The 56707-nt window shown below is 53.9% G+C and carries 46 protein-coding genes and 1 tRNA gene; 30 read left to right on the forward strand and 17 right to left on the reverse strand.

Annotated elements, in window-relative coordinates; translation table 11 throughout:
• Positions 1–380: hypothetical protein (locus WHS88_09945; GenBank protein MEJ5260500.1), on the reverse strand; the 380-nt coding region annotated here is incomplete at its 3' end.
• Between WHS88_09945 and WHS88_09950 the strand changes: the two genes are divergently transcribed.
• From WHS88_09950 to WHS88_10015, 14 genes are all read left to right on the forward strand, one after another.
• Positions 373–861: a sigma-70 family RNA polymerase sigma factor gene (locus WHS88_09950; GenBank protein ID MEJ5260501.1), complete on the forward strand. Its 489-nt coding sequence runs from the start codon at positions 373–375 to the stop codon at positions 859–861. The two genes, WHS88_09945 and WHS88_09950, sit on opposite strands and share 8 nt — an antisense overlap.
• Positions 858–2546, forward strand: coding sequence for an NPCBM/NEW2 domain-containing protein (locus WHS88_09955; GenBank protein ID MEJ5260502.1), 1689 nt, complete (start codon positions 858–860; stop codon positions 2544–2546). The genes WHS88_09950 and WHS88_09955 overlap by 4 nt, the downstream gene beginning before the upstream one ends.
• 25 nt (positions 2547–2571) lie before the next feature.
• A complete protein-coding gene (locus WHS88_09960) occupies positions 2572–3411 on the forward strand; it encodes a prepilin-type N-terminal cleavage/methylation domain-containing protein (protein ID MEJ5260503.1) in 840 nt (279 codons plus the stop codon).
• 30 nt (positions 3412–3441) lie between these two features.
• A complete protein-coding gene (locus tag WHS88_09965) occupies positions 3442–4986 on the forward strand; it encodes a sulfatase-like hydrolase/transferase (GenBank protein MEJ5260504.1) in 1545 nt (514 codons plus the stop codon).
• A 90-nt stretch (positions 4987–5076) separates the two neighbouring features.
• Entirely contained in the window at positions 5077–7275 is a 2199-nt protein-coding gene (locus tag WHS88_09970) for a LamG-like jellyroll fold domain-containing protein (protein ID MEJ5260505.1), read from the forward strand.
• 84 nt (positions 7276–7359) lie between these two features.
• Entirely contained in the window at positions 7360–8565 is a 1206-nt protein-coding gene (locus WHS88_09975) for a hypothetical protein (GenBank protein ID MEJ5260506.1), read from the forward strand.
• Between the two features lie 33 nt (positions 8566–8598).
• Positions 8599–9882, forward strand: coding sequence for a hypothetical protein (locus WHS88_09980; protein ID MEJ5260507.1), 1284 nt, complete (start codon positions 8599–8601; stop codon positions 9880–9882).
• An 81-nt stretch (positions 9883–9963) separates the two neighbouring features.
• Entirely contained in the window at positions 9964–10755 is a 792-nt protein-coding gene (locus WHS88_09985; GenBank protein ID MEJ5260508.1) for a PEP-CTERM sorting domain-containing protein, read from the forward strand.
• A gap of 140 nt (positions 10756–10895) precedes the next feature.
• Entirely contained in the window at positions 10896–12341 is a 1446-nt protein-coding gene (locus WHS88_09990; protein MEJ5260509.1) for a sulfatase-like hydrolase/transferase, read from the forward strand.
• 40 nt (positions 12342–12381) lie between these two features.
• Positions 12382–13380, forward strand: a complete 999-nt coding sequence (locus WHS88_09995) for a glycoside hydrolase family 43 protein (protein MEJ5260510.1) — start codon at positions 12382–12384, stop codon at positions 13378–13380.
• Between the two features lie 24 nt (positions 13381–13404).
• Positions 13405–14826: a sulfatase gene (locus WHS88_10000; GenBank protein ID MEJ5260511.1), complete on the forward strand. Its 1422-nt coding sequence runs from the start codon at positions 13405–13407 to the stop codon at positions 14824–14826.
• Between the two features lie 47 nt (positions 14827–14873).
• Entirely contained in the window at positions 14874–16730 is a 1857-nt protein-coding gene (locus tag WHS88_10005; protein ID MEJ5260512.1) for a sugar-binding domain-containing protein, read from the forward strand.
• A gap of 12 nt (positions 16731–16742) precedes the next feature.
• Positions 16743–17756, forward strand: coding sequence for a hypothetical protein (locus WHS88_10010; protein ID MEJ5260513.1), 1014 nt, complete (start codon positions 16743–16745; stop codon positions 17754–17756).
• A 155-nt stretch (positions 17757–17911) separates the two neighbouring features.
• The gene (locus WHS88_10015; GenBank protein ID MEJ5260514.1) at positions 17912–19612 is read left to right on the forward strand and encodes a hypothetical protein; all 1701 of its coding nucleotides are present in this window, start codon (positions 17912–17914) and stop codon (positions 19610–19612) included.
• A gap of 53 nt (positions 19613–19665) precedes the next feature.
• Here WHS88_10015 and WHS88_10020 read toward each other — a convergent pair.
• From WHS88_10020 to WHS88_10040, 5 genes are all read right to left on the reverse strand, one after another.
• A tRNA-Ser gene (locus tag WHS88_10020) sits at positions 19666–19750 on the reverse strand.
• Between the two features lie 77 nt (positions 19751–19827).
• Positions 19828–20289 (reverse strand): nucleoside-diphosphate kinase, encoded by a 462-nt coding sequence (gene ndk / locus WHS88_10025; GenBank protein MEJ5260515.1) that lies wholly within the window; start codon positions 20287–20289, stop codon positions 19828–19830.
• A 26-nt stretch (positions 20290–20315) separates the two neighbouring features.
• Positions 20316–21095, reverse strand: coding sequence for an OmpA family protein (locus WHS88_10030; protein MEJ5260516.1), 780 nt, complete (start codon positions 21093–21095; stop codon positions 20316–20318).
• A 111-nt stretch (positions 21096–21206) separates the two neighbouring features.
• Positions 21207–22265 carry a helix-turn-helix domain-containing protein gene (locus tag WHS88_10035; GenBank protein MEJ5260517.1) on the reverse strand — a complete coding sequence of 353 codons (1059 nt, stop codon included), beginning with the start codon at positions 22263–22265 and terminating at the stop codon, positions 21207–21209.
• 15 nt (positions 22266–22280) lie between these two features.
• Positions 22281–22718: a hypothetical protein gene (locus WHS88_10040; protein ID MEJ5260518.1), complete on the reverse strand. Its 438-nt coding sequence runs from the start codon at positions 22716–22718 to the stop codon at positions 22281–22283.
• A 453-nt stretch (positions 22719–23171) separates the two neighbouring features.
• On the opposite strand from WHS88_10040, the gene WHS88_10045 reads away from it, so the two are divergent.
• The 4 genes from WHS88_10045 to WHS88_10060 all read left to right on the forward strand — a co-directional run bounded on the left by WHS88_10045 (position 23172) and on the right by WHS88_10060 (position 27800).
• The gene (locus WHS88_10045; GenBank protein ID MEJ5260519.1) at positions 23172–25961 is read left to right on the forward strand and encodes a choice-of-anchor Q domain-containing protein; all 2790 of its coding nucleotides are present in this window, start codon (positions 23172–23174) and stop codon (positions 25959–25961) included.
• 103 nt (positions 25962–26064) lie between these two features.
• Positions 26065–26694 (forward strand): hypothetical protein, encoded by a 630-nt coding sequence (locus tag WHS88_10050; protein MEJ5260520.1) that lies wholly within the window; start codon positions 26065–26067, stop codon positions 26692–26694.
• Complete coding sequence (locus WHS88_10055; GenBank protein ID MEJ5260521.1) at positions 26687–27115, forward strand: hypothetical protein; 429 nt, start codon at positions 26687–26689, stop codon at positions 27113–27115. The genes WHS88_10050 and WHS88_10055 overlap by 8 nt, the downstream gene beginning before the upstream one ends.
• A 322-nt stretch (positions 27116–27437) precedes the next feature.
• On the forward strand, positions 27438–27800 hold the full coding sequence (locus WHS88_10060) for a hypothetical protein (GenBank protein ID MEJ5260522.1): 363 nt from the start codon (positions 27438–27440) through the stop codon (positions 27798–27800).
• Positions 27801–27868: 68 nt separating this feature from the next.
• Here the strand turns inward: WHS88_10060 and metK are convergent, their stop codons facing one another.
• The 4 genes from metK to WHS88_10080 form a co-directional block, all read right to left on the reverse strand.
• Complete coding sequence (gene metK / locus WHS88_10065) at positions 27869–29074, reverse strand: methionine adenosyltransferase (GenBank protein MEJ5260523.1); 1206 nt, start codon at positions 29072–29074, stop codon at positions 27869–27871.
• A gap of 106 nt (positions 29075–29180) precedes the next feature.
• Complete coding sequence (locus WHS88_10070; GenBank protein MEJ5260524.1) at positions 29181–29501, reverse strand: co-chaperone GroES; 321 nt, start codon at positions 29499–29501, stop codon at positions 29181–29183.
• Positions 29502–29555: 54 nt separating this feature from the next.
• A complete protein-coding gene (gene topA / locus WHS88_10075) occupies positions 29556–31922 on the reverse strand; it encodes a type I DNA topoisomerase (protein MEJ5260525.1) in 2367 nt (788 codons plus the stop codon).
• Between the two features lie 208 nt (positions 31923–32130).
• Positions 32131–33366: an aminotransferase class I/II-fold pyridoxal phosphate-dependent enzyme gene (locus WHS88_10080; protein MEJ5260526.1), complete on the reverse strand. Its 1236-nt coding sequence runs from the start codon at positions 33364–33366 to the stop codon at positions 32131–32133.
• A gap of 202 nt (positions 33367–33568) precedes the next feature.
• Here WHS88_10080 and gcvT point away from each other — a divergent pair, with 202 nt between their 5' ends.
• The 4 genes from gcvT to gcvPB are packed head-to-tail and all read left to right on the forward strand — an operon-like array spanning position 33569 to position 38066.
• Positions 33569–34777: a glycine cleavage system aminomethyltransferase GcvT gene (gene gcvT, locus WHS88_10085; GenBank protein ID MEJ5260527.1), complete on the forward strand. Its 1209-nt coding sequence runs from the start codon at positions 33569–33571 to the stop codon at positions 34775–34777.
• A 41-nt stretch (positions 34778–34818) separates the two neighbouring features.
• On the forward strand, positions 34819–35208 hold the full coding sequence (gcvH, locus tag WHS88_10090) for a glycine cleavage system protein GcvH (GenBank protein ID MEJ5260528.1): 390 nt from the start codon (positions 34819–34821) through the stop codon (positions 35206–35208).
• A gap of 45 nt (positions 35209–35253) precedes the next feature.
• Complete coding sequence (gene gcvPA / locus WHS88_10095; GenBank protein ID MEJ5260529.1) at positions 35254–36585, forward strand: aminomethyl-transferring glycine dehydrogenase subunit GcvPA; 1332 nt, start codon at positions 35254–35256, stop codon at positions 36583–36585.
• A gap of 11 nt (positions 36586–36596) precedes the next feature.
• Entirely contained in the window at positions 36597–38066 is a 1470-nt protein-coding gene (gene gcvPB / locus WHS88_10100) for an aminomethyl-transferring glycine dehydrogenase subunit GcvPB (GenBank protein MEJ5260530.1), read from the forward strand.
• A gap of 35 nt (positions 38067–38101) precedes the next feature.
• On the opposite strand, the gene WHS88_10105 is transcribed toward gcvPB, so the two are convergent.
• Positions 38102–39256, reverse strand: coding sequence for an AI-2E family transporter (locus WHS88_10105; protein ID MEJ5260531.1), 1155 nt, complete (start codon positions 39254–39256; stop codon positions 38102–38104).
• A gap of 151 nt (positions 39257–39407) precedes the next feature.
• Here WHS88_10105 and WHS88_10110 point away from each other — a divergent pair, with 151 nt between their 5' ends.
• Both WHS88_10110 and hisS read left to right on the forward strand, forming a co-directional pair.
• On the forward strand, positions 39408–39893 hold the full coding sequence (locus WHS88_10110; protein MEJ5260532.1) for a YkgJ family cysteine cluster protein: 486 nt from the start codon (positions 39408–39410) through the stop codon (positions 39891–39893).
• Positions 39890–41176 carry a histidine--tRNA ligase gene (gene hisS, locus WHS88_10115; GenBank protein MEJ5260533.1) on the forward strand — a complete coding sequence of 429 codons (1287 nt, stop codon included), beginning with the start codon at positions 39890–39892 and terminating at the stop codon, positions 41174–41176. Before WHS88_10110 ends, hisS begins: the two co-directional genes overlap by 4 nt.
• Before the next feature lie 12 nt (positions 41177–41188).
• Here the strand turns inward: hisS and WHS88_10120 are convergent, their stop codons facing one another.
• The gene (locus WHS88_10120) at positions 41189–41518 is read right to left on the reverse strand and encodes a DMT family protein (protein ID MEJ5260534.1); all 330 of its coding nucleotides are present in this window, start codon (positions 41516–41518) and stop codon (positions 41189–41191) included.
• A 144-nt stretch (positions 41519–41662) separates the two neighbouring features.
• On the opposite strand from WHS88_10120, the gene WHS88_10125 reads away from it, so the two are divergent.
• Positions 41663–42202: an HYExAFE family protein gene (locus WHS88_10125; GenBank protein ID MEJ5260535.1), complete on the forward strand. Its 540-nt coding sequence runs from the start codon at positions 41663–41665 to the stop codon at positions 42200–42202.
• Positions 42186–43172, forward strand: coding sequence for a biotin synthase BioB (gene bioB, locus WHS88_10130; GenBank protein ID MEJ5260536.1), 987 nt, complete (start codon positions 42186–42188; stop codon positions 43170–43172). Before WHS88_10125 ends, bioB begins: the two co-directional genes overlap by 17 nt.
• A gap of 12 nt (positions 43173–43184) precedes the next feature.
• On the opposite strand, the gene WHS88_10135 is transcribed toward bioB, so the two are convergent.
• The gene (locus tag WHS88_10135) at positions 43185–43760 is read right to left on the reverse strand and encodes a helix-turn-helix domain-containing protein (GenBank protein MEJ5260537.1); all 576 of its coding nucleotides are present in this window, start codon (positions 43758–43760) and stop codon (positions 43185–43187) included.
• A gap of 820 nt (positions 43761–44580) precedes the next feature.
• Here WHS88_10135 and rny point away from each other — a divergent pair.
• Both rny and WHS88_10145 read left to right on the forward strand, forming a co-directional pair.
• Positions 44581–46161, forward strand: coding sequence for a ribonuclease Y (gene rny, locus WHS88_10140; protein ID MEJ5260538.1), 1581 nt, complete (start codon positions 44581–44583; stop codon positions 46159–46161).
• A 50-nt stretch (positions 46162–46211) separates the two neighbouring features.
• Positions 46212–47066 carry a TIGR00282 family metallophosphoesterase gene (locus WHS88_10145; protein MEJ5260539.1) on the forward strand — a complete coding sequence of 285 codons (855 nt, stop codon included), beginning with the start codon at positions 46212–46214 and terminating at the stop codon, positions 47064–47066.
• A 36-nt stretch (positions 47067–47102) separates the two neighbouring features.
• On the opposite strand, the gene WHS88_10150 is transcribed toward WHS88_10145, so the two are convergent.
• From WHS88_10150 to WHS88_10165, 4 genes are read right to left on the reverse strand one after another with little or no spacing between them, the layout of a single operon-like run.
• Positions 47103–50594, reverse strand: a complete 3492-nt coding sequence (locus WHS88_10150) for an acyl-[ACP]--phospholipid O-acyltransferase (GenBank protein MEJ5260540.1) — start codon at positions 50592–50594, stop codon at positions 47103–47105.
• Complete coding sequence (locus tag WHS88_10155; protein MEJ5260541.1) at positions 50591–51625, reverse strand: alpha/beta hydrolase; 1035 nt, start codon at positions 51623–51625, stop codon at positions 50591–50593. Before WHS88_10155 ends, WHS88_10150 begins: the two co-directional genes overlap by 4 nt.
• Positions 51626–51667: 42 nt before the next feature.
• Complete coding sequence (locus WHS88_10160) at positions 51668–52057, reverse strand: hypothetical protein (protein ID MEJ5260542.1); 390 nt, start codon at positions 52055–52057, stop codon at positions 51668–51670.
• An 11-nt stretch (positions 52058–52068) separates the two neighbouring features.
• Complete coding sequence (locus WHS88_10165; GenBank protein ID MEJ5260543.1) at positions 52069–53445, reverse strand: radical SAM protein; 1377 nt, start codon at positions 53443–53445, stop codon at positions 52069–52071.
• A gap of 213 nt (positions 53446–53658) precedes the next feature.
• Between WHS88_10165 and WHS88_10170 the strand changes: the two genes are divergently transcribed.
• Both WHS88_10170 and WHS88_10175 read left to right on the forward strand, forming a co-directional pair.
• Positions 53659–55095 (forward strand): sigma 54-interacting transcriptional regulator, encoded by a 1437-nt coding sequence (locus WHS88_10170; GenBank protein ID MEJ5260544.1) that lies wholly within the window; start codon positions 53659–53661, stop codon positions 55093–55095.
• A 104-nt stretch (positions 55096–55199) separates the two neighbouring features.
• Positions 55200–56707 (forward strand): AAA domain-containing protein (locus WHS88_10175; GenBank protein ID MEJ5260545.1); only part of this gene is annotated, 1508 nt, incomplete at its 3' end.

Below are 56707 nucleotides of genomic sequence, written 5' to 3' on the forward strand. Positions count from 1 at the left end.
TATGACCAAAGAAGAATATGCATTGCGGGGGTACGATCTACCATGGCTTCCCTAATTTCCAAAATTTCCCCAAGTTTTTTCAGAGATAGCCGCGGGGTGAAAAGATAAAGGCTCCCGGGAAAGAAATTTATTTCGGCTGATTCGGCCGGTTTTATCAGACTTCGGCTGCGGGTTTTGGTGAGGGCCTTTTGGGTTTTCAGGGCACTTGCGGCTCTCATTTCCGAAAAGATTTGGGTGCATTTTTTTTGAAACAAACCGGTTAATAAAAGGGAAAGTGGGGATGTTTTATTGATGGAACAAAAAACCAGAGGAATTATGGAGCAAGTATGTAGAGAAAAAAAAGATGCTTCGGAAGCCTTTCTGAAGGTGTTTTTGCCCAATCAAAATCGGCTCCTTTCCTTTATTCTCTGCTACATTCCTAATCGAGCGGATGCAGAGGATGTGTTCCAGAATACGACCTTTGTGCTCTGGAAAAAATTTGATCAGTATAAACCGGGCAGCGATTTTCTTGCCTGGAGCATTATGATTGCCCGCTTTGAAATTCTGTCTTACTACAAAAAGAAGAAGAGCGAGGGGAGCATTCATTTCGATGAGGAGATGCAGAAAATCCTTGATGCGGAGATGAAGACGTTTGAGAGCCGTTTTGAGCAGCGGCTGGATGCCCTTCGGGAGTGTCTGAAGAAGTTAATTACGGATGAACTGCGGCTTTTGAAGATGCGGTATGAAGAGAATCTGCCGCTGGCTCGGATTGCGGAGCGATTGAGCATCACATCTCCAGCGGTTTTCAAACGGATTTCGAAGATTCACAGCCGGCTGATTCAGTGCATTCGGCAGCGTATAGCTTTTGGAGAGGCCGTATGAATAAGAAGGAGCCGCAGTTTGTCGAACAGCTGACGGGACTGTTTGTCCTTTCACTCGAGGGGACGATTAGCCCGGAGCAGTTTGGGGTTCTGACAAATTTGCTGAAGACGAATAAAGCGGCTCGGGACTATTACTATGATTTCATCGTTTCCTATGTAGGGATAAGCCATCTGGGAATCCTTTCGGAGCGGGAAGAGGCGGGAGACAGCTGGCCCAATTCGCAGCTGTGGAACGAACTGCTAACCTTTGAACGCTCTGCTCCGGCCCTGGATATTCCCCCATGCCCGCCGCAAGCGGACGAGGCGGAAAAGCCCAGAAGTGCCCCGCATGCTTCAAGAGTGAATAAAGTTTCTCTTGTGTCGCTGCTGGTTTCTGCCGCAGCGCTGATTTTTGTCATTGCGTACGGCTTTTTGACTTCGCTGGGGCGCGGGGTGGAGGTGGCGACCCTCTCGGACAGCATCGACGCCAAATGGGCAAATAGGGCCGGTCCGGTGGAGAAGGGAACACGGCTGGCGACGGGAGATGAGCAGTGGCTGCTGCGAGAAGGATATGCAGAACTGCTGTTTGATAATCAGGCGAAGGTGGTGCTGGAGGGGCCGGCGGAATTTCAGATTCTGGCGTCGGACCGAATCGGACTGCGGTACGGCAAGGTGTATGTAAGGGCTCCCGGCGAGGCGGCGGGATTTTCCGTTTATACTCTGGATGCGAAAATTATTGATTTGGGGACGGAGTTCGGCGTTCAGTCGGATATTGGGGGCAATACGCAGGTACATGTACTCAAGGGCAAGACGATGCTGCTTGCCAGTCGGAGCGGCCGAGTGAATCTGGAAATCAGTCAAGGACACGCCAAGAAGGTTGCCGGCAAAACCGGAGAGATTTCGGATATTGAATGTTTGTCCGATTATTTTGTTCGGGCGATCAATTCGGAATCGAAGTGGATCTGGCGGGGGCAGAATCTATGCCTGGCGGATATTGTAGGCGGCGGCAACGGTCTGGGGACAGGTCTTCGCGGTTCCTGCATTAATACCGTAACAGGCCAGTGGAAGGCGGACAGTTATCTGCCGGCGAACTCGACCACGATTCGCCCCGGAACGCATATGGTCAGCGATCATCAGTATCATCCAGTCCGGGGCAATCCGTTTATTGACGGCGTATTCATTCCAGACGGTGAGTTCGGGCCGGTTCAAATCACCAGCCATGGGCATTTGTTCCGTGATTTTCCGGATACGTCCGGTCTGGGGTGGGGCGGCATTATTTATCCGGATCAAACCCTTTTGACCCGACCCATCCGATTGAACAGAATCCAATACGGGATTCCCGGCAAGGGGGCTTTGTTTATGCACGGCAATGCCGGGATTACCTTTGATTTGGAGAAAATCCGCACGGCGTATTCGGGGATGATTCGGGAGTTTCGGGCTGTGTACGGAATTGCGGATGAGTATCTGGATGGGGGAGGATGTCCCGCCTATGCGGATTTCTGGGTTCTGGTGGACGGTCAGGTCCGGTTTGTTCGAAAAGGCGTTCAGGTGCGTCAGGGCGGAACGATTTCTGTGCCGTTATCGAATCAGGACCGGTTTCTGACCCTTGTGACCACAGACGGCGGCAAAGGCAGCCCGGAATATGACAATCGAACCTCGTTTAATGACTGGTCAGTCTTTGGAGAGCCCTGTCTGGTTTTTGAATAGGTGCAGAAAGGATGCGGAAATGAGGATGAACATGCGGCGACGAGTGCGGAAGAAAGAAGCGTTTACGCTGATAGAACTGTTGGTGGTGATTGCCATTATCGCAGTACTGCTGGCGATACTGGTCCCGTCTTTGAAAAGGGCCAAGCAGCAGGCGCACGGTGTGATTTGCCGTTCGAATCTAAAACAGTGGGGAGCGTTTTGGAATCAGTATCTGGCAGATTCCAAAAACCGTTTTCCGGATCCGTTTGATTCCAATAATCAGCAGGTTCTGTGGGTCGGACCGCTGAAACCGTATTATCAGGGCGGAGGCGAGGAGATGCGGATGTGCCCGGCAGCCACGAAAGAGGAGTTTCTTGCACCCGGTTGGAGCTATGCCTGGCAGGTGGTACCTCCCGGTTCTCCGGAGGAGCAATTCAAAAGCAGCTACGGCGTGAACAACTGGACATACGATCATCGGGACCGGGACGGAGACGGACTTTTATGGGGGCGCGAACTGGCTTACCACTGGAAACGGTCGGATGTCAACCAGGGGACCAGTCAAATACCGCTGTTTCTGGACTGCTTCCGCTGGGGCGGTCATCCGCGGGACTGGCGGTATGACCAGCCGTTTGATGACCCGGGCAGCCCGCACGGATACACGGCCTTGCCCAATACCTATGAGGAGTTTTTCAACAATTGTCTGACCTCTCATGAGATGAGACGTTTTTGCCTGGACCGACACAATGGGGGTGTGAATGTCCTGTTTTTGGATATGTCGGTCGATCGCGTCGGCCTCAAACGGCTCTGGCAGCTGAAATGGCATAAGGCCTTTGATACACAGGGGTTCCGGGGGACGTGGCCCAGTTGGATTAACAAGTACAAATAAGAGAGTCTGTTTATCAACCGGAGGTGCTGAATGAAGATGGATCGGCGAACGTTTTTGAAAACGGGCCTTGCCGGCTCGGCCGGCTTGGTATTGGGAGGATGTACGTCCTCCGTGTGGGGGGATTCCGGCTCAAGTCGGCCGAACTTGATTGTGGTGATTGCGGACCAGCTGGGAACGCAGCACTGCGGGTATGCGAGGTACTGGAACGGGACAAATTATGCCGGTGCGGAGAATGCGCGGACGCCGAATCTGGACCGGTTTGCCGAGGAGGCAATGAACTTTAAGAACTGTGTGGCCAGCATGCCGGTCTGCTCGGCCTTTCGGGCGACGCTGATGACGGGCAAATACACGACTACAACCGGCATGGTCATCAATGAATTGCGGATGAATCCGTATCAGGAGTGTTTCGGCCATGTCCTCACGAGGGCGGGCTACAATACGGCGTATATCGGCAAGTGGCATCTGTATGCGAATAAACTGGGGGACCATCTGAATCCGGAGAATTCGTTTGTGCCTCGCGGTGTGCATCGGCTGGGCTTCAACGGTTTCTGGGCGGCCTACAACTTCCATCATAATTATTACGGAAGTTATTATCATACAGAGTCGCAGGAGAAAATTTATTTCCCCTCGGGGGTCTATGAACCAGACGGACAGACGGATTTGGCGATAGACTGGATTCGCTGCCATGCGAAAAAATCCTCTCGTCCGTTCGCGATGATTTTGTCGTGGGGGACTCCTCATGCTCCGTGGTCGATTGATAATGTGCCGCCGGAGTATTATGCCCATTTTGCCAATACGAGTCTGCCCAATCCGCCGAATTACAAACCGTCCAATGATGACCCGTATGCAGACAGCTGGGCAAAGCTGAGTGCTACGGACCGGGCGAATCTGGAAACCTGGCGTCGGATTTATTATGCGATGACGGAAAACCTGGACTGGAATTTCGGCCGCCTGATGCAGTTTTTGTCTGAAGAGGGACTGGCGGACAATACGATTGTGGTTTTCACATCCGACCACGGGGAAATGTTCGGTTCGCAGGGGCGTGCAGCCAAGAACACCTTTTATGAAGAAGCGGCTCGGATTCCGTTTTTGATTCGCTGGCCGGGCCGGATTCCCGCCGGCCGGGTTTCGGACGCCTGTATTTCGTCGGCGGATTTCATGCCGACCTTTTTGGGGCTGATGGGATTGCCGATTCCATCGCGGGTGGAAGGGATGAATCTGGCGCATCTGGTGCAGGGACAGAGTGGGCCGGAGCCGGAGTTTGCGTTTCTGCAGAATACGGGGGCCTGTGCCAGCTGGGAGAACGGCTATGAGTGGCGGGCCGTTCGGGATAAGCAGTATACCTATGCTCAGTACAAGGTCGATGGGAAAGAGCTGCTCTTCGACAATATCAACGACCCGTATCAAATGACGAATCTGGCGGACAATCCATCGTATCAGGACAAAAAGAACGAACTGCGCAGCAAGATGCTGGCGAAGATGGCTTCCATCGGCGACACGTTTGAGGTGTCTACTTATTATCGGGACAACTGGACGGATGGAAACCGGGTGATTCTTCGCGGGGCACGAGGATAAGGGTCATTGAACGAACGGCGGCCTGTACTCGGCGTATAGGCCCGAAGCTTTCGAAACAAAAGAAACGGTTGAAATCAGGAGGTACGTACGATGAAAAGTGTGAAGATTCCAATGCGGCTGATGACAGCGGCTACGGTTATCAGCCTGCTGAGTGTGGCTGTATCGGCGGGTGTTCTGGTCCCGGGACTGGATGACAGTACAGCCCTGGTGACTTATCCGGCGGCGCGGGCGGGTGTGGCCGGAGACCATGCGAAAATCACCACCGCCAAGATTACCCTTGCGGCCCGGTTTAATCCGGATGTGAGTATGGTAACCGGCGGCCCGACGATTGTGATTGAGGACGGCGGTACAACCAACGGCACGGGACTGTATCTGGGGGACGGCAACCTGTTTTTTGCCGCCAAAAGCAATAATCAGCTGGGGCTGCCGACCAGTATGAACGATACCGATTTCAGCGATAATGCCCTGGCCATTACAATAGGGCCGGTAAGATTCGGCTCCGAAAATGTGGTGTATGCTTCGTTTGACGCCGCGGCGGGCATACTGGTTACCAGCATCAACGGGCTGCAGCGAGTCTATACGATTACGGGCTCCAATGCCTCCAAGAACCTGGACGGCAACACATCCGTGAGTTTTTTAGGTTCCGGTGCGATTACTCCCGGTCATATGGGCGGTCTTTGCGAGACGGGTGCAGCCCAGTTCCCGCTGCTGTTCTGGAACAATGCCCGCAATATGGTCCAGAAAGCCGGCTACAACAACCAGCTCGGTCAGGTCTTTTCCAATGTGGAGACGCTCGAGCTGCGGGCGCACAATCCTGTGCCGGCCACCGGTGCAACGAATGTCAATCCGCTGATGGTTGCGCAGCTGCAGTTTACTTCGGCCAGAGATCCGAACAACATGAGCAATCCGAATCCGAAAGTGACCGGTCATTTTGTGACGGTGTATCAGGTTCAGAACGGGGAACCCAATACGCTTCTTCCTCCGCTGTATGAGACGTTTGTTTCGTCCGGCAGTGACCCGGTTGCTGTTCCCTTTACCTTCACTTGGGACCAGGTGGTCTGCTGGCGTGTAGAAGAACAGATTCAGGGCAAGAGCAAGGGGGACCCGGCAAATCTGGTCGGTCCAATCTGGTTCTTTACAGCCACGCCTTCCAAGCCGATTGTGACGGTTTCTCCAGATCCGACGACTGCATTTCCTGCCGGCCAGGCATCCTTTACCTGCGAGTTTACTTCTCAGTCTGCTCCGACGGTTACGTGGTACAAGGTCGGCACGCCGGATGTTCCCTTAAGCACGTCGGATCCGGATATTTCGGTTGTGACGGTTCCTACCAATGGAATCACCTATGCTTCAACGCTGACCATCAGCAATATTGAGAAGGCTGATGAAGGCAGCTACTATTGTTCGATTTCCAACAGCGGCGGCAGCGAAGCATCTGCTTCCGCGACGCTGGGGGTGAAGCGCAAAGTAGCCCACTGGACTCTGAACAGCGACAGCAGCAGCTATAACAATGGACAGTATCTGGATCTAAGCGGCGAGGGCCATCATGCAACGCCGACGCTTGCGCCGGTCTTTTCCAGCAGCACGCCCGGGACTCTCGGCGGACAGTCGCTGGATATGACGGCTGCCGGGCAGCCGCAGGCCGGAGGCGATTCCGGGATCTGGGCGACCGCTCAGAATACCGGGGAAACGACGGTTTCGGCCTGGATAAACTGGGCCGGTCCGAACGGCGCCTGGCAGGGAATTGTCGCCAATCGGCAGCGGACGGACAGCAGCTTTGTCGCCAATTACTACATCGAAATCCGGCAGGATAACGGACGGCTCCAAATCGGCGGCATTCCGGGGGTTGGCGACCTTCAGATTGATCCGCTGCCGATTGGCCAATGGGTGCATTTGGCGATTACCGCCAAGGCCGGTGAGGTGGTCATTTACCTGAACGGAGAGGTTGCCAATCGCAGCGCCTCCGGTCAGGCGGTTCCGCAAACCCTCTATCCGGTCTATTTCGGCGCGTTGGGCCGAGACCTGACCACCGGTGCTCTGCTGTCTCCGTTTAACGGTTATCTTGATGATGTCCAGATTTTCAATTATGCCCTCAGTTGGGAGGAGGTGGTTGATTTGTACTATCCGGTGATGCAGCAGCGGGTGTGTGTGAATCCGGACAATCTGGACCTTCGTATGGATGTGGCCGGCGGTGGTCAGGCCGGTGACCAGCCTGATTGCCGGGTGGATTTGGCGGATTTTGCCGTACTGGCATCTACGTGGCTGAATTCCGGGCTCTATCCGGCCCAGTAAACTGAGCGAAGATTCCGTCAGGGGGCCGGCATGTCTACCGGCCTCCGACGGATACAAAGTCGGATTCAATCAGCAGGGGGTAAAATGACAGTTCGAAAACCACGGGTGACGCTGCGAATAGTGTTGGGATGGCTTGCTGCCGTCGGAATGAGTGCCGTCGTACAGGCCGGTGAAATTGTTCCGGCTCTGGATGACGGGACGGCGCTGGTGACTTACACGAATGCTCGGGCGGGCATAGCCGGAGACCACTCCAAGATTACAACCGGACAGATTACCCTGGCGGCCCGTTTTAATCCGGATGAGAGTATGATGACGGGTGGGCCGACCATTGTAATTGAAACCGGCGGCACCACGAATGGGACCGGTTTGTATCTGGGAGACGGCAATCTGATTTTTGCCGCCAAAAGCAGCAATCAATATGGATTGCCGACCGGCATGAACGACACCGATTTCAGCGACAATGCTCTGGCAATAACGCTGGGGCCGGTCAGCTTCGGTGCGGAAAATGTTGTCTATGTTTCGTTTGATGCCGCCGCAGGCAGGCTGGTCAGCAGCATCAACGGAGCCGTCCGCATTTATACGATTACCGGGTCGGATGCTTCGAAGAATCTGGACGGCAACACGTCGGTGAGTTTTCTGGGTTCAGGGACCATTCTTGCCGGGCATATGGGCGGTCTTGTGGAGACCGGGGCTGCACAGTTTCCTCTGCTGTTCTGGACCAATGCCCGAAACATGGTGCAGACGCCCGGCTATGCCAATCAGCGGGGGCAGATTTTTGCAGAAGCAGTCCCCGATGAAATCCTTCCTTATACTGTTCTTGTTTTGCAGACGAACGGGGCGACGGCCGTGCAGGAAGGTGGCGAATCGGATACGATCTCCATTCGTCTCAGCAGCGACCCGGGGCCATATTCAGTTACGATTGGTATTATGGATTCGTCCATACCCGCTCAGGTTTTGGCTGTTCCTTCCCAAATTGTCTTTGATTCAGGCAGTTGGCAGAGTCCTCAAACGATTGCCATCACGGCGGTAGATGATGAGGCCCAAGAGCCCCGAGTTCATACAACGCTGCTGACATTTCAGGTGCAGACGGAACCGGCTTCGCCGTATTTCGGGCATACTCCGGCTCCCTTGACGGTTTCAATTCGGGAAAACGACTGCGGACTGTGGGGCTACGATTTTGTGGATATCAATCAGGACTGCCAAGTGGATTTGGCGGACTTGTCTATTTTGGTTCAGCAATGGCTAGAGTGCAGTTTACCGGAAGGAAATTGTACCGATTATCGACCGTGAATTTTGAGACGGTTTGAATTGACGGAGAACAAAATGAAATTTTGGAAAGCAATGCTGCTGCTTTGTCTGGGAGGGACTGTCCGGGCTGATTTGGTGACGGAGAATCTAATTATTCATTTAAAGGCGGATGCCCTAACGGGATTGACGGACGGCAGTGCAGTAACCATCTGGCCGGATTCGACGACGGAGGATTCTGTGGACGGTACTGTGCGGATTGTCAGCGGATACGGCAGCCCAACTTATAAAGCGGGCCAAATCAACGGCAAGCCGGCAGTCCGCTTTGTGCGTGCCGAGCAGGATGTGATGGTTTCGTCTAATTGGGTTTTGCCGAATCCGTCGGCGGGGCTGACGATTTTTATCGTATGCACCGGAGGCAGCAGCGGGTCGGTCGAGCGGGCGGCCCAAATCGGTGCGGCCTCGGGGACGGCTTCTCGAATGATGGCGGTGGATGTTTCCAGCGGCTCTTCGGGCTGCCGGTTCAATAACGGCTATGCGCTCAGTCCGGCCGGCAGCAATCCGGTCAGTGCCGGTGTGTACCATATCGGCATCCGTCGGATGGCTCAGGGGGGACGGCACGACAGTTTGTATTATGCGGTAAATGACTTGATTGCCGAACCGCTGACGTGCAATAATCCGGCCAATGTGATTACTTTTGATTCCGCGGGAAACCATCTTTCCATCGGCAACGGGGTGGATACGGCCGGGGCGTGGTGGCCCGATTTTTACAATGGGGACTTGGCGGAGATTCTGGTTTACAACGCCCAGCTTTCTCTTCAGCAGATTTCCCAGACGGCTGAATACCTCAGCACCAAGTACGGCATTCCTTTCCAGGGAGCATCTATTCTGGTATCAGAAAACGGCGGAGGTACGACGGTTCGGGAAGGCGGCGAGACGGATACCATAAATGTGTCCTTGACATTGAACCCAGGCAGTTCGTCCGTAACAGTTCGAATGGAGGATGTTTTGAATCCGGCTCAGGTCCAAATAACGCCGTGCGAAGTTGTGTTTACTTCCTCCAACTGGCAAAACACGCAGAGTTTTCTTGTTACCGCCGTCGATGACGACCAGATGGAACGGGCGGTTCACGATACCAGACTTAAGCTGACGGTTTTGACAGACCCATCTTCTCCTTATTATGGGATTTCTTTGAATCCCGTCTGGGTGAATATTGAAGACAATGACTGCGGCTCTTTCGGATTCAGTCCGGCCGATTTCAATCTGGACTGCCGGGTGGATTTGGAGGATTTTTCCATTTTTGTTCTCGAATGGCTGGGGTGCAGTATCCCCGATCCAACCTGTCAGAACTTTGCCGGCTGATTTTTCTGCTGACAAACCGTGTGGAAGTGTGTGTGGCGGTTTTGTAAAGGATTTGGAAACATTTTGCGGAGGAAAGGAAAGATGAAAAGTATCTGTATAGTCTGTTTGGCGGCGGTTGTGTTTGCAGGGATGGCATCCGGCGGAGTGATTATCCCCAGTCTGGATGACGGCACAGCCCTCGGGACCTACACAGCAGCCCGCAACGGTCTTTTGAATGAGGTGCCGAAAATCACAACAGGAAAAATCACATTGGCCGCCCGATTTAATCCGGATATCAGTCAGATGACTGCCGGTCCGGTTATTGTCATCGAAAACGGCGGAACATCCAACGGCACCGGCCTGTATCTGGCCAGTGGGAATCTGATTTTTGCAGCCAAGGCGGCAAACGGCCGATATGCCGTTCCGACAAGTCTGAATGATACGGATTTTGCCAATGAGGGCGGACTGGGCAAATCGATGGCGGTTTCGGCTGGCCCCGTTAACTTCGGTCAGGAGAACATCGTTTATGCTTCAATGGACATTGTGAGCGGAAAGCTTTTTATTTGCATCAATGGGGTCGGGAGTCTGTACACAATTACCAACTCTACCGGTACGGAGAATTTGGACGGAAACTGTTCGGTCAGTTTTCTCGGCGTCTCGCCGATTCCGTCGGACCAGTATGGATGGCTGGGCGGACTCCTGGAGGATAACGGGACCAACAATGCTCTGTCTCTGTATCCGCAGTTATTTTGGATGAACGCCGTGCCGATGATCCAGACACCCGGATATGCCAATCAGCTGGGGCAGATCTTTGCGGCTTATGTTCCGGAGCCGGCGTCGCTGGTTCTATTGGGGGGTGGGGCGTTCTTTCTGCGGCCTCGACGTCACCTGTAAACAAAAGCGGAATGCTCCATCAGACGAATGGATGTCGAATGAGGGTTTATCTGCCGCCTGCAGGGAGAGGATCTGGGGAGCTTGCTCCGCACCCTCTCTTTGCGGGCAGCAGATTTTTCTGAGTTGAGGAAGCGGTGAAAATGTGTTTTCTGACTCGACGCGATTTTTTGGGTTCTCTGGGAGCCGGCCTGTTTGTTCCAACCTTCGGAGGTTGCCTGGCGGGCGAATCCGGAAAGTCCGGCACAACGGCAAAACCGCTTCGGCCGAATATCCTGATGATTCTGGTTGATGATATGGGGTATGCGGACCCGAGTTGCTACGGCGGTTCTTTGACGATTCCGACGCCCAACATAGACCGTCTGGCTCAGGAAGGGATTCGGTTTACGCAGTTTTATGTGAACTCTCCGGTTTGTTCGCCGTCGCGTGTAGCCCTGATGACGGGCCAGTATCCGGCTCGGTGGCGCATTTTTACCTATCTGGACCGGCGGGAGCTGAATCGGCAGCGCAGAATGGCGGATTTTCTAGACCCCAGCGCTCCGTTTCTGACGCGTCAGTTTAAAGCGGCAGGGTATGCCGCGGCTCATTTCGGCAAGTGGCACATGGGCGGGGGACGGGATGTCGGAGATGCTCCGCTTCCGCAGGAATACGGCTTTGATGAGTCTTCGGTTGCCTTCGAAGGGCTGGGCGATCGGCTTTTAATTCGCGGCGACGGTCTTTCCAATCAAAGTGCCCGACTCGGACGGGGGCAGATTACGTGGGTGGAAAAGCATCAGATTACGCAAATTCGGGTGGATCAGGCGTTGGATTTCATCCGACGGCACAAGGACAAGCCGTTTTATGTGAATGTCTGGTTCAATGATGTTCATGACCCGCATCTTCCGGTCCCTGAACAGCTGGAAAAGTTTCGGCCGTATTCCGACAATCCGTATGTGCAGAGGTTTTATGCCGTGCTGGAGGAGATGGACCGCCAGATTGGGCGGCTTTCGGACGGGCTGTCGGAAATGGGCCTGGAGGAGAAGACGCTGGTGATTCTTACCAGCGATAACGGGCCGACGGACTGGGCCAGTTATTACAAAGAGGGATGGTTGCCGCCGGGTTCCGTCGGAGATTTTAAAGGCCGCAAATGGAGTCTATACGAAGGAGGCATCCGGATGCCTTTTATTGTGCGATGGAAGGGAACTATCCCCGCGGGAAAGGTCAATCAGTCAACGTTGGTCTGCGGAGCGGATTTGTTCCCGTCGCTGTGTACGATGGCCGGCATCAGTCTTCCATCGGGTGTGCAGCTGGATGGGGAGGATATGAGTGCAGCCTTCCTCGGGGCGGAAATAGAAAGAAAAGAACCGATTTTCTGGTACTATCCCAATGACCCCAAACCGGGCAATCCAAAAAATGTCAGTCCGGTTCTGGCGGTTCGGGAAGGGCAGTGGAAGTTGCTGGCCGGCCTGAAAGGGCAAAATAGGCAGCTTTATAATCTTGCCAATGACCCGAATGAGCAGGAGAATCTGGCACAGCAGAATCCGCAGACGGCTCAAAGACTCTGGGAAAGACTGAGGGCCTGGGCGGACTCGATAGGGTTGGAACGATAGGCAAATAAACAGAGATTTAAGACATCAGAATGCGGGAATAATGGAAACGTTTCCTTCAGGGATGAGCAATTTGGCCGGTGTGATTTTCCTTTTCCTGGCGGGATGGGGGGCTCCACAGGTCTGTGCAAAAGAGACTGCCGCGAAACCGCAGGAAAAAATCTACCAAAATCCGCTCCTGGATGTGCGGCTGGCAGACCCGACGGTGATTCGGCACAACGGAATTTTTTATCTTTATGCGACGGGGGATGTCCGGGGAGGCGGCTATCGATTTTGGACGTCTGCGGATTTGGTCAGATGGACTCGCGGGGAAGTGGTTTTCAGCCGCCCGCGAAGCTGGGCGCCGGATGTATGGCAGGACCCGGTTTCCGGAACGTTTTATCTGTATTACACGGCTCAATCTTCTTTGAATCCGGATTGGCAGGTTGTCGGGGTGGCCGATTCCAACAGCCCAAAGGGGCCTTTCGTGAATCCGCAGGATTTATTTGAAAACGCCATTGATGCCCATCTGTTTCGGGATGATGACGGCCGGCTGTATCTGTATTTTGTGCAGTTTCCTGGCTTCCGGATTACCGTTCAGCTGATGAGCGGTCCGCGAACGCCTTCGGGGCCTTCGAAGGTTGTTCTGGAACCGCAGGAGGACTGGGAGAAAAAGCACGGGGCCGTAACGGAAGGCCCGTGGATGCTCAAACACAACGGGGTTTATTATCTGCTCTACAGCGGCTCTCACGCGGCCTATCCGGACTATGCAGTTGGCTATGCCGCGGCGGACAATCCGATGGGGCCGTTCCGTCGGGCCGCACACAATCCTATCATTCGGCGGTCGAAAGGTGTTTTCGGGCCCGGTCACGGCTGCGTGATTCGGGATGATGCCGGAAACTGGTGGCATCTCTATCATCAGAAGCAAACCAGTCGGGAAAATGATTTCACTCGCTTTCTTTGTCTGGACCGGCTGTGGTTCGATGCGGACGGAAGTCTGCACGGGGCGGCAACTCGTGGAGTTCGTCTGCCGGCGCCGGTTATCGAAAGCCGCGGCGGCTGATACATTTATGGAAAAAGGGAAGCAATGGATAGGCGTGCATTTCTCAAGACGGCGTCGGCGGCCCTGACAGGCGGCTCTTTAGCTCCGGGGCTTTTTGCCGCTGACAATCCCCGCAAACCGAATATCCTGATGATTCTGGCGGATGATGCCACCTACAATGATTTTCCTCTGTACGGCGGCGTCAATGTCCGGACCCCCCGTATCGACCGGCTGGCCGCCGAGGGAATGACTTTTTCAAAAGCATATCTTTCGATGGCGATATGTGTTCCCTGCCGAACGGAGCTCTATACAGGTCTGTACCCGATGCGAAGCGGCTGCTGCTGGAATCATGCTCCCGCCCGCATCGGCACCCGAAGCATCTGTCATTTTCTGCGAGACTTGGGCTATCGAGTCGGGCTGACTGGGAAACTGCACGTATCGCCGAGAAGCTGCTTTCCGTTTGACAAGGTCGAAGGGTTTGAGGACAACTGCGTTGCAGAAACGGCTGATTATAACTGCCGCGGGATTCGGGCCTATATGGAGGCGGATAAAAGCCAGCCGTTTTGTCTGATTGTCGGGCTGGTGCTTCCGCATGCGGTCTGGACCGTCGGGGATGCGAATCATTTTGACCCCGAAAAACTGAAGTTGCCCGCAAATCTTGCGGACACGCCCCAGACCCGTCAGGATTATGCGAGTTATCTGGCGGAGATTGAGGTGCTGGATCAACAAGTGGGGGATATTCTGGATACGCTCGAACAAACGGGTCAGGCGGACAATACCCTTGTTCTTTTCTCTACCGAGCAGGGGTCGCAGTTTCCCGGCTGCAAATGGACCAATTATGAATGCGGTCTTCATACAGGCATAACGCTACGTTGGCCGGGGGTTGTGAAACCGGGCGTTCGTACGGAAGCAATGATTCAATATGCGGATATTCTGCCGACGCTGATAGAAGCGGCGGGAGGAACCGTCCCAACCGGGCAGTTCGACGGGACCAGTTTCCTGGAGGTGCTGACCGGAAAAAAAGATGGACACCGCCGGTATACCTATGGGATGCACAACAATATCCCGGAAGGGGGTGCCTATCCGATTCGTTCGGCTCGGGACAGCCGTTATCGTTATATCCGCAATCTCCTGCCGGAGCGGGTCCATATTCAGAGATATGTGATGGGGCCGATAGGAAACAAACACACGCACTACTGGAGTTCCTGGATGCTGGCAGCGGTGGAGGATGAAAAGGCCTATCAGCTGGTGAGCCGGTATCTGAAGCGGCCTGGGGAGGAACTTTACGACAGCAATAACGACCCGTATGAACTGAACAATCTGGCGGATAATCCGCAATATGCGGATGTCAAAAGACGCTTGTCGGAGGAGTTGGACCAATGGATGAAAGAGCAGAGTGACCCCGGTGCGGTTCTGGATACCCTGCAGCGCTATAATCAGGCGCGAGGAAAGCGGAACGAAACATGAGAATTGTTCCAAGTAGCAAAAACGATGGAAAACGAAAGGAAGAATGAATGAAAAGCTTGAAATGGATGGTTTGTCTGATGGGGGTTTTGATGGGAGTTTATGCGCAAGCCGCGGAGACGAACTGGCAGCCCCAAAGCGGCGGACTGGTGACCCGGTGGGGCAAGGCCCTGAAGCCCGAGACGGCCTGGCTGGAGTATCCTCGGCCGCAGCTGGTGCGTTCGGAATGGCTGAACTTAAACGGGCTGTGGGATTTTGCCCTGCTGTCGAAGACCGCTCCGATGCCGAAGGACTTTTTTCAGAAGATTCTGGTCCCGTTCTGTGTGGAGTCGGCCTTGTCAGGGGTCGGCCGAACCGTGACCCCGAATGACCGAATCTGGTACCGCAGGACTTTTACGGTGCCGCCGTCCTGGACTGGCAGCCGGGTGATTCTGCATTTTGAAGCAGTCGATTGGGACACGGCCGTCTGGGTTAACGGGGCGTATGTCGGTTCGCACCGCGGGGCGTATGATCGTTTCAGTTTTGACATTACGGAGTACCTCAAAGACGGGACGCAGGAGCTGGTTGTTTCCGTCTGGGACCCGACGAATTTTGAATCACAGGCCCGCGGCAAACAGCAGATGCCGCAGGAAGGGATTTGGTACACACCTGTCAGCGGCATCTGGCAGACGGTCTGGCTGGAGCCGATTCCCAAAGCAGCCGCCATCCGGGAAATCAAAATCACGACCGATATTGATAAAAATCAGGTTACAATCATTCCCATCGCCTATGAGCCGGATTATCGGAAATATTCGGTCAAGATCTCCGTCTTCGAAGGTCAAAATCCGGGGCCGGAAGGACAGACTGCTGTCAATAAGCCGCTGACCCTGCGGATAGACAATCCGAAATTGTGGTCGCCGGACAGTCCGTTTCTGTACGATGTCAAACTGGAGCTGCTTGGGCCGTCCGGGGAGGTTCTCGAGCGGCTGTCAAGTTATTTCGGGATGCGCAAAATCAGTCTGGGACAGGGGCAATTCGGGAAGGAATTATTCTTGAACAACAAACCGCTGTTCCACTACGGCACGCTGGACCAGGGCTGGTGGCCGGACGGCCTGCATACGCCGCCTTCGGATGAGGCAATGAAATACGATTTGGAAATCACCAAACAGATGGGCTTTAATATGATTCGCAAGCACATCAAGGTTGAACCCCAGCGGTGGTATTATTGGTGCGACAAATTGGGGATTCTGGTCTGGCAGGATATGCCGTCGGGGATGGTGGTGCTGCCGGACCCGGATGGCCGTCGTCAGCATCACATCCAGCATGTTCCGGCGGACGGGCCGGATCTGCATCAGCGGTCGGAGCATGCGGCCCAGTTTGAATGGGAGCTGCGGCGGATGGTGGACCAGCATTTCAACGCACCCTGCATCGTCATGTGGGTGCCGTTCAATGAGGGCTGGGGCCAGTATGACACCTGCCGCATCAGTAACTGGCTGAAGGCATATGATCCGACTCGTCTGGTAAATGCCGTCAGCGGCTGGGCCCTGCGTCCCTGCGGCGATGTCTATGACATTCATACGTATCAGAAGGACCTGACGCGGCCTTCAATCCAGAAAGACCGCGCGACGGTCATTGGGGAGTTCGGCGGCATCGGCTATCCGATTGAAGGGCATCTGTGGAATCCAAAGATGCGCAATTGGGGCTATCAGACCTATCACAGTGCACAGGAACTTTTGGACAATTATATCTATAAGTTTAATCAGATTGCTGAGATGAAAAAGCAGGGTGTCTCCGCAGCCGTCTATACCCAAACTACGGATGTAGAAGGGGAGGTCAACGGGTTGATGACCTACGACCGTGAGGTCATTAAAATACCTGTGGAGAAATTACGGCAACTTCATCAGGTTTTGTATAAAGAGAACCAGTAAGGAGTCTGCCCGATGAGAACGGTTTGGATTGCGGCGGGAGTCTGTCTGTTTTGGAATGCGGCGGCTGCGCAGATGCCGGACCCGCCCGGACAGGTCAAGCCGGGCCAGAAACCGGTCTATGAGGCCTACCTGTTTGCGCATATGATGGAAGGCGATTATGGCCGGCTGTATTACAGTGTGAGCCTGGATGGGCTGCACTGGACGCTCTTAAACGGCGGCAGGCGGGTGTTTGAGGAATACCGGGGCCATCCGGATATCTGTCGGGGGCATGACGGGCGGTATTATTTGGTCGGCAACCGGCGGGATGAGGACCTGATTATCCATTTTTGGGTCTCGGAAGATTTGCTCTGCTGGAGTCAATACAGCCAATATGAACCGAATCTGAGAAGCATTCCGGATTATCCAAGAGCCCTGATGCGGGTCGGGGCGCCGAAACTTTTTTATGATGAGCCGTCTGCTCAATATCTGCTGACGTGGCATACGACGCACGATTTGGGACCGATAGACCTTCCGGAGCCGTACTGGGCAGGCCAGCGGACAATTTACGCTCTCTCCAAAGACCTGAAAACGTTTTCCAGTCCTCCGAAGAAACTTTTCGGATGGGATATGGCCACCATTGATGTGATTGTCCGCCGAGCGGGCGAGTTCTATTATGCCGTTATCAAAGATGAGCGCTATCCGACGCTCGATTGGCCGACCGGAAAGACGATTCGAATCTGCCGAAGCCGCAGTCTGCTCGGCCCGTATTCAAAACCCGGCCCGCCGGTGAGCCCGAATTTTCGCGAGGCGCCGATGCTGATTCCCTCGCCGGATGGGAAAATCTGGTACTTGTACTATGAGCAGTATCCGGGGATTTCATACGGGCTTTCGATAGCGGAGAAGCTGGAGGGGCCCTGGTATCAGGCCTATGGCAATTCACCAGTGAAGGACTGGAACAAATATGAGCTGCCGGCCAGGGCCCGTCACGGCTGTATGCTTCCCATCAGCCGAAGGGAGTATGAAACGCTGGTGTCTGCGTTAAAATAAATAGTTTTTTCTTGTTTTTTCTCTCGGCCGATTTAAAAATCCCCTGGTGAAAAACGGCCCCGTACCCAAGCCCAGGGAGGGGAAACTCCGGCCGTTTCCTGATAACTGACAGCTGATAACTGACGATTTTTGAACTGGAGCAAAAGGGATAGAAAATGAATCGTCGGACCTTTTTGCATCGCTCTATCCTGGCCGTTTCTGCCGGGTTTCTGGCCTCTCGAAAAGGGTTTTCCTTGGAATCGCCGGAGGGCTTTCCGGTCCAAATCGTTGTCGATGCCTCCCGAAAAAGCGGCGAGTTTCGTCCTATCTGGCGGTTTTTCGGGGCCGATGAGCCGAATTACGCCTATATGAAAGACGGCAAAAAACTTTTGGCCGAATTGGGAAAGCTGGCTCCGCAGCAGGTCTATTTCCGCACTCACAATCTTCTCTGCTCCGGCGACGGAACCCCGGCCCTCAAATGGGGCTCCACAGGCGTCTACCGCGAGGATGAGCAGGGCAGGGCTGTTTATGACTGGACTCTTTTAGACCGAATCTTTGATACCTATCTGGAGTGCGGTGTCAGACCCTACGTTCAGATTGGTTTTATGCCAAAAGACCTGTCCATCAAACCCGAACCCTATCAACATTCCTGGACCCCTTCGGCCAAATACGAAGAAATCTATACCGGCTGGGCCTATCCGCCGAAGGATTACGGCAAATGGGCTGAGCTGGTCTATCAATGGGCCAGACACTGCGTACAGCGATACGGGCGCAGTGAAGTCGAAACCTGGTACTGGCAGGTCTGGAACGAGCCCAACATTGGGTATTGGCAGGGCACATTCGAAGAGTTCTGCCGGCTTCACGATACGGCGATTGATGCGGTCAGAAGAGCTCTGCCGACCGCCCGGGTCGGCGGTCCCGATGTTGCCGGCAGCGGCGGACAATTCCAAAAAGATTTTCTCCGGCATTGTCTGGAAGGCACCAACCGGGCAACCGGCCAAACGGGCACTCCGCTGGATTTTGTCTCGTTCCACGCCAAGGGAGCTCCTCGCTTTGCGGACGGCCATGTTCGAATGGGCATTGCCGAACACCTTCGAACCATCGAAGACGGTTTTCGCATCATCGCCTCCTTCCCGCAGCTGCAGGGCCGGCCGATTATCATCGGCGAATCAGATCCGGAGGGCTGTGCCGCCTGTCAGGGAGAACATCTCGGTTATCGCAACGGGACGATGTATTCCAGTTATACGGCCGCTGTGTTTGCCCGCAAGTACGAGCTGGCCGAGCGGTACGGCATCAATTTGGAGGGGGCCCTGACCTGGGCCTTTCAGTTTGAAGACCAGCCGTTTTTTGCCGGGTTTCGTTCTCTGGCCACACGGGGTATTGACAAGCCCGTCCTGAATGTTTTCCGAATGTTCAGCCGGATGGGCGGTCAGCGGCTCGCCGTCCAAAGCAGCGGGGCTGTTTCCCTCGAGACCATGCTCCGGGAGGGCGTCCGCCGTCAGCCCGATGTTTCTGCGCTGGCTTCCCTCGACTCGCACAAACTGGCTCTTTTGGTCTGGCATTATCATGATGACGACCTGCCCGGGCCGGAGGCAAAGATTGAACTGAATGTGAAGAATCTGCCGGCGGATTTCCGGCCGAGTTCTGTTCGGCACTTTCGGGTCGATCAGACTTACAGCAACGCCTACACCCTCTGGAAAGAAATGGGCCGGCCGCAGGACCCCGCCCCTGAACAGTATGCACGGCTCGAACAGGCAGGCCGTCTGGCGGAAATCCCTGCACCGGAGCTGAGCGTTTCCGAAACGGGCGGTTGTATTTTTCGCTTTTCTCTGCCCCGGCAGGGAGTATCCCTTCTTGAGCTGCACCGCACGGGGTAAACGGGGGTTTTAGACCGGCTTGAAAAGGGGAACGTTCAAACGCGAAACCAAATCGGAGGAGGAGGGATTCGAACCCCCGGTGCCTTTCGGCACAGCGGTTTTCAAGACCGCCACCTTAAGCCACTCGGTCACTCCTCCAGACAGCTGGAAGACCGGACAGAGGATATTGTAGAAGGCGGATATGCAGAAGTCAACCCAAGTCCGGCGACTGTCGGTCAGTCATTCCGTCCATAAAGATATTGTTCGTCCGCAAAGGTATAGTCAAAAACCTCTTCGGGTTTGAAGTAAAGGCTGATTTCATACTCTGCCGAGGCGGGACTGTCGGAGCCGTGAATCAGGTTGAATCCGCGGCTGCATCCGAAATCCCCGCGAATCGTGCCCGGTTCGGCCTCGTAGCCGAAGGTGGCCCCCATCAGTTTTCGAGCCATCTGGATGACCCCTTCGGCCTGCCAGACCATAATCAATACGGGTGATGAGGACAAATACCTTACGACGCCTTCAAAAAAGGGCTTGCCTTCGTGAACCGCGTAGTGCCTGCGGGCCAGCGATTCGGGAATCTTCATAAACTTGGCCGCTACCAGTTTCAGGCCCTTGTCCTCAAATCGCTGGATAATTTGTCCCATCTTATGCCGATGTACGGCATCAGGCTTGAGGATAATCAGCGTCCTTTCCGGCATACTGGTTTTATCCGCAAAGCCGGCGGCTACCGTGTGCTGGGAACAATATAAATCTCCACCCGGCGATTGGCTGCATTGCCGCCTTTGTTGGGCTTGTTCGGTTCAACAGGACGGTATTCGCCGTAACCCTTGACGGCCATTCGTTCCGGCGCGATGCCGGCCGCTATCAGAGCGTTCAGAACGGATATGGAACGATGGACCGACAGATGCCAGTTCGTCGGATGGGCCTGCAGGGTGCTGGGCTTCTTAATCGGCACATCATCTGTATGCCCAACAATCACCATATCAAATCCCGCGGCCTCCGGTGTTTTCATAATCGCGGCCAGCTGCCGAAGGGCTTCCTGAGCCGAGGCGGCAACCTTGTCGCTGCCTAAGTCAAACAGCAGGTCGCTCTTGAATTTAAGCATCCCGGTGCTTTCATCAAAGGTAATCATATCGCTGGTCTTGGCGAACTCCTGAAGCCGCAGATTCAATTCCGGCGGCAGGGGAGCACCGCTCTGAAGCAGTTGGGCCTGCATCTGAGCAATCAGGGCCTTCTTCTTTTCTAAATCTGCTTCAAGGGCCGCTATAAGGGCATTCTTGGCCTGAAGGTCTGCGCTGCCTTGGCCGGCGAGCATTTCTTTGTCTTTCTGGCATTGCTGCAGGTTGACGCTGCACTGAGTTAATTCATTTTCCAGGCTGGAAATGCGTTCCTGCTGGAGTCGGTTCTGAGTCCGGAGCTCATCAATAGTCGGTTGTTGACAACCGGTTATAAAGATCAGAGCGGCAACGGAAACAATTCCAATCAAAGTCTTAACCATCTTCATATTCAATCCCTTTCTTGCTCCAGAAACTCCGTATTTGTTGCTCAAATCAGGAAAAAACTGTATTGATGCAATTACACCTTCTTTTTATCGGTTTACAAGAGCGAATCTAATTTATTTTTTCTTTTTTTTCTCGGGTTTTGGGGCCTTTTCTTTTTTGGGCTTTTGAGCGATGCCTGCCGGCTTAGGCGGTTTTTCCGACAGCATTGAGTTGAAAACAGCCAGCAGGAGCAGCGTCAGGACGAAAAGACCGCCTGCAATCCACCAGGCCATAGAGACTCCCATCAGCTGAGAACCGGCCAGGAGGTTCAAAAGTCCGGGGCGGATATGCCGCAACCCGGCCCCCAGGGCAATTGCCGCAATAATCAGCGAAGCAAAGGGAACCAGCATTGCTAGACCGTAGGCGGTGGTGGCCGGGTCCACTGGGGCGGCGGCAGCGAGTTGTACTGCGGCGCCGGATGGAGCTGTAACGGATTCGAGCGAAGCCGCTTCGGCGGCGGAGACCGCCTGCGGGGTTTTGGCCTCTTCTGAGACTTCCTCAAGCGGGGCCTCTTCGGCCAGTTTGAGCGGTTCTTCTGCCAGCGGCGCTTCTGCGGCCCCTTCCGCTGCGGCGGGCAGAATGTCGTCCAGCACCGCTCCTAACGAGGTGTCATCCGCCTGCAGGGATAGGTCCAAAAGGCCGGAGCCGCTGCCGACGCTTTCGAGGTTGGCGTCGGCATCCAGACTTTCGATTTCTTCCAGTTCGCCGGCGCGGGTTTCCCCTTTGGTATCGGCGGCCAGTTTGTAGCCCTCATCGCTTTCATCCAAAACATTGATGCCCATCGAGGTTGCCCGTGTGTCTTCAGAGCTGAGGTTTTCTTCGCCGGCCATGCTCAGGCCGAATCCGCCTTCGCTTTCCTTTTTCGGGGTTTCAGGGGTTTCCTCTTCATCGGGCAGGAGCTTGATTTCGGCCGTTTCCTCCAGCTTCAGGTCAAAGTCCGTTCCGGCGGCGGTCAGGTCCAGCAAACCCTGCTGGTCGGCAGCCAGTGCATCCACCTGTGTTTGGTCAAAGAGGGCTTGTCCCTTATCGAGATATTGGCGAAGCGTGCCTTCTTTGACGAGGGCTTTCACCTGTTCTTCGCTCTTGCCGAGTTTTTCCATTACTTCCTGAAGGGTGTAATATTTGCCTGCCATAATTGATTTCCTGCCTTATTGAATAAGTTCCGTTTGGGATTGGTTTTTCTTTTCGGTTTCGGGCGGGGTGGGCTGAATCGCTTCGAGCATCTGTTTTTGGTGGATGTTTTCGAGGACGCTTCGAATCTGCTGCGGGGTCGGGTCGGCGCTGTTCCATTCGGTCAGGAGCCGGTCATATTCCCAGGAACGGGCGGCCATCAGCCGAATCTGCTTGAATCCGGTTTGCCGGTCGAAAAACTCATACACCCAGATGGTCCGGTTTCGTGTATCGATCAGAGCGATGCCCTGGTTTTCACGGCTGATTTGAACGGGCACAGCCAGAATTGTGGAGGCGGTCGGAGCTTCGCCGGCACGAACAGCAAGCGGTTCAAAAGGGTTGCGGAACAAAAGTGCCGCTGCGGCTATCCCCACAGCGATGCCGGCTATGAAACGAAATCGATTCAGCGCACCCATTTCCGGTTTTACCTAACCTCCGCAAAAATACTGCTTTATCCATCGATTATACCGGACTTCTGTCGGGGTTCAACTGGTTTTTAACTCATTTGACGCTGAAATTAAGAAAACAAAGCTGCCATTTTGAACAAATTCGAAACACGAAGTTCGAAATCCATAAAAAAACTTTCGGAGTCAAAGGCAGACGGCTTATCGAATACAAAATCCTTGAATGCTTGCTGAACAGGAGGGAAGATTTTCCGGAATTTCCCATTTTTTCTATCAATTGCAGTGGGGGCAAAAACGACTTTATTGAGGAAAGGTCTAAAAAACAAGGAAGATAGAAGATATATATTGTCCCGATAGTAGTTTTTGTTGACAAGATTAGGTGTCTTTGGTAAGATAGGGAATATAAATTAAGTAAAAAGAAGGAAGGGAGAAAGCAGATGGAGAGCCGCCGGGCAGGAGGGGGATATGTGGCTGACGAGGCAATTTGAGTATCCCTATTGGTCCACCAACAGTACTTTTACCTCGCCGGGGGTCTGCGCGGCCTGGAATGACCCTTTCAACCCCATTCCCTATCACGATAGCGGCAAGTCGGTCATAACCAATGGAGATGTGGAAATCACGATTCATACCGAAGTGGTTCATCCGGTCTGGTCGGTTATGGGGTATATTACCGACACCAACAGCCTTGGTTTTATGTACAGTGATGCGTATTTCTTTCTGCAGACCTATGTGATTCGGAATCTGAAAAACGAACCGCTGACGAATCTGGAGTTTTATCAGTTTCTGCACAGTCATGGAGCGGATGAGTACGGGCCGTATGTGAATTCGACGTATTGTGACGCGGCCTTTCCGGACCCGCTGGCAAATTATGTTCCGTTCAACCCCGTTCATCGGGTGGGCAATTTTCGCTATGACATTACGCAGTGGAACGGGCCGAAGACTTCCTCCAGTCATGTGGATTTTGTTGGGTTCAGCAGCACGGTGGAACCGGACTGGATTGACAATTCTATGTATCGAGGCCATCAGGGCCGACCGCGGGACGGGACGCACGTTCATATTGAAGACCGTGTTTTAAACGGCAAAGACCGGATTTACGGAGAAGAAGTCGGCGGGGCGATGGGCTGGGCCCTGGGGACACTGGACCCCAACGAAAGCACGTCGCTGACTCTGGCGTTTCTGTTTGGTCCGCAGAAAGAGACGGAAAAACTGGTCCTGGGAAAGACGGATGATGTGGAGGCGGGAGGATGTGTGGGACCGGGGGATACGCTCACATACACTCTCCAGTGGCAGAATGTCGGTACGGAAGATGCGCAGGATGCGGTGCTGGTGGATTATCTGCCGAAGGGAGTGGATTATGATCCTGTCCTGAGCCTCGAGCCGCTGGTTTTGGATCCGAATTATAATCCGGCCGACCATACATACACCTGGCATTTGGGGACGATTCCGGCCGGCAGTTCCGGCAGCCGACAGTTGAGGGTGACGGTCACGGAACGGGCTGAGCCGGGGATGCCGATGCGCAATCGGGCGGTTTTGACGAGCTCGCTGGGGCTGGTGAGTGCGGAGTGGGACACGCGGGTTTGCTGCTGGAGTGGGGAGGAGGTGATTTATGTGGACCGGCGTGCGAAGGGAGCGGATGTGGGGACCCGCTGGCGGGATGCCTATACGGATTTGCGGCGGGCGCTGGCCCGAGCGGCCGTCGGCTGCGGCTGTGAAATATGGGTGGCGCAGGGCGAGTATGATCCGGGGCGTCTGCCGGAGGAGACGTTTGTGATTCCGGCCGGGGTGAGGGTTTACGGCGGTTTTGCGGGAAATGAAAGCAGTCGGCAGCAGCGGAATCCAAAAAAGTATAAAACCATCCTGACCGATGCGGCCGATGCGGAACGCAATGAAACTGTGGTACGGATGATGAATAACAGTTTTCTTGATGGGTTTACTATAACGGGTGCGGACAATCCCGAAGGGCCAAGCTATGGTATTTATGGTTCCGGGGTTGACTTTTCACTTGCCAACTGCATTGTAGAAAATAACGCAGATTTTGGCATCAGAGCGATTAACGGCAACATAATTCTGGAATGGTGTTATGTGCGAAATAATGGCTCTGACGGGATAAGACATTCAGGAGAAGGGTATACGCTATCGATGAGCAACTGCTGGGTGATGAAGCAGATGAGAAATGGAGTGTTTTGTCAAAGTTCCACTCCGCGAATCTTCAATAGCATCATTTCAGAGTCAGATCTATCCGAATTTGGTAATGCAGGCGTCCGAATGATTAACCCGACGAATCCGCCAGTTCTTCATAATTTGACGATGGCTTATAACAGAAATGTTGGGTTATCATTTGTTGATAACCGAACACTTTCTGACCCCAATGACAAAGACTGGCCGGAGGTACAGAATTGTATTTTGTGGTACAACAATCGAGGGGGAGAACAGGTTTCCGGTTTCGGGAGGGAGCATATCTACTACAGCTGCATCTATGATCCGAATCATCCGCAAGGGAATTTCACGCCGGACGGCAACGGCAACATCAGCGTCGAGCCGAAGTTTGCCTATGAGGACCCCAACAATGTGCGGATTTTATACGATTCGCCCTGCAAAGATGCGGGCAATCCGTATCTGGAGTATGAGGGGCAGACGGATATGGACCATCAGGAGCGGGTGTACGGGGCGGCGGTGGATATGGGGGCGTATGAGGTGCACTGCGAGGACATCTCCAATCCTTTGGATTGGAATGCGGATGGTTTAGTCAACTTTTTCGAGTTCAGCTCTTTTGCTCATGCCTGGCTGAGCCGGGACCCGAATGACCCTTCTATTACCGATCCAAACCTGGTTGATCCGAATGATTTTATCGGCTGGAATCCGGTTTGGGATTTAAACGGCAATTATGCTGTTGGTCTGTCGGACCTGATTCTGTTTACCAACGAAACACCGTGGTTGTGGAAAGCGTGCTGGCTGGATATCGAGCAGATACAGGGAATGGGCAGCGGCGGCGGGGATATGCTGTTGATGGGCGGCGATTTTATGGGGCTCAAAGATATGCAGTCTGCTTCCGAGGCAATCGAACAGCCGGAGGTGTCAATCGAAGGCCGGATTAGCCACCTCCAGGAAGCGATTGCGTTTTTGGAGCGCATTTGGCGGGAGGACCCGGAGATGCAGAAAGATATTGACGCCGAGGTCTGGAAAAACTTTATGGATACAGTCTATCAGGGTCTTCTTGAATTGCAGGCCGACAGTGTCCGGAGAGAACAAGAATGAATGCATTGCGTCAGAACTACAAAGTTCATGAAAATCTGGGTTTGAGCAGGTATGTGACTAACTTGCAAACCCGGGCAAACAAAGAAAGAAGGGAGACCCTGTGATGAAAAAAATCATTCCATTTTTGTTTCTTATCAGTTGCTGCTCAATAATTATCTATGCGGGATACGAAGATGGTCTGATCGGCCCCGGTGAATACGAATATGAGGTCGAATGGGGTAGCGGCCTGCTTGTGGTTGATGGTGGGGGGGCGGATTTAATAATGATTCTAAGCCCTGCACGTCTTGAGGTTCGATCAACATCTCCTTTGGTTCCGGGTTACGGCGGTATTCTAGACATCGTGCTTTACGGCAATAGCCATATGGATTATTTCGGCGGTCAGACGGATGAGCTTACGGTACGCGGGAATGCATCTGCTAATCTTTTTGGGGGACGCATAGATTACATTTCCAGCTTCCGAAATGTTCAATGGGTTTACGGGCAGCCGGTTGACCAGAAGATAAATATCTATTGTAAACCCGGCTGGGCGTGGAAATATGAAAATAATGTGATCCGAGGCATTACGGGTCGATGGCTTGATAATACCGAATTTAACATCCGTTTTACAACAAACGGAGAATACTTTGGCTATGATCCGGTCTGGGCGAACGTTCGTGTCATTCCGGAACCGGCCGGTTTCCTTCTGTTTGGCTTGGGAGGGCTGCTGCTCAGCAGGCGTCGAACGTATGTCTGACCAGAATGATTTTATCGGCTGGAATCAACGATGTGATCTGAATGAAGATTATCTCATCAACCTGGATGACCTGGCGGAATTTGCGGAAGAGCCCTGCGGCAACTGGGGATGGATTGCCTGCTGGAAGCGGAGCCGGATGAACCGGTTGGAGTCGCCGGTTGACACGATGATGAGCGGCCGCGGACAGGAAAGCATAACGGAGTTGATGCTAAGAGCGGACTTTCCGAAAACTTCCCTTTTGCAGGAGGCGGAGGAGCCGGACCCAGCCGTGCTGGAACGGAATATTCAGCTGATTTTGGAGGAAGTAGAAAGATATATCATCGAGCAGCCGGAGAATGTGGAATCCCTGGTAGAGATGAAGGTCTTTTTGGAAGAGATGTTATGGGATCTGAACTATACAGAAAGTAAAGAGGGCTTGTAATTAATATCTAATAGGATTTTTGTGTCATGAAACTGAACAAGAAAAGATGCAGACAGGAGGATCAAATCATGAAGCAATTGTATCTATTTCTAATTTTGTTTTTTGTCTATCCAGCAGCTTCCTTTGGTGCTTGGGATTATGTAATTTCGGGCGGTTATCATGGAACTTATACCCTGACAGAGAGTCAGTCGCTGTTAATGACAGGGGGGGGGCCGTTAGGATAGAAGGATATAATTTAAGTTATGTAGAAATTCAAAATACTGCTCCTTTGCAGGAGTTTGTTGGGGGAATAAGTTCTTTAATTCTTAGTAATAACGCTACAATGAATTATTATGGAGGCGATACAGCCCTTTTTGACATTCGAGATGATGCTTTAGCCGTTTTTAAGGGCGGCAGAATAAATGGCATCCGCAGTTTTCAGTATGTCGGCTGGGTGGGGCGGGATTGGGTAGGTCCGCATATTGAGATTGTTTGCCGGGATTATGTTGCTACTTCGACGCTGGTGACGGGCACGTGGAATACGGACAACAATCACGACGGCCTGTGGGATACCTTCCGCATTCAACTGCTCAATCAAAGCGGCTATTCGCCCGTGCTCAGCAATATCAAGTTCACGGTTATTCCTGAACCGGCAACGGTCTGCCTGCTGGTTCTGGGCGGGTTGTTTGGAAACCGAAGGGGTTGAATCGCAATGTAAAAAAAAAGCCCGGGGAAAAGACCGGGCTTTTGGGTTTTTCCGATGGGTTTCGGCTGTCAGAGTCCGGCGGCTTTGCGGAGTTTGGCGGCCATATCGGTTTTTTCCCAGGTGAAATTGGGGTGATTTCGCCCAAAATGGCCGTTTCTTGCCGTTTCGGTATAGATAGGACGCCGCAGTTTTAAGTGCTGAATCATTCCTTTCGGGGTCAACGGGAAAAAGTCCCGGACGAGTGCTTCCAGACGATTTTCGTCGATTTTTGCCGTGCCTTCGGTGTTCACCAGGATGCTGATGGGTTCGGCAACGCCGATGGCATAGGACAGCTGGATTTCACAGGTGTCGGCCAGGCCGGCGGCGACGATGTTTTTGGCGATATAGCGGGCCATATAGCTGGCGGAACGGTCCACTTTCGAAGGGTCTTTTCCGCTGAAGGCGCCGCCGCCGTGGCTGCCTCGTCCGCCGTAGGTGTCCACAATGATTTTGCGCCCCGTCAGCCCGCAGTCGCCTTTGGGACCGCCGATTTCAAACCGTCCGGTTGGGTTGATATGAAAGATCGTGTTTTTGTCCACGAGTTTTTTGGGCAGAACGGGCAGGATGACTTTTTCAATTAGTTCTTTACGGGCCCGCTCGGACATCCGCTCGGTCTTTCGGTCCACGACGGAGGCATCATGCTGGGTGCTGCACACCACAGCGTGAATGCGGCGGGGTTTTCCGTTTTCGCCGTATTCGACGGTGACCTGGCTTTTGCCGTCGGGACGCAGCCATTTGATTTTGCCGGTTTGACGCATTTGGGTCAGCCGATTGGTGATTTCGTGTGCCAGATAGATAGGCAGGGGCATATACGCCGGGGTTTCCGTGCAGGCATAGCCGAACATCAGGCCCTGGTCGCCGGCACCGCCGGTATCCACACCGATTGCAATATCGGGGCTTTGCTGTTTCAGAGAAACCAGGACGGCGCAGTTGTCGGCATCAAAGCCGATATTCGGGTCGGTATAACCGATGCTGCGGATGGTATCGCGGGCCACCTGGGGGATATCGACGACGGCTTTGGAGGTGATTTCGCCGGCGATGACCACCATGCCGGTGGACACGAGCGTTTCGCAGGCGACGCGGCTGTTGGGGTCCTGGGCGAGCATCGCATCCAGGACAGCATCGGAAATCTGGTCGGCAACTTTATCCGGATGGCCCATTGTGACGGATTCGCTGGTGAAAAAGTGCCGACGGGCAGCGGAACAGCCGCCTGCGGACTGATTGGTTCCGGCCATTGACTTTCTCCTGTATTGTGTTGCTTTTTTAAAATTCATTAAGAAAGGGACTTTAGCGGTTTTCGGCCGTTTCGTCAACAAAAAACAGACCGGCAGCTCCCGCGGGCTACTGTTTTCGGAAGACGGCCACGATGTTCTCGACATCGACGACGAAGAGCCGGTTGTCGCCTTCAAAGTCCACCGGGATGGCCCCTTTGGGGTTGAACAGGACTTTGTCGTACTGCTTGAGGGGGATTTCGGAGGACATCTCGACCTCAGCGGAAACGGACACAATCCGGCCGGTGATGGTGGGGATTTCGATATTGTCGGGCAGCTGGATGCCGCCTTTGGTCTGCTTTTTGTCTTCGTCTTTTCGAATCAGAACCCGTTTTCCGATGGGCTCAATCGTCTCAAAAGAATCAATTTTGATGGGATCAATTTCGCTCATACTTCTATCCTGTCTGATGCTTTCGGACGGTATATTATACGAAAAAACGTTTGTCTATGACTTCTTTTTTTTCGCGGAAACGGATTTCCTCTCCAGGATTTCATCGACCTGGGCCGGGTCTGACGGCGGCCATTGGCCTTTTTCCTGCAGGTCCTTGAGTTTATCCAGCAGTTTGATGCTCACAATCGTACGGCACCGCGGAAAACGGCTGCAGCCCATAAAGGGGCCTCGTTTGCTTTGGCGAACGACCAACAGACCGTCTTTGCATTTGTGGCAGTGAATCCCCGTGGGGGTCGGCGGGGGAGCCGGCGGCAGGGGATTGCCTTCCTTGTCGGCCTTGAGAATGGTTTTGCATTCCGGATAGCCGGAACAGCCGAAAAAGGGGCCGAAACGTCCGGTTTTTTTCACCAGCGGCTTGCCGCATGCAGGGCATTTGTGCTCGGTAGGCTGGTCCTGGAGCATCCGGCCGTCTTTGTCGCAGGGGGTACCGAACTTACACTCCGGATAGCGCGAGCAGCTGAGGAACCGGCCGTTTTTGCCGAAGCGGTATTCCAGCGGGGCCTTGCATTCCGGGCAGGTATATTCGCTGGGCTGGGTTTCGGCCTTGGCGTGCTTCATCTTTTGGACGGCCTCTTCGAGTGATTTTTTGAAGGGCTCGTAGAACTCCTGCAGGACCTGGACCCAGTTGAGGTGCTGCTCCTCGATTTTGTCCAGCTGTTCCTCCATATGCCGGGTAAAGGCGATGTCCATAATCTGGGGGAAATACTCGAGGAGTTTGTCGGTGACGATTTCGCCGATATGGGTGGCGTAGAAGACACGGTTGACCTTTTCAACGTATTTTCGCTCCTGAATCGTGGAAATAATCGTCGCATAGGTGCTGGGCCGTCCGATGCCTTCCTTTTCGAGGGTCTTAATCAACGAGGCCTCCGTGTATCGGGCAGGCGGCTTGGTAAAGTGCTGGACGGGTTTGAGGTCCACGACCTTGAGAATTTGGCCTTCGTGCAGACTCGGCAGGGTCGGTTCTTCCGCGGAGGTCGGCCAGATTCGCGTAAAGCCGTCGAAGGCCAGCGTACGGCCGGATGCCGTGAAGATGCAGGGGCCGTCCGGCGTTTGGGCCTCGATTTCGATGCGGGTGGTATCCCACTGGGCTTCTTTCATCTGACAGGCGACAAAGCGGCGCCAGATCAGGTCATATAGTTTGTATTGTTCATCTGTCAGGAAGGGAGCCAGTTCGTCGGGAGTGAGGTCTGGGTCGGTCGGGCGGATGGCTTCGTGGGCCTGCTGGGCCTCTTTGCGGGCGGTAAAAACATTGGGAGTTTCCGGCAGATATTCCGGGCCGATTTGGGACTGAATATAATGACGCACTTCCTGAACGGCCTCTTCGGACAGGTGGGTGCTGTCGGTTCGCATATAGGTAATCAGCCCCAAAGCGCCCATTGAGCCCAGGTCGATGCCCTCATAGAGCTGCTGGGCGATGGTCATCGTCCGTTGTGCTCCGAAGCCGAGTCGATTGGCGGCGGCCTGCTGGAGCGTTGAAGTGATAAACGGAGCGCCCGGGCGGGACTGGACGCGTTTGGTTTCGATGCGGCGGACGATGAAACGCGCGCCTTTGAGCTTTTCGTAGACGGCCTGGGCCTGCGTCTGATTGGAGGCCTCGAACTTTTGGCCGTTGACGGATGTCAAATCGGCCCGGAAGGCGCCGTGTTTGGCAAGCCACTGGTCCTGTTCGGTCAGCGTGCGTCCTTTTTCCGGGTCTTTGGCACTGTTGAGAAAGGATTGCCATTCTTCGGCGGTGATGTCGGCCTTCTCGGAGGCAAAGACGGCCGGAATGAGCCAGTACTCCTGCGGGACGAATGCCCGAATCTGCCGTTCCCGCTCGACAACCAGACGAACGGCGACGGACTGGACGCGTCCGGCGCTGAGTCCGCGGGCGACTTTTTTCCACAGCAGGGGGCTGATTTGATAGCCGACAATGCGGTCGAGGACCCGACGGGCCTGCTGGGCCAGGACTCGGTCCATATCAATCTTGCCCGGATTGGCGAACGCCCGTTCAATGTCTTTTTTGGTGATGGCGTTAAAGACGACACGGTATGTATCTTCATCATTGAGATTGAGGACTTCTTTGAGGTGCCAGGCGATTGCCTCGCCTTCCCGGTCCATATCGGTTGCCAGGTAGAACTTCTCGCATTTTTTGGCCTTGGCACGGAGGGCGGCGACGACCTTGCGTTTGCCCGGATTGATTTCATAGGTCGGTTCAAAATTGTGTTCGATGTCAATATTCAGGCCTTTGGAGGGCAGGTCGCGGACGTGGCCCATGGAGGCCTCCACTTCAAAATCCGGGCCGAGATATTTGTTGATGGTTTTGGCCTTGGCGGGCGACTCGACGATGACCAATGCTTTGCTTTTGGCTTTTTTTGTCATTGTATTCTCTGCCGCTCGAAAGCGTTCTTGTTTTTTCTGTCTGGATTATCGGTTTTCTCTGTCGGTTTTCTGAAGGCAAGGCGATAAATAAACGGGTCTGGAAGGGATGTCAAGAGAAATTGAGACAGAACAAGAGGAGATAGAGGGTCTTTATTGTCTTTATTGTGCCGACACAACAAAAGAAGGTCTTTGCTGTCCTCTTTCTGGGCTATTCAGAAATCGGGATTGGTTTTCTCCGTTTTCCCGGTACCGGTTTTCCCTGAAGATAGCGTGCAATATTTCGGATAGCCTGACGAAGCCGGTGTTCGTTTTCCACCAGGGCGATGCGCATGTGGTATTCGCCGTTTTCCCCGAAGGCACGGCCCGGGGCCATGGCGACATACGCATTTTCGAGCAGTTCCATGGCAAAATCGATGCTGCCTTTTCCTTTGGAGTGTTCAACGGGAAATTTCGTCCAGACAAACATCGAAGCACGGGGGACATCCACTTCCCACCCGATTCGTTTGAGGCCTTCGCAAATGATATCGCGACGGGCCTGGTATTTTTCATTCTGGATTCGGATATGGTCTTCACAATGCCGCATTGCGATAATGCTGGCGATTTGGATGGGCTGGAAGATGCCGTAGTCGTAATAGCCCTTAATCGTAGCCAGGGCTTCAATCATTTTTCGGTTGCCGGCGGCAAACCCGATTCGAAAGCCCGCCATCCCGTAGGGTTTGCTGAGTGTAGTGAATTCGACGCCGACGTCTTTGGCGCCCTTGGCGGACAGGAAACTGGGGGCTTTGTAGCCGTCAAAACAGGTTTCCCCATAAGCAAAATCGTGGATGACGGCGATTTGAAAGCGTTTGGCCAAATCCACAACGGTTTCAAAGAACCCTTCTTCGACAGTCATTCCGGTCGGGTTGTGCGGATAATTGAGAATCAGCAGTTTGGGCCGCGGGAACAGATGTTCGCAGACCATCGCAATGGTGTCCAGAAACTTCTGGTCATTGCCCAGCGGGACGGTGATGACATTCGCGCCGGCCAGGGCGACGCCGTAAATGTGAATGGGGAAGGCCGGGTCGGCTACGACAGCCGTATCACCCGGGCCGAGCATCGCCAGACACATATGGCTGAAGCCCTCTTTGGAGCCGATGCATGCGAGGACCTCGGTTTCCGGGTCGAGGGAGACGTTCCATTTCCGTTCGTATTTGAGGGCCATCTCGCGGCGGAGATTGAAAATGCCCTTGGAGGCGCTGTAACGGTGGTTGCGCGGGTCGCGGGCGGCCTCGCAGAGTTTGTCGATAACCAGATCCGGCGCCCCGTCCATCGGGTTGCCCATTCCGAGGTCGATGATGTCGATGTCCTGTCGGCGTTTTTCGAGCTTGAGGGCGTTCAGGCGTCCAAACAGATACGGCGGCAGCCGTTTGATTCTCGAAGACGGTTCAATCACAAATTCGCTCATGGCTGATATCCATCATTAAGAAGATTCTTTTTATTCCGATGACTCCAGTTTAACCGATTCCTCGGCCCTTGTAAACCATCGGCATACCAGAAGAGAAAGGTTTGATTTTTCGGTTTGCCGGTGCAGAAAATCTGTATAGAATGTCCGAAACTTACAGGTCTTGTCGGATTGGTATTGAATACAGGAAAGGCAGGGCTGTGCTGTGAAGCGGACGGTTTTGTATGATTGCCATCTGGAATGCGGGGGGCGTCTGGTGGACTTTGCCGGCTGGCATATGCCGGTACAGTACCAGAAGGGGATCCTGCAGGAACATTTGGAGACGCGGCGCTCGGCCGGTTTGTTTGATGTCTCTCATATGGGGCGTTTTGAAATCATGGGCCGACGAGCGCTGGAGCTTTTGCGATGGGTTCTGACCAACGATGCGGCGGCTTTGCCGGTCGGTCGGGCTCATTATACCCTGCTGGCGGATGAGACAGGCGGGGCGATTGATGATGCCTATCTGTATCGTTTTTTGCCGGAACAGTGGATTCTGGTTGTCAATGCGGCTAATACCTATAAGGACTGGGAATATTTGCGGCGAAAGGCCGGGGAAATGGGCGGGGGGATTCAGATGAAAAATATCAGTGAGGAGCTGGCTATGATGGCCCTTCAGGGTCCCCAATCTGAATCCCTTCTTTGGGGGATGATAGAAGGGGGGCAGCTGCCGGAGCCGAAGCGAAATGCCTTGGGGGCGGTTCGAATTGCGGGTTGCGAAGTGCTTGTGGGAAGGACGGGTTATACAGGGGAACCGGTCTGTTTTGAATTGTTTGTTCCTGCGAAAGCGGCGGAGAGGCTCTGGTGTCTGTTTTTAGAGAGGGGAGCTTGTCCGGTGGGATTAGGGGCACGGGATACGCTTCGGCTGGAGGCGTCTTTGCCGCTGTATGGTCATGAATACGGCCGGGATGTGACGGGGCGGGAGATTCCGATTCTGGCTTGTCCGGCGGCGAAGGTCGGGGTGAACTTAAAAGACCCGGAACGTCGCTTTATCGGTCGGGATGCCCTCGAGGAGCAAAGCCGCACTTTGAAAAAAGGAATTTGTGCGTTTCGTGTTCTCGGCAAGGGGGTTGTACGGGCCGGTGCAGTGGTTTTTCAGGGACTGCGGGAAATCGGGCGGGTCACGAGCGGCACGGTGGTGCCGTACTGGGTGCCGCGTGCGGTGTCCTGCCCGCATCACTGCGGTCATGGAGCGGGATGGGAAGCCCATTTTTCCGGTCAAACGGCACAGCGTGCCATCGGTCTGGCGATGCTCGAAGGGCCGCTGGGGGCGGGGGCTTTGATTGAGATTGACCTGCGGGGGCGTCGGGTCGAGGCGGAGGTTGTAAAAAGAAATCTTGACAATTCCTGCGGGCCGATTACGTTTGCGGTGGTGTAAAGAACGACGATATTTTTGATTTGATATCGGAGGTTTGCAGAATGATTGACCCGGAAGCCAGATACTTAAGGACCCATGAGTGGGCCAAAGACGAAGGCAGGGGAATCTTTGCCGTCGGATTGAGCAGTTACGCCCTCGAACAGCTGGGGGATATTGTTTATTTGGAACTGCCGGAGGAGGGAGATACGGTGGAGCAGGGCGGGACGTTCGGGGTTGTAGAATCCGTCAAGGCGGCTTCCGATTTGTATGCCCCCCTAGGCGGGGAGATTGTCGAGGTCAATCAGGCCGCGGTGGATAATCCGGATATGCTCAAGGAGGATCCCTACGAGGAGGGCTGGCTGATTAAAATTAAGGCCTCCAATCCGTCTGAATTTGAGGACTTAATGGATGCCAAGGAGTACAAGCAGTTTTTGGAGACGGAAGCGGAGTAGCTGCAGTTTTTAACAAATCTTTTTGCCCCTTTTTTTGAGGACAGGATGCCTTACATTTCCCATACGGACCAGCAGCGGGCTCAAATGCTCGCGGAGATTGGACTGAAACCGGAGGATTTGTTTTCCGATATACCGCCGGCGCTGTGGTGCAGGCCGCTGAATCTGCCGGAGGGCTTAAGCGAGCAGGAGGTGCGCAGCCGTCTGGCAGCGATTGCCTCCAAGAATTATATCCATCTGACCTGTTTTCTGGGCGGGGGGTTTTATGACCATTTCATTCCGGCGGCGGTGTATGCCCTGACAAGCCGAAGCGAGTTTTACACGGCCTATACGCCGTATCAGCCGGAGGTCTCGCAGGGGACGCTTCAGGCGATTTATGAGTTTCAGTCCGTCATCTGCCGGCTGACGGAGATGGAGGCGTCGAATGCATCGCTGTACGACGGGGGAACGGCGCTGTATGAGGCGATGATGATGGCGCTGCGGCTGACGCGCCGCAACAAGGTGATTGTGGATGATTCGGTCAATCCGATTTATCGGGTGATGCTGCATTCCTATACGCGAAACCTGAAGATTGAGCTGACGGAAACGGAAAATGCCGGCGGACTGGCCAATCGGGAGGCGATACGCAGGGCCCTCGATGAGCAGACCGCTGCGGTGATTGTGCAGAATCCGAACTTTTTCGGGTGCATCGATGATTTTACGGATTTGGCCGAGGCGGCCCATTCGAAAGGGGCGCTGCTGATTGTCTCGTGTTATCCGATTTCGCTGGGGATTCTGAAGGCCCCCGGGGCGATGGGGGCGGATATTGTGACAGGGGAGGGACAAAGTCTGGGGCTGCCGATGTGCTTCGGGGGGCCGTATCTGGGCTTTATGGCGACGCGGAAGGAGTATGTGCGTCAGATGCCCGGGCGGATTGTGGGGCAAACCGTCGATGCCCAGGGTCGGCGCGGATTTGTGCTGACGCTTCAGGCGAGGGAACAGCATATTCGCCGCGACAAGGCGACGTCCAATATTTGCTCCAATGAGGCGCTCTGTGCCCTGACGGCGCTGGTGTATTTGTGTCTGCTGGGCAAGGAGGGGCTGCGGGAGACGGCGCAGCTGTGTGCGGACAAGGCCAGTTATGCCTATCAGCGGCTGACGGCGATTCCCGGGGTGCGGCCGCATTTTCCGGCGCAGTGGTTTTTTAATGAGATGGTGCTGGATTTGCCCTGCGAGGCGGCGGAGGCGGCTGCCAAACTGATTGAGCGGGGCTATGCGGCGGGTTTTCCCCTGAGCCGCTATTACAAGGGGATGAACAATTCGCTGCTGATTGCCGTGACGGAAAAGCGCACCAAACAGGAAATCGGAATGCTGGCGGAGGAGCTGGAGGCAATTTTATAAACCGCTGCGGCATAAAAAGGAAAGAAAAAGCGATGAAGCTTGTGTTTGAAAAAAGTGCGGCGGGGCGGCGGGGCCTGCGGATTCCGAAATCGGATGTGCCGACGAGCATCCATTTGAAGAAGGAATATCTGCGGGCGCAGCCGGCGGCGCTGCCGGAACTGTCGGAACTGGATGTGGTGCGGCATTTTACGGAACTGTCACGGCGCAATTACGGCGTGGATACGAATTTTTATCCGCTGGGCTCGTGCACGATGAAATACAACCCGAAGGTCTGCGAGCGGATTGCGTCGTATCCGGGCTTTGCGCATCTGCACCCGCTTCTGCCGCAGCTGCGGGGCGGCGGAATGCTCACGCAGGGGGCGCTGGAGGTGCTGTATGAGACGGACCTGATGCTGCGGGAAATCTGCGGGATGGCGGCTTTTACGATGCAGCCGATGGCCGGCGCGCACGGAGAGCTGACGGGAATTATGATGATGGCGGCCTACCACCGCGACCGCGGCAATCACAAGACCACGGTGCTGGTGCCGGACAGTGCCCACGGGACGAATCCGGCCAGTGCGGCGATTGCGGGTTATACAGTCAAGACCGTGCCCAGCGACGAGCACGGCTGTATGTCGCTGTCGGCCCTGAAAGCGATGCTGAACGAAGAGACGGCGGGCATTATGCTCACCTGTCCGAATACGCTGGGGCTGTTTAATCCCCATGTCAAGGAGATTTGCGAGCTGGTGCATTCGGTGGACGGGCTGGCTTATTATGACGGGGCGAATCTGAATGCGATTGTCGGCAAGGTGCGGCCGGGGGATTTGGGCTTTGATATTGTGCATGTGAATCTGCACAAGACCTTTGCCACGCCGCACGGCGGAGGCGGCCCCGGTGCCGGTCCGGTCGGCGTCGCGGAAAAACTGGTTGATTATCTGCCGGTCTCGGTGGTGGTTAAGCGCGAAGACGGAACGTATGCGCTGGAGTACAATCGCCCCAAGTCAATCGGCTATATCGCACCGTTTTACGGCAATTTCGGGGTCATTCTGCGGGCGTATGTGTATCTGCTGATGCTGGGCCGGGAAGGGCTGGAGCGGGTGGCGGAAAATGCCGTGCTGAATGCCAACTATATTCAGGAAAAACTCAAGGCATATTATGACGTGCCGCATCCGGGCATCTGCAAGCACGAGTGTGTTTTGAGTGCAGCCCGGCAGGTCAAAGAAAGCGGCATCCATGCCCTCGATATCGCCAAGGCGCTGATTGATGCGGGCTTTCATCCGCCGACGATGTATTTCCCGACGATTGTGAAAGAATCGCTGATGATTGAGCCGACGGAGTGCGAAAGCAAAGAGACGCTGGATGCGTTTATCGAGGCGATGATTGCGATTGCCCAAAAGGCCCGAACGGAGCCGGAGACCCTCAGGGCCGCTCCGATAACAACGCCGGTCGGACGGCTGGATGAGACCAAGGCGGCCCGGGAGCTGAATATCGCCTGTCTGTAGGAAAAGACCAAAGAAACAACGGGCACAGCAACGGTCTATTTTTTGCCGGTCGGCAGGGGCGGTTTTTCAGAACCGAGCAGGGTAGCCAGCCACTGGGTGTCCGGGCGGCTCTGAAGGATGATTTTGACCAGCATTGTCAGCGGGACTGCCAGCAGCATCCCGAAGGGGCCCAGAATCCACCCCCAGAAAACCAGAGACAGGAACACCACCAGCACGGACAGCCCCAGGTGCTTGCCGAGGGTTCGCGGTTCAATAAAATTGCCGATGACCACATTGATCACCAAATAACCGAGCGCTGTCAGCAGGGCGGTACCGGGGCCGAGCTGAAGGAGGGCCATCAGAACAGCAGGCACCGCGGCCACCAGAGAGCCGATGGTTGGGACAAAATTCAGCAAAAAGGCGATCAGGCCCCATAAGACGGCATAATTGACCTTCATCACAATCAGCCAGATGGTAATCAGCAGGCCGGTCAGGAGACTGATGGCGGTTTTGATGGCCAGGTAGCGTTTGACGTCATCGGCCATTCGGGCAAGGTTTTCAAAGGTCTGGGGCGACTGCTGCATGGCGGCACGGATTTTGTCCGGCAGAATCGAAGCCTCCAGCAGGATAAAAACCGTTGTCAGGAAGATGAGAAAGCCGTTGGTCAGGATGCTGCCCAGCTGAGACAGCAGGTCTTTGAGGATGTTTACGATTTCATCCGGATGGATATAACGCTGGATGGAATTTTGAATGAGTCGGAGGATTTCATTGACTTTTTCTTCGGCTCGTCGGCCGATGGATTCTTCGCCGGTGGCGCTGTCTGGGAAGGTGGGGGCCGAGGGCGAAAACCACTCCGTCCATTCCACGATGGTTTTCTGGAGATTTTTTTCGAATTCCGGCAGGGCGCGGGTAAAGTCGGCGATGGTAGCGGCCAGCAAAGCCCCCAGAAGCAGACCGACAATCAGGATGACGAGGGAGATTATCAGCACGGCAATGCCGGTGGAAATCCGTTTTTTCTGAAGCCAGAAAAGGGCCGGTGTGGCAATGATGGCCAGAAAAACAGCCATCAGAAAGGGCACAATAATGGAGACAGCCGCCCGCAGACCCGCAATGATAATCACAAGGGCTGCCAGGGGGATGAGAATCTGCGAGACGGTGGAAGGGCCGGACGAACCGGCGGGAGTCGGATGCGAAGACGGCTGTGCTGTCATACCCGGGTTTCCTCAGTTGTTCCTGAATGATTGTTTGGAGGTGAAAATAGCCGCCCCCGTCGGGTCTGTCAAGGCCGTTTCGCGCACGCGGCGTCCCTTGACGGGGCGGGCGGGGGTGGTATAATCCCCGTTCCTGAGTCAATTTTTAACGATGTTCGGCGAAATGGAGCGGATTGTGCCGGTTCAGAAAAAAAGCAGAAAGCAGAAAATATCGGAAGGGGCGGATTGCCGCGACTGCAGGGGTCTGTGCTGTCGGTATTTTGCCCTGCCCATTGATACGCCCAAAACCTGGAAGGATTATGATGACATCCGCTGGTATCTGAGTCATCGCGGGGTTTCGGTTTTTGTGGAAAAGGGGGATTGGTACCTTCAGGTAGACAATCGCTGCAAATACCTGGACCGGAATCATCGGTGCCGTCAGTATCCGCTGCGCCCGCGCATCTGCCGAACATACCATACGCGAAACTGTGAAAAAACCAGCAGTGAGTATGGGTATAAACTGCATTTTCTCAATGACGAACAGATGATTGAGTATATGCAGAAGCGTTTCGGGGCTGATGTGCTGGAACGGCTTGAGAAGATAGAAACAGACAAAAAGAAAGCCAAAAAATCTGTTCGGCGAAAGGGGCGCTCGTGAAGATACCGCCGGTCAAAGGGACACGGGATTTTTATCCGCCGCAGATGGCGGTTCGGAATTTTATCGTTGAGGGGTGGAAGGCGGCCTCCCGCCGAAGCGGGTTTGAAGAGTACGACGGCCCGATTTTCGAATATCTTTCGATGTATCAAATCAAAAGCGGCGAGGAAATCGTTGAGCAGCTGTTTTCACTGACGGACCGGGGCGGTCGGCAGTTGGCGATTCGTCCGGAGATGACGCCCACGCTGGCCCGAATGGTCAATCAGCAGATTCATACGCTGCCGCGTCCGATCAAATGGTTTTCCGTGCCGCGGCTTTGCCGGGCGGAGCGACCCCAGAAGGGGCGTCTGCGGGAGTTTTTCCAGTGGAATCTGGATATTGTCGGGGCGGACGATGTGCTGGCGGATGCGGAGGTCATCTTCTGTGCGGTGGATTATCTTCGCTCCACAGGGCTGACGGCGCAGGATATTGTGGTACGGCTCTCAAGCCGGCGGCTGCTGGCGGCTCTGCTGGAGGAAGCGGGGGCGTCGGAAGAGCAGCTGGCGGCCATTTATGGGGTGTTGGATAAGAAAGCCAAGGTGCCGGCGGAGGCGTTTGAAGCGATGCTTCAGGAGGCGGTGCCGTCGGACCAGACACGCGGACGCATTCTTCAGGTCATGAACAGCCGAAGTCTGGATGAACTGGAGCCGAAAACCTCTGAAGGCAAGGACGCAATGGAGGAGCTGCGCCGGCTGTTTTCGCTGCTGGACCTGATGGGAATCGGCGAGTACGTCCAGTTTGATATTGGAGTGGTTCGGGGACTGGCATATTATACCGGCGTGGTGTACGAGATTTATGACCGGGGGGCCTCGCTGCGGGCGATTTGCGGAGGCGGCCGGTATGATAATCTGCTCAAAGATTTCGGAGGACCGGCCGTATCGGCGACGGGAATGGGGATGGGCGATTGTGTTCTCGAGATTCTCCTGCGGGAAAAGGGACTTTTGAAGGACGAGAATCTGCCGACCCGCCGGCTGGATTATTATGTGGTGTTTGCCGGGGAGCAGTGGGCCTCAGAAGCGGTGCGGCTGGCGGCGCAGATTCGTCTGGCGGGCTGGGCCTGTGATTTCAGTTATAAAGGCGGGAATCTGGGCAAGCAGCTCAAGCAGGCCGACCAGTCCGGTGCCGAACGGGCGGTGATTTTGGGTCAGGAGTACACCGCCGGAAAGTTGGTAGTCAAAGAAATGAAAAGCGGCCGACAGGAAGAGGTCAGCACAGACGAGTTTCTCGCTTCCCTGAAGCGGATGTAATCCGCTCTCTTTTTACCATTTTTTGAAGACGAAAAACACCGCCCCGATAATCAGGGCAAAACCGACGAGGTAATTCCACTTGAGGGGTTCTTTAAGATAGAGGATGGAAAAGGCGCAAAAAACCAGCAGGGTAATCACTTCCTGAATGGTTTTTAACTGGGCGGCGGTGAAGATGCCGTGTCCGATACGATTGGCCGGCACCTGGAAGCAGTATTCAAGGAAGGCAATCAGCCAGCTGCACAAAATCACAATCAATATCGGTTTGTCTTTGAATTTCAGATGCCCGTACCAGGCGAAGGTCATAAAAATATTCGAAATCGTCAGAAGGAGTATCGTTTTCATTTCGTTTCCCTTTGTTGAATCCGTTTTTTTGATTGAGGTGGTGAATTATACAGAGAAAAGAGGTCCGATTGTCAATTGTATTTTGCCGGAAGATGAGGTATGTTTTTGTCGGATGATGGAAATCGGAAGGAGGTCCGGGAGCGAATGGAATCTCCGAATGTCTATGAAGCGGCATTTGAAGCCTGGCTGGCGGAGCGGAAAATTTCATATCGGTCCATACCGCAGGGACGTCGGAGAGAACCGGAGAGGCCGAAAAAACGGTTTGATTATCTGCTTTGTCCCGAAAGTTCCGTGCCGATTCTTGCGGAAGTGAAGGGGCGGACATTTGAAGGGCAGTCGCTGGTCGGACGGCGCGGACTGGACGGCTGGACGACACGGCTGGATTTGCAGGGGTTGCAGCAGTGGGAGGATATGTTTGTCCGGTATTATCCGGGCTGCCGGGCGGTTTTTGTATTTGTTTTTTGTTTGAAACAGCCGGATGTGGACGCGGACGGCCTGGAGGTTTTTGTGCACAACGGGAGACGTTTTGTCTTTTTGGCTGTTGAGGCAGGCGTTTATCGTGCCTGTGCAATCCAGCGCAGTCCAAAATGGAGGACGGTTACCTTAAAAGCGGAGGATTTTCGAAGGTGTACCGTCCCGCTTGAAGTGTATTTGGAGACAATTTGGAATGAATCAGGTGATTAAATCACATGCAGAGTATATTTTGTCCGGCGGAATGCTGAATCGTCAGCAGGCCTATGAGTTAGCCCAGGCGGGACAAACGGATTTTGAAGACCTCCTGTATTGGGCGGACCGGATTCGGCGGCATTTTTTCGGAGAAACGGTGCATCTTTGTTCCATTGTGCCGGGGCGGCTGGGCGGATGCAGTCAGGATTGTGCGTTTTGTGCGCAATCCGTTCATTATGATACAGCGGTGGACAAAAAGCCGCGTCTGCTGACGGAGGAAGAGATTGTCTCGGCGGCGGCCCAGGCCAAGGCCGGCCGGGTCAATCATTTCGGAATCGTAACCAGCGGCCGTTCGGTTCCGGCAGAGGAATTGGAGCGGCTGGAGAGGATTATCCGCCGACTCCGTCAGGAGTTCGGGATTCGGGTCTGTGCGGCGCTGGGAATCCTCGATGAAGAGGCAATGAGGCGGCTGGCTGCGGCGGGCGTGGAGCGATACAACCATAATTTGGAGACGTCCGAGAGGCATTTTCCGAATATTGTAAAGACTCATCGATACGAGGAGCGGGTTGCGACGATTCGGGCCGCTCTGAAGGCGGGGCTGAAGGTCTGTGCGGGCGGCATTTTCGGCATTGGAGAGACACTCGAAGACCGGATTGATATGGCGATGGAACTGCGGGCTCTGGGGGTGGATATGGTGCCGCTGAACTTTCTGCATCCAATCCCTGGGACACCGCTGGGGACGATGCCGCCCCTGGCTCCTCGGGAGATTCTTCAGATTGTTGCCCTATATCGGTTTCTTCTCCCGCAGACGCATTTAAAGGTGGCGGGGGGACGTGTGAAGAACCTGCGGGATTTGCAAAGCTGGATATTCCGGGCAGGCTGTACGAGCATCATCAGCGGCAATTACCTGACCACGGCGGGCCGGGCGGTCGAAGAAGACAAACAAATGATTATCGATTTGGGACTGCGGCCGTCTGCGTGCTGCTGAAAAAGCCGTTTTTTAGTGCAGGACGGAGCAGCAGTCCTGAATCAATTTGACGGCCTGGTCCACATCCGTCGGGTTGGTGAGGACGGCGTCGAATCCTTTTTTCTTGAGGGCGGCGGTTTCGTTTTCGTTCAGCCCGGAAGCGACGGCGATGATTTTGGTGTACTGCAGGTCCTGATGCTGGCGGACGTAGGTGCAGAGCTGCTGGGGGTTGACGGCGTTGGACATCAGGTTTACCAGGATGATCTGAGGTTTGAATTTTTCTGCTAAAAGACCTGCGTCAAAACTGTTGTGCGCACAAATTGCCTCAAAACTGCCTTTCATTTGAAGTGTCTCGGCAAATTGGCGGCTTTTTTCCGGACAGGAGTCGATAATCAAGACCTTCATTTGCCCCTTTTCGAGGGCGTCCGTCGGCATATTATGGGCTTTCATAAAGCGGATAAGCTCGCTGGTCGGGATACGGCGGTCACGGGAACCGGGGATACGATATCCTTTCAATTGTCCGGAATCAAACCATTTGGTGACGGTGCGAGGGGCCACGTTGCACAGTTTGGCTACCTCTCCTGTGGTCAGAACATCTTTTTTCTTCATCGTTCAAATCCTGCAAGAGTCGGCTTTCTGCCGCAAATAGTTTGATGTAGTGGCTGGACAGCGGTTATCCAGCCGTGATTTACATCGGATTAAGGTTTTCCTCGTTTAACGGCCTTCTTCAAAAAATGAAGATTTTTTCGTTTTTTCGCCTGTTTGAAGGGCTCATCTGAAAGGCAGGTCCGATAAAAATCCAGATATACCCGAGATGTTTTGTTCTGTTGTTTTTTGAAGGAAACTTTTGAGTATTGTCAAGAAATTGTTCGTATAGGGGTATAAAGAAGCAGGGACGTTTTGAGAATCCCTTTTAATCGAAAGGTTTCGGCTTGACCGATAAGAAAAGTAAGGATATGATTCAGCCAGCTATAAGTTCTTATTAAAATGAAGCGGATGGGAAGTAAGCCCTGATAAAAGATGGGCGAAGTCGAAAACGGCAACTTGGCAGATGGTTGGCAGAGCTTCATGAACATCGTTTTCTGTCGGCGGGGCGAAAGGCGTTGGATATTTCAAGGGACGCCAAGTCCAAAATCCGTCAGAGGCGGTGAATGGGACGAATTTGGAATTTGTGGATAATCAAACATCAGTGAGAGGGCAGGCAGGAGGCCGGCCGACAATGACAGACAAGACAAAAAGATTCATCGCTCTTCAATCAGCCCCCGGAGATTCCCCGGGCGGAGAAAGCGAGATGGTCTGACGGTCTTTTTGCACACGTAAGTCCACAAGTTTCCTGATTTTGTGCCTTTCTGAGGTTCCCCCCTTCTAAGGTGCCGGTCGTGGTGTGCGCCCAATGAACGATAAACGGTAGCCTTGAAAGGTGCAAACTATGGAAGTGTTGATGGCCATTAACACAGCGTCTTGGATTGTGGGCATTTTACTGGGGGGAGGGATAGGTCTTGCGGTTTCCATTCTTGTTGGTTTTACCATATCCAAAATCCGTCTTAAAGAAGCAGAAAAAGACATTCAGGGTCGTCTTGAAACAGCCCGCCGGGAAGCCGAGACGATTCTGAAGGAAGCCCGTCTGGATGCTGCCAGTGAGTTTATCCGAAAGCGGGAAGAGTTTACCAATGAAGTGGCGGCCAAAGAGGCCCAAATCCAGAAGCAGGAACTTCAGCTGGAAAAGATGAAGGATGCTCTGGAGCGGCAGCAGGAACAGATTGAGCAGCGGGACAGGCAGTTAAAGAACCTTGAAAAAGACCTTCAGCGAAAGATTGAAAGTGTAGACAATAAAAACCGGGAATTGTCCGCTTTGCTTGTCCAGCAGAAAAATCAGCTGCTGAAGATTTCCGGAATGACGGTGGAAGAGGCCAAGAATCTGCTGCTGCAGGAGCTCGAGGAGGAATGTGAGAAGGAGATGAGCGAGCTGATCAGCCGCAAGGTCGCCCAGGCGGAGGAACAGGCGGAGGAAAAGGCCAAAGAGATTATTAACCTGGCCATCCAGCGATATGCCGCCGAGCAGACCTGCGAGGTGAGTGTTTCAATGGTGGATATCCCGAATGATGAAATGAAAGGCCGGATTATCGGACGTGAAGGACGGAATATTCGAGCGTTCGAGAAGGCCACCGGGGTGGATGTGATTGTGGACGACACCCCGGGGGTGATTGTGGTCAGCGGGTTTAATCCGATTCGCCGCGAGGTGGCCCGGCTGAGTATGGAGCGGCTGATTCAGGACGGGCGGATTCATCCAACGCGGATTGAAGAGATTGTGGCTCAGACGAAAAAGGATGTGCATCAGCGGGTCATCCAGCTGGGCAAGGAGGCGGCGGAAGAGGTCGATGTCCGCGGGCTGAACAACAAGATTATCGGGATGCTCGGGGCCCTGCACTACCGCACCAGTTACGGGCAGAATGTGCTGCGGCACAGCGTCGAGGTGGCTTTTCTGGCGCAGGTGATGGCGGATGAACTGGGGCTGGACGGTTCGCTGGCCAAGCGGGCGGGTCTGCTGCACGATATCGGCAAGGCAATGGACCGGGAGATTGAAGGCGGGCATCCGTCGATTGGAGCCAACTACCTGCGTCGGTTTAAGGAATCTCCGATTGTGCTGAATGCCGTTGAGGCGCACCACGGGGATATTCCGGCGGACAATCCTTATACGCCGCTGATTGCGGCGGCGGATGCCATCAGTGCATCCCGGCCCGGTGCCCGCCGGGAAACCCTCGAGCGGTATATCAAACGGCTGGAAAAGCTGGAGGAAATCGCTCGCAGCTTTGAAGGCGTGGAAGGTTGCTATGCGATTCAGGCGGGCCGTGAAGTGCGTGTGATTGTCAATGCAGAGAAGGTCAGCGATGATGCGGCCATGAAGACGGCACGGGACATCGCCAAGAAGATTGAGGAAGAGATGACCTATCCGGGCGAGATTAAAGTGACGCTGCTGCGGGAGGTTCGGTGCATTGAGTACGCCCGATAGCAGGGCTGAGCCGGTCCGGAGCAGAGCGGTTTGCGGAAAGTGAGCGGATTGTGAAGATTAAAGTGCTTTGTATCGGAGATATTGTAGGCCGTCCGGGCCGGCGGATTTTGTCCTCTCAGCTTCCGCTGCTGGTGCGGCAGCATCAGGTCGATGCGGTGATTGCCAATGCGGAGAATGCGGCGGGCGGTTCCGGGCTGACCCCGCAGATTTATGAGAAACTGGGCCGCTACGGGGTGCATCTGATTACGCTGGGGGACCATTGCTATCGAAAGAAAGAGATTTTGCCGATTCTGGAAAGCGGAGGCAATATTGTCCGTCCGGCCAATCTGTCCCCGGCCGCGGCGGGGAAGGATTTTGCCGTCTATCAGACCTCCAAAGGAGTCTGCGTCGGTGTGGTGACGCTGATGGGGCGGATTTTTATGAAACCGGCGGACTGCCCCTATGCCAAGATTGATTCTCTTCTGCCTCGGCTGGCGCAGCAGGCGGAAGTGATTTTTGTGGAAATGCATGCGGAGGCTACCAGCGAAAAGGCGGCGATGGCGTATTATCTGGACGGCAAGGTCAGCTGCGTGTTTGGTACGCATACGCATGTGGTGACGGCGGATGAGCGGATTCTGCCGGGCGGGACGGCGTTTATTACCGATATCGGGATGACGGGGGCGCACGATTCGGTTTTGGGCCGCAAGAGCGAGTGTGTCATTCGGGCGTTTCGCACGCAGATGCCGTATCCATTTGAATTGGCCTGCGGGGATGTGCGGATGAGTGCCATTCTGGTGACGGTGGACAGCCATACGCGACGGGCGGAGTCGATCGAGCGGATTCAGGTTCGGGAGGAGACGGCCGACGAGATGATTTACGACAGCGATGACGGCAAGCCGGATTCCGCAAACGGCTTTATGAGTTAACAGGCATAGCCGGTTCAGTTTTTTCTGCGAGGCAGTTCAGCGGGAGGGATTGTCAGGGTTTTCGGCGTGTTTTTCCTTGTATTCTTTGGCGAGCTGACGGAGTTTGAGGATATCCGTCTTGCCGGAGCCCAGACGGGGGATTTCGTCGATGCCGATGATATTTTCGCGTCTGGGAAGGTAGAGTTTGGGCAGGTCGCTTTCCGCCAGTTTTTCGTAAAGGTCTTCCGGATTCACTTTGTCTTTCACATACAGCAGGACGATTTGTTCCCCTTTTTTCTCATCGGGCAGACTGGTGACGGCCACGAGCGGTTCATTCAGATGAAGAAGTTTCAGACAGGTTTCTTCAATCGTCAGGTGGGAGACCATTTCCCCGCCGATTTTGCTGAAGCGGCTGAGCCGGTCGGTGATGGTGATGAAGCCGTCTGAGTCGAGCGTGACAATATCTCCGGTGTTGTACCAGCCGTTCTGAAGGACCTGGGCGGTTTTTTCGGGAAGATTCAGATATCCTTTCATCACGTTGGGGCCTTTGACCCAGAGCAGTCCGGGCTGTCCGACGGGGACGGGCCGGCCGGTTTCCGGATGGCGGATTTGAACGGCGATGCCGGGCAGGGGGTGTCCGGCGGAGCCTTCTTTGGTGCCGATTTGGCGGGCGCCGGCAACTTCGACATCCAGGACATTGATGGCAATCAGCGGGGAGCATTCGGTGGTTCCGTAGCCCTCGCGCGGACGGATGCCGAATTTCTTTTCAAATTCCTCGATAAGTTCGATTTTCAGTTTTTCAGCGCCCGCGATGATAAACCGCAGTGTCTTGAAATCGTCCGGCTCACAGCGTTTCATATAATTCAGCAGAAACGTGGGAGTAGCGAACAGAAGGGTGGCGTTTTCGGTGCGGACGGTCTGGCCGACAGCTTTGGCGTCGAGGGGGTTAGGAACAAAGCAGACGGGCACCCCGGCCAGAATCGGCAGCCACAGCGTGCAGGTCAGGCCGAAGGAATGAAACAGCGGCAGAACGGCACAGAGTTTGTCATGGGGCAGTGTACGGAAAATCATCAAAGCCCCTTCAAGGTTGGACAGGATGTTGTGGTGGCTCAAAAGGATGCCTTTGGGTTTGCCGGAGCTGCCGGAGGAAAAGAGGATGAAGGCGGTCTGGTCCGGGTCGAAGTTTTCCGCACAGGCCAGACGGCGTCGCGGGCAAAACAGGGCTTTGAGGGCGGCCAGCCGTTTTTGTGCCGGCGTAAATTGGGTCAGAAGGTCTTCGAGGAATAACGCACCGGGCAGGGCGGTCGGAGAAATGTTTATCTTCTCCAGAAACAGACGGCTGGTGAGGATGGTCTTCAGGCCGGTTTGCTCGATCATAAATTGGCGGTCTGAGAGGGAGACGGCATAAGAGAGATTCACGGCGGTTTTGTTGAGCAGGGCGACGGCCAGATTGGCACAGACGGCTCCGACGGAGGGCGGCAGAAAGATGCCGATGTTGGGCTGGTCGGCGGTGCGGTTTTTCAGATAGTCGCGCAGAAGGACGGCGGCGATGAGGGTTTTGCCCCACGTGAGCCGTTTGCCGCTGATGTCGCTGATAAAAGGCCGGCGGAAATGTTTGCGGGCGCAGCGGACAAAGGTTTCGCCCAGACTGATTCGATGGGGTTTTCGGCTTTCAAAGTAATCGCAGGACAGTTCCGCGACGGCCTGGCGGGCTTCTTCCGCGGAGGCGTCGGCGGGCAGGGGCTTTCCAAAATGAACCTGGACGGGATAAGGCAGTCTTTTGGGCCAGGCGGACAGTAGCCGTCCGTGATAGTGGCTTAAGATGCTGCCCCAGATTCCCCCCAGGTAGGCGGGTATGACGGGAATATCGAGCCCCTGGGCAATTTTTTCAAATCCGGGCCGAAAGCGGTTCATCTGGCCGGTTCGGGTAATGCCGCCTTCCGGGAAGACGCAGACCAGTTCGCCGTCCTGAAGGGCCCGCCGGGCCTGTCCAATGGATTCAAAGATAGATTTGGGTGAGTCGGAGGGACTGACGGGAATGGCCTTTACAAGCCGAAAGAGCCAGCGAAGCCCTTTCTTTTGGTAGAGAGACTTGTCCATCAGAAAACGGACAGGACGCGGCAGGGAAGCCATCAGAATCACGGCATCGGCCCAGGAAACATGGTTCGAAACAAGGAGTGCCGGGCCGGAAGCGGGGATGTGTTCGGCGCCGAAAACACGGAGGCGGTAGAGCAGTCGGGTCAGTACGGCGGCCAGAAATCGAAGCAGCGGGTATGGCAGACGAATGACGGCGCCGACAGCCAGCACCAGTGTCAGCAGTCCAAAGAGAAGAAACATCCAGCTGGGACTGATTTTCAGGACTGTCGTGCAGAGATTGACCAAAACGGAGGCCAGCAGGACTCCGACCCAGCTGAAAAATTTGGAGGCGGCCAGGACTTGTCCGCGAATGGCGGCAGGGGCTTTGAGCTGAATGAAAGCATTGACGGGTACGATAAACAAACCGGCTCCCAGTCCGAACAGAAAGGTCAGAGAGAAGATGCCGGGATTTTGAGCGAACATTTCTTTGGCGTTCTGCGGGGAATGGGAATTGGGATTCACCAAACCGAGTGCAATGGCGGCGGCGGCCATCATCAGGCCCCCGATGGGAACAATCCCCAATTCAATCGAACGGCCGGACAGCTTGCCGGACAGGTAGGAGCCCAGCCCGATTGCCAGGGAAGCCACAACGAACAGCAGAGCGCTGAGTTCCTCGCTGGCCTTGCAGATTTCCAGGCCGTAGGGGATTAGATTGATTTGGGCAAAGGCTCCGAGAAAGAGGAAATAAGCTGCTGCTGCCATGGCGACCAGCAAAGCGGTTTCAGAACGGATGGCTTTTACGGTTCGCCAGATATCTTTAAAAAACAGGATGGAGGCCGAGACGGTTTTTCCGCCGGCGGGGGTTTTTTCAATTTGAAGGCTGGTGAGAACTCCGACAGCGGCCACAAGGATACACGCCGTATCCGCCAGCGGGTAATTGCGGTTTGCAGTCAGGATGAAAATGGGGGCGGCGGCGCTGCCGAGCACGATAGCCAGATAGGTCATCCCTTCGAGAAACCCGTTGGCCTTGGAGAGCTGGTCAGGGCGGACCAGTTCGGGGATGATGCCGTATTTGGAGGGGCCGAAGAAAGCGCTTTGGGTGCACATCAGGAACAGGACAAAGTAGAGCCCGTAAGCACTTTTGAACAGGAACATCAGCAGCCCAAGTGCCATGATAATGAGTTCAGCGATTTTGGCCAGAACGATGATGCTGCGTTTGCTGAAGCGGTCAGCCAGGATGCCCGCATAGGGTGTAAACAAAAGAAACGGGATGACAAAGATTCCGGCGGCCCAGGCGCCGATTTGTGCGGCTTTTTCTCGTCCAAACAGTCCAATCAGAAAAAGGACCATCAGCCAGCGATACAGGTTGTCATTCAAGGCGCCCAGAAACTGGGTGGCATTGTGCCACAGAAACGAGCGGCTGAGATGGTTGCCGCCGGCTTGGACGGAGATGTTTGTTTCTTTCGGTTTCATGGGTTTTCAGATTTTTGATTGTTCTCCAATCCTATTTTTACCGGTTTTTGGGAAAAAAGAAACGGTTCTTTTCCGGAAAAATAATCGAGAACAGCCCGGATGGCCGCCTGACGATAAGGGCGTGCCTCATTGAACAGCTCGTGCCTGGCACCGGGGAGCATATGGATTTGGGCGGCGGGAAACTTGTTTTGGAGGATTTTCAGGTTGTACGGCCAGGCCACCGTTTTATCCTTTTGCGGCTGAAGGATGAGGATGTCCCGATCGGAGGGCGGCAGGGTTTGAAGCTTGTCATTCCATATGTAGAGGGCTTTGACCCATTGCAGGGAGACGACTCGGGCGTGGAGAAAATCCCCGGTTCGATTGAAAGACAGGAATTCGGGGTCGGAGGAGTTCTTCCGCTGGATACGGGGAATGCGGTCTGTAAAGCAGCGGGCGGTCTTCCAGAGGGGTTTGGAGAGGTTGTAGGCGGTCCAGCGGAGAAGGGGGGCGGCTAAGATGACTCGCTCGAGGGATGAAACCGAACCGGTCAGGAGCGCATCGGTGAGCACAGCGGCCCCCATGCTGAAGCCGAGGGCGAAATAGGGGCCGTGAAGACGGGCACGGACCTTTTGGAGAAAGTCAGCCAGGGCGATGGTGTACTCCTCGAAATGGTTGATGGAAGCGTGCGGGCCGGTGGAAAGGCCGTGGCCGGGCCAGTCAAAAAGGGCGGCGGCAAAGTGATTCTCAAGCAGAGCGGACAGCAGATGCCGCAGCTGGCCGCTGTGACTGAGATACCCATGAAGCAGAATCACGGCGGCTTCATAACGGGCGGGCCGGTAGATGTGGGCGGCCAGCTGATAGGGGCCCGACACAAAGGAGCCGAAGAGATGCTCGATATCCGCCCGGCAGTCGAGGCCGTAATGAGCAAAGTAGGCCTTGGCCTGTTCGGAACAGTGGACAGGATGGACCTGTTCGAGCGGCTCGAGAAGCGGGAGCCCGCTGTCGTTTCTCTCTTTTTGATTCTTTTTACGTTTGCTGGTTAGAAGCGGCATAAGAGTTTCCAATCCGATCAGCCTATCATAAACGATTTGAAACTATTTGAAGACTTTTTCTTTTGTTTTCATAGCCAAAAGATGACTGGAACAAATCAGGAAAATCAGGAGGGCCAAACTGTTTTGATAGAGCGGAATGAAAAGCAGAAGAAGGGGGCTTTGCGGGTCTGAGTGGATATAGAGACTATCCGAGTAGAGATAAAGGGAACCCCAAACGACAAAAAAGATGGATGCGGAAACGAGGATTTTACCGAAATTTGTTTTTATAAAAAAGAGATTGAGCAAACCGAATGCTGCATAAGGACTTAGGCACCAGAATAATTCGACAGAATGATTTAGTATTTCTTGTACAGTCCAGGGGGACTTTCCCAAAATGATTGCGGCGGTGGCTGCGAAACCGAAGAGAAGAGAAAATGTGTTCCAAATTGCCATTTTGCAGACTCCTATGTGAGAAGGTTTGGTTGGAGTTTTACGATATGGTTTGGAGCAAAGGGAAGAGGGTGTAAGGCCGGGTTATACCCTTTTATTTTGAACGTGATTACACGGCCGAAGTAGGCCCAGTTCAGAACAAAGGGATAAATAAAGTTTTGCAGACCGCTGGGTGCGGCAAGCCAGCGAAGGGTGCGCCTGAAAATCCGCCAGGGAGAATAAAACTTGCGGATGACCCAGTCGGTGCCGGCCTGCAGCTGGGCGGGGGACATAAGTCTCGGCTGGAAAACGACATGACGATAGTCGTAATGTTCCCAGTTCGTGTCGATGATGCGGGATTTGAGTTCCTCATAAAGCGGGGTGCCGGGCAGAGGAGTGAGGATGGAAGCCTGAATGGCGTCGATGCCGATGTTTTCCAGTAAGTTCAGTGTTGACTTGAAGATATGAACATCGTCAGTGTCGAAGCCGAAGATGATGCCCGCTTCGACAAAGATGCCGTATCGATGGATGGTTTCGACGGCTTTTTTGTAAAGGGAAGGAACGTTAAATCCTTTTTCCGTAAGGGTTAAGGTGGACTGGCTGAAGGATTCCAGCCCAATGAAAAGGCCGACACAGCCGGCTCTCTGAAGCCAGGACAGCAGCTCTGGGTCGTCGGCGATTTCAATGGAGGCCTGGGTAATCCATTTTTTCTTGAGCGGTGCTAACTCTTTTAATAGACTGAGGATATAATCGCGGTTCTGGGTGAGGTTGTCGTCCACGAACATAAAGAAACGGGAGGGAAAGGAGCGGATTTCTGCAATGACGTCGGGGATGGGGCGGCCGTAATGCTGAGATTTATATAAGGTTCCGATAGAACAGAACTTACAGCGGTTTCGACAGCCCATTGTGGCATACGTCGCATAGGTTGTGGAGTATTTGCTTTTGTCGAGGAGATGACGCGGGAGAGAAGCGGGGGCCTGCCCGGCTGGATTTCCGTAATATCTTTTTTGCAAACGGTTTGCGCGAAGGTCTTCGAGGAGTTTCGGCCAGGCGTCCATCGCAGGACCGATGACGACGGCGTCGCAATGCTGCAGGGCCAGTTCGGGGTTGAGGGTGGGGAAGAAGCCGCCGAGGACAACAGGGATGTTATACTTTCTGTAGTGGTCAGCCAACTCGAAAGCACGAGGGGCAGTGGCTGTCATGCAGGTGATGCCGACCAAATCAAAGTCGGTGTCCGGGGGTACATCATCGATTTGCTCGTCGATGAGCGTGATTTGAGCGTCGTAAGGGCTTAATTTGACGAGAGTTAAAAGAGAAAGCATGGAGAAACGGAATGTCCTGCCGTTGAAAAGCTTCCTTCTGCCGACCTTGCGCCAGCAGCCCGATGCCGGAGAAATCAGGAGTATCTTCATAAGATTTTGTTCCTTTCTAAACTTTTGTATTTCAATGAGTTATGAATTTCGACGCAGTCTGTAGAGTATAATAAGCAAGGAGTGTGCCACAGAGTGAGTTTTGGCTTAAGTAATTATGAACAAAAAGGATACAGAATTTTCTTCGTGCGGATGATTTTTGTTTTATGTTTTATGATTGACAAAAAATGTATACACGATATACATAAAATGTATATGAGAAAACTAATAAATAAAGATAGACAATTCTTTAATCTGGTGACAGAAGCCACCTTTTCGAATCCATTTAGTCCGGACCGGGAGGCAATCGACCAGCGGATTACGGGGTTGGATTCTTCGAAACCGAGGTCGGAGGTTCTGGATGAAGAAATCCGTTTAACCCGTCAGCGGCTGGCGGATTTGGACCGCGGGAAACGGTGTCGGCTGGAGGATTTTGAAGGGTCGGACCGGGACCTGATGAAGTATGTGTTTTTGTTTGTGATTTATCATCAGTGGGCGGAGGCGTTTGATAAGCTGATTGCCCAGCAGGCGACGACGGAGGAGCACAATGTAAAGGTCTGGTTTGCGCCGGAGGTTCTCAAGCAGCTGCAGGAGCGGGGATTCAGCGAGGACGATTCGGTGCGGTGCCTGTCGATGTTTTACCAGATACGGCGGGCGTATTATCTGATCGGCCGGATGCTGATTGGGCCCAGTGCGTCAATGCGCCGGCTGCGGATGCATCTGTGGAATCATATTTTCACGCAGGATATTCGGCTGTATGAGCGGTATCTGTGGGACAAGATGGAGGATTTTTCGACGCTCCTGGAGGGGCCGACGGGCAGCGGCAAGGGAGCGGCGGCGGCGGCCATCGGCCGGTCTGGATATATTCCGTATGATGCGGCGAAGAACTGCTTTGTGATTCCGTTCACGAAGCTGCTGGTGGAGGTGAATCTGGCGCAGTTTACGCCGACGCTGCTGGAGTCGGAATTGTTCGGGCATGCCAAGGGGGCGTTTACGGGGGCGGTGGCGGATTACGGGGGTGTGCTTTCGCTGTGCGGCCGGCATGGGACGATTTTTCTGGATGAGATTGGAGAGGTTCGGCCGAATGTGCAGGTGAAGCTCCTGCGCGTTCTGCAGGAGCGGCGGTACTGGCCGGTGGGCAGCCATCAGGAGCGGATGTTTTTGGGGCGTGTGGTGGGGGCGACGAATCAGCCGGTGGAGGTGCTGCGTCGTCGGGGTCGGTTTCGGGAGGATTTTTATTATCGGCTTTGTGCGGATGTGATACGGGTTCCGTCGCTGAGGGAGCGAATCGAGGAAAGCGAGGAGGAACTGCCGTCGCTGGTGCGTCATTTTGTGGGGCAGATAGTAGGGCAGGCGGATGAGGGGATAGTGGGGCGGGTGCTGGAGGTGATCGAGAAGCGTCTGGGGCGGGGGTATGGGTGGCCGGGGAATGTTCGGGAGCTGGCGCAGTGCATTCGGCGGGTGGTGCTGCGTGGGGATTATGAGCCGGGGGCGGGGGGAGCGGCGGGGACGGAGGGGCGGCCGCTGACGGCGGAGGAGGTGGTGCGGCAGTACTGCCGGGAGCTTTATGCGCGGTACGGCAGCTATGGGGAAGCGGCGAAGGCGGCGGGACTGGACCGGCGGACGGTGAAACGGTACGTGGAAGGAGGGTGAGGGCAAAAGAATCTGCGAAGGAGTCTTGAAAAACAACATTTTAATTGTTATATAAAACATACGTAAAGAGGGTATAAGTTTTATTTTGGGGAAGGCAGGGGCTTATGACTTCAGAGGCTTATAAGAGGAAAGCCATTTCCTTAATGAACTATCTCAAGGAGTTGATCGATCTTAATCTGACTCATATTACAGATTATCGAGATTATCCGAACTATCTTTTGTTTTCGGAGATACCTCAGGAAGAAGGCTGTTTTACACAAGCATGGGGCTATTCAGAGGAAACTCCAGAAATATGGCTTGAGATTAAAAAGCCGAAGGAACCGCCATTTCCGCCTATTCCAAAATCCTGTGAAAAGTGGGTTAGGGAAGAAACGCTAAATCAATCTGACGAAGAGCCGATTTTGAAAGATTCAATTACCAATGTTTATCAGGAAAAAGGGATAGACGGAGAGTTTCTGACAAAAACTGAGGTGAAGTATTTAAGAGACTTTCCTGAAGTTTTAGAGTTGTGGAAAAAATATATCGAAAATAATTGGCGTCCTTGGCAGGAAAAGCATCAGAAATGGAAAAGGATCTATAAGGTTTATAAAAAACTATTTGAAATTTACATAGAATTAGGACAGTTAGGTGAACAATATGAGCTGGTTGTAGGAATGGGGCTGCTGCGTTGGCGCTTGCCTGACGGCCGAAGTGTAGAGCGTCATCTTTTAGCGTTGAAGGCATCTCTCGATTTTGATGAAAAGACAGGAACTTTTGTTTTACACGCGGACGAGCAAGATACAAAAGTATATTTAGAACTGGAGGCTCTGGATGTTTACCAACCTCTAATGCCTCAAAACTTTGAAAACATAGTCAAGGAATTGGAAGAAAATCCGTGGGAACAAATTCTTATTCGAAATGTTTTAACAAGTATAGCAAACGTCCTTGGAAAAGAAGGCAGGGGGATTTATACCGAGCAGTTATCAATTCCTGAGGGGCCAGTTCCTTCTAATCCAGAGGTCTTATTTGCTCCAGCACTTATTTTGCGAAAACGAAAGTTGCTTGCAATATATGAACATTTGGAGCAAATAAAGAAACACATTGAGAATAACAAAGAAATCCCGGAAAACCTACAAAAGTTGATTGGGCTTCAGGAGAGTCAGATAAAATCCAAAAGCGGAGCGAGTAAGAAGCCGTCTGAAATCGCAGACAATCGGTTGTATTTTCCACTTCCTTCCAATGAGCAGCAGCGTTCTATAGCCGAAAAAATAAAAGATAGTCAAGGCATTTTGGTTCAGGGGCCTCCTGGAACAGGGAAATCCCAAACAATTGCCAATCTTATCTGCCATTTGCTCGCTTATGGACAGAGAATTCTTATTACAGCGAAGGCTCCAAGGGCCTTGGAGGTTTTACATGGTCTTTTGCCGGAGAAAATCAAGGACCTTTGTGTAAGTCTTCTGGGACATGGACAGGAAGAAGTACAAAGTCTGAAAAATAGTGTTTCCCAAATTCAGCAAAAAGAGTCTGGATGGAACAATGAAGAATCTCAAAAACAAATCAGAAAGCTTGAAGGCGAACTAAATGAACTCTTGCAAAGCAAAGCAAAAAAGGAAAACAGGCTTAAATTAGCTAG

The sequence above is a fragment of the Anaerohalosphaeraceae bacterium genome, from assembly GCA_037479115.1.
Taxonomy (GTDB): Bacteria; Planctomycetota; Phycisphaerae; order Sedimentisphaerales; family Anaerohalosphaeraceae; genus JAHDQI01.

Excerpts from the sequence above, each read along its gene's own strand:
- ndk (MEJ5260515.1), bottom strand. The coding sequence starts at position 20,289 with ATGCCGGAAAGGACGCTGATTATCCTCAAGCCTGATGCCGTACATCGG.
- rny (MEJ5260538.1), top strand. The coding sequence starts at position 44,581 with ATGGAAGTGTTGATGGCCATTAACACAGCGTCTTGGATTGTGGGCATT.
- WHS88_10035 (MEJ5260517.1), bottom strand. The coding sequence starts at position 22,265 with ATGGCAGGCAAATATTACACCCTTCAGGAAGTAATGGAAAAACTCGGC.
- WHS88_10045 (MEJ5260519.1), top strand. The coding sequence starts at position 23,172 with ATGTGGCTGACGAGGCAATTTGAGTATCCCTATTGGTCCACCAACAGT.
- WHS88_10160 (MEJ5260542.1), bottom strand. The coding sequence starts at position 52,057 with ATGGCAATTTGGAACACATTTTCTCTTCTCTTCGGTTTCGCAGCCACC.
- WHS88_10000 (MEJ5260511.1), top strand. The coding sequence starts at position 13,405 with ATGGATAGGCGTGCATTTCTCAAGACGGCGTCGGCGGCCCTGACAGGC.
- WHS88_10080 (MEJ5260526.1), bottom strand. The coding sequence starts at position 33,366 with ATGAGCGAATTTGTGATTGAACCGTCTTCGAGAATCAAACGGCTGCCG.
- WHS88_09970 (MEJ5260505.1), top strand. The coding sequence starts at position 5,077 with ATGAAAAGTGTGAAGATTCCAATGCGGCTGATGACAGCGGCTACGGTT.
- WHS88_10030 (MEJ5260516.1), bottom strand. The coding sequence starts at position 21,095 with ATGAAGATGGTTAAGACTTTGATTGGAATTGTTTCCGTTGCCGCTCTG.
- WHS88_10050 (MEJ5260520.1), top strand. The coding sequence starts at position 26,065 with ATGAAAAAAATCATTCCATTTTTGTTTCTTATCAGTTGCTGCTCAATA.
- WHS88_10150 (MEJ5260540.1), bottom strand. The coding sequence starts at position 50,594 with ATGAAACCGAAAGAAACAAACATCTCCGTCCAAGCCGGCGGCAACCAT.
- WHS88_10055 (MEJ5260521.1), top strand. The coding sequence starts at position 26,687 with ATGTCTGACCAGAATGATTTTATCGGCTGGAATCAACGATGTGATCTG.
- metK (MEJ5260523.1), bottom strand. The coding sequence starts at position 29,074 with ATGGCCGGAACCAATCAGTCCGCAGGCGGCTGTTCCGCTGCCCGTCGG.
- WHS88_10125 (MEJ5260535.1), top strand. The coding sequence starts at position 41,663 with ATGGAATCTCCGAATGTCTATGAAGCGGCATTTGAAGCCTGGCTGGCG.
- WHS88_10040 (MEJ5260518.1), bottom strand. The coding sequence starts at position 22,718 with ATGGGTGCGCTGAATCGATTTCGTTTCATAGCCGGCATCGCTGTGGGG.
- gcvH (MEJ5260528.1), top strand. The coding sequence starts at position 34,819 with ATGATTGACCCGGAAGCCAGATACTTAAGGACCCATGAGTGGGCCAAA.
- WHS88_09960 (MEJ5260503.1), top strand. The coding sequence starts at position 2,572 with ATGAACATGCGGCGACGAGTGCGGAAGAAAGAAGCGTTTACGCTGATA.
- bioB (MEJ5260536.1), top strand. The coding sequence starts at position 42,186 with ATGAATCAGGTGATTAAATCACATGCAGAGTATATTTTGTCCGGCGGA.
- WHS88_09980 (MEJ5260507.1), top strand. The coding sequence starts at position 8,599 with ATGAAATTTTGGAAAGCAATGCTGCTGCTTTGTCTGGGAGGGACTGTC.
- WHS88_10155 (MEJ5260541.1), bottom strand. The coding sequence starts at position 51,625 with ATGCCGCTTCTAACCAGCAAACGTAAAAAGAATCAAAAAGAGAGAAAC.
- WHS88_10005 (MEJ5260512.1), top strand. The coding sequence starts at position 14,874 with ATGAAAAGCTTGAAATGGATGGTTTGTCTGATGGGGGTTTTGATGGGA.
- WHS88_09990 (MEJ5260509.1), top strand. The coding sequence starts at position 10,896 with ATGTGTTTTCTGACTCGACGCGATTTTTTGGGTTCTCTGGGAGCCGGC.
- WHS88_10110 (MEJ5260532.1), top strand. The coding sequence starts at position 39,408 with ATGTTCGGCGAAATGGAGCGGATTGTGCCGGTTCAGAAAAAAAGCAGA.
- WHS88_10165 (MEJ5260543.1), bottom strand. The coding sequence starts at position 53,445 with ATGAAGATACTCCTGATTTCTCCGGCATCGGGCTGCTGGCGCAAGGTC.
- WHS88_09995 (MEJ5260510.1), top strand. The coding sequence starts at position 12,382 with ATGGAAACGTTTCCTTCAGGGATGAGCAATTTGGCCGGTGTGATTTTC.
- WHS88_10135 (MEJ5260537.1), bottom strand. The coding sequence starts at position 43,760 with ATGAAGAAAAAAGATGTTCTGACCACAGGAGAGGTAGCCAAACTGTGC.
- WHS88_10105 (MEJ5260531.1), bottom strand. The coding sequence starts at position 39,256 with ATGACAGCACAGCCGTCTTCGCATCCGACTCCCGCCGGTTCGTCCGGC.
- WHS88_09965 (MEJ5260504.1), top strand. The coding sequence starts at position 3,442 with ATGAAGATGGATCGGCGAACGTTTTTGAAAACGGGCCTTGCCGGCTCG.
- WHS88_09985 (MEJ5260508.1), top strand. The coding sequence starts at position 9,964 with ATGAAAAGTATCTGTATAGTCTGTTTGGCGGCGGTTGTGTTTGCAGGG.
- gcvPA (MEJ5260529.1), top strand. The coding sequence starts at position 35,254 with ATGCCTTACATTTCCCATACGGACCAGCAGCGGGCTCAAATGCTCGCG.
- WHS88_10015 (MEJ5260514.1), top strand. The coding sequence starts at position 17,912 with ATGAATCGTCGGACCTTTTTGCATCGCTCTATCCTGGCCGTTTCTGCC.
- topA (MEJ5260525.1), bottom strand. The coding sequence starts at position 31,922 with ATGACAAAAAAAGCCAAAAGCAAAGCATTGGTCATCGTCGAGTCGCCC.
- WHS88_10170 (MEJ5260544.1), top strand. The coding sequence starts at position 53,659 with ATGAGAAAACTAATAAATAAAGATAGACAATTCTTTAATCTGGTGACA.
- WHS88_09955 (MEJ5260502.1), top strand. The coding sequence starts at position 858 with ATGAATAAGAAGGAGCCGCAGTTTGTCGAACAGCTGACGGGACTGTTT.
- WHS88_10010 (MEJ5260513.1), top strand. The coding sequence starts at position 16,743 with ATGAGAACGGTTTGGATTGCGGCGGGAGTCTGTCTGTTTTGGAATGCG.
- WHS88_10070 (MEJ5260524.1), bottom strand. The coding sequence starts at position 29,501 with ATGAGCGAAATTGATCCCATCAAAATTGATTCTTTTGAGACGATTGAG.
- WHS88_09975 (MEJ5260506.1), top strand. The coding sequence starts at position 7,360 with ATGACAGTTCGAAAACCACGGGTGACGCTGCGAATAGTGTTGGGATGG.
- WHS88_10120 (MEJ5260534.1), bottom strand. The coding sequence starts at position 41,518 with ATGAAAACGATACTCCTTCTGACGATTTCGAATATTTTTATGACCTTC.
- WHS88_10060 (MEJ5260522.1), top strand. The coding sequence starts at position 27,438 with ATGAATTATTATGGAGGCGATACAGCCCTTTTTGACATTCGAGATGAT.